We start from the raw sequence: 42946 nt of genomic DNA, 5'->3' as shown, positions 1-42946 counted from the left end.
GGGCCGGGACGACCCGCGGGTGCGCCGGGCCTCGCCGCCGGTGAGGCGGGTGCCCCGGCAGCAGGCTTGGCCGCTGCGGGCGCCGCGTCAGCGGACTTGGCCGCGCCGTCGGCTTCGAGCGCAGCACGAAGCTTGCGCGCGACGGGGGGTTCGATGGTGGACGAGGGGCTCTTGACGTATTCGCCGAGCGCCTTCAACTTCTCGAGCGCGACCTTGCTGTCGACGCCGAGCTCGGAAGCGATCTCGTGCACGCGTGGTTTGGCAGCCACAAATTCTCCTGTCTGGGTCCACCCAGACAGGGCAGACCGTTATTGGCGGACGGGTCTCATTTCGAGCCGTTCACTTTGTTTCCATAGCCGTTCAGCCTTTTCGCTGGATGTGCTCTTCGATGGTCTGCGTGTCAAGCGGGCCTGACACACGCAATGCCCGCACGAAGGCGCGGCGCCGAATGGCGGCATCCACGCACTCCGGCGTCTCGTGCACCCACGCGCCTCTTCCGGGCATCGATGCACGCTCGTCGACGACGAGGCGGGAATCGATGGAGACCACCCTGAGGAGGGCGGTCCGGAGAGCACGCGTGCGGCATCCGACGCACGTTCGTACAGCGTCCATATTACACCGCCCGGCTGTGAGCCAGCGCCGCGGGTCAGCCCTCCTCGAGGATCGAGTCCGGCTGGATGTCGATCTTCGCGCCCGTGAGCTTGGCGGCGAGGCGGGCGTTCTGGCCCTCCTTGCCGATCGCGAGCGACAGCTGGTAGTCGGGCACGAGTGCGCGCACGGCCTTGTTCGAGGCATCCAGGATGAAGCTCGACGTCACCTTCGCGGGCGACAGCGCGTTCGCGACGAACTTCGCGAGTTCGGGGTCGTAGTCGACGATGTCGATCTTCTCGCCGCCGAGCTCTTCGGTGACGGCGCGCACGCGGCGGCCGAGCTCGCCGATGCACGCGCCCTTGGCGTTGATCGACGGGTCGTTCGCCTTCACCGCGATCTTCGTGCGGTGGCCGGCCTCGCGTGCGAGCGAGACGATCTCGACGAGCCCCGCGGGGATCTCGGGGACCTCGAGCGCGAACAGCTTGCGGACGAGCCCCGGGTGCGTGCGCGAGACGGTGATCTGCGGGCCCTTGGTGCCCTTGGCGACCGACGTCACGTAGACGCGCAGACGCGCGCCGTGCGCGTAGTCCTCGCCGGGCACCTGCTCCTCGGGAGGCAGGATCGCCTCGACGGTGCCGAGGTCGACGTGCACCATGCGCGGGTTCGGGCCCTGCTGCACGATGCCGGCGACGATGTCGCCCTCCTTGCCGCGGAACTCGCCCAGCACGGCGTCGTCGGCGATGTCGCGCAGGCGCTGGCTGATGACCTGCTTCGCGGCGAACGCGGCGATGCGGCCGAAGTCCTCGGGGGTCGACTCCTCCTCGCCGACGACCGCGCCCTCCTCGTCGAGCAGCGGGATGAAGACGGCCACGTGACCGGTCTTGCGGTCGAGTTCTGCGCGCGCACCCTCCGGCAGCTCGCCGGTGGGCGAGGTGTGCTTCGCGTACGCGGTCAGGATCGCCTGTTCGATGATGCGCACGAGCTCGTCGAAGGGGATCTCCTTCTCGCGCTCGACAGTCCGCAGCAGTCCGAGATCGATGTCCACAGTGGCCTCCGTATTCAGCTCTCACCAGCACGTCGACGCGTGCCGGAACCCTCCAACATTACCGGATGCCGCGTCCCGCGGTTCTGCGAGTCGGCTCCACGCCCTTCGCAGCGGCCGGCCCCCTCCTCCCCTCACCTGGCGCAGTCGTCGACGTGGGTGTCGGAGTGGCGGAACCGGGCATCCGTCCACTCGATGAGCACGGGCACGAAATGCGATCCGGGAAGCAGCGTGCGCAGATGGTCGTAGCCGCGGTATTCGAGACTGCGCACCTGATTCCCGTCCGCACACAGCCGGTCGACGAACTCGCGCTGGAGGTGGGGAGGGATGACCTCGTCCTGGTCCCCCCACGCGACGAGGACCGGCTGCGTCCACGGCCCCGTCGGCGTGTTGTCCTCGAGGCGACGGCCGAGCGGGCCGGCAGTGAGGTCGCCGACGTAGAGCGGGCGGTCCTCGGAGACACCGAGCGCGGTCGCGACAGACACGATGACGCCGGGCTCGGACGGGCACCGCTGCGTCATCTCGCGGACGATGGCCTCGGAGCCCGGCGCGATGTAGCGGGTGAGGTCGACATCGTCGTAGGTGTCGGCGTAGGGCACGAGCACCCACGAGATGAGGATCGACAGCAGGGCGTTCGCGTCGCCGCTGGTGAGCTCCTCGGCGAGCGCGACCGGCTCTGCGGCCGGTGCGAGCAGGGCCGTGCCCCGCACGTCCAGATCGGGCGCGTAGTCGTCGGCGATCTGCGAGGTCCAGAGGGCGGCGTGTCCGCCCTGGGAGTGCCCCCAGACCGCGGTCCGGCTCGACAGCGTGACGCCGTCGAGCTCGCGCGCGGCGATGACGGCGTCGAGCGACGAGCGCGCCTCGCCGCGGCCGATCAGGTACGGGAACACGCCGGGAGCCCCCTGTCCCGAGTAGTCGGAGGCCACGACGACCCAGCCGTTCGCGACCGCCTGGTCGAGTCCGGGGATCGCCCATTTCGTCGCCGACGCATCCCGCAGGCTCGGCGCGCACCCGCGGGCGACGCCGGTGGTGCCGTGATTCCACACGACGACCGGTCGCGGGCCAGGAGGCGGGTCCTGCGGCACGATGACCAGTGCGCTGGCCACCGCCGGCTGGCCGTTGGCGTCGCGGGTCGTGTAGAGGATGCGGCGGACGTCGGCGCCGGCGGGCTTCTGCCCGGAGAAGTCGTCGCTGCGGATCAGGCGCCCGTGGTCGTACGGCGCGACGGCGGGCGGGTCGTAGAACGCGTCCACCACCTGGGCGCCGTCCTCGAACCACGAGTTCGCCCACCACCCGCCGACCGCGAGCACCACCAGCAGCGCCGAGAGCGCGTAGCGCCCCACGGCCAGCCACGCGGCGCGGGCGCGGCGGCGACGCGTCGTGGATTGCGGAACGGATGCTGCGGGCAGCCCTGTCGCGGGAACAGAACGCCGTCCCTCCACGAAGGCACGCACCGCGCGGAACAGGAGGGTGGCGCCGAACACGATCGTGCGGACACCGAAGATCACCGCCACGAGGAGGACGGTGACGTCGGGCCACGCATACGACAGCACGCCCAACGCGATCTGGGTACCGCCCCAGACACCGGCGAGCACGCGCTGGCTCACGCTGCCGCGCGACACCGCGTCGTAGACGGACGCGAGGCCGCCCAGCACGAGGAGCACCGCGATGATCTCGGGCAGCAGCTCGAGCGTGCGGCCGAGACCGAAGAGCACCGCCAGCCCGAGCGCGATCCACAGGCCGCCGAAGACGAGTCGGGACCAGAGCGGCGTCTCGGGTGCGGCGATGATGCGCGCAAGACCCGAGAAGACGGCACTGAGACCCACGTACACGGTCAGCAGCACGAGGGACGTCAGCGGTCGCGTCACGATGAGCAGCCCGACCAGGAGCGAGAGCGCGCCCACGACGACGAGCACAGCGGGAGGAGCTCCCCGCACGAGGCGAGGCACGACGCTCCAGCCGGTCGCCGGTCGCCGGTGGCCCTCGCGGATCATCCGCCCCATGATAGATCGCCTGCCCGTGATCTCGCGGGGCCGGCGGGCCGCGCCCCTCCGCAGGCTCCCCCGCACCTGAGCTGCGTCAAGCCCCTGCTCGCGGTGTCACCGGCAGTTAGCGTGAGGTGGGTGCGGACCCGGAACGAGGTGAAGACGGGCGCGAAGCAACTCGCCCGCGAGGCGGAGTCGAACTCCGTCTTCGAGGTGCTGGCGCGCGCCGGCTACGTCGCCAACGCGATCATCCACGCGCTGATCGGCGTCATCGTGCTCGTGATCGCCGCGGGCGGCAAAGGTGAGGGCGACCAAGTGGGCGCCCTGAAGGCCGTGGCGGGTGCACCTGCGGGCTTCGTCATGCTCTGGCTCCTCGCGATCGGATTGTGCGCGCTCGGAGGGTGGCACGCCGCGGAGGGGCTTCTGGCGCGAGATCGGTCGGGCGACACGAAGGGCGCCGCGCGGAAGTGGGGGCGCCGGCTCGCCGAATGGGGACAGGCCGTCGTCTTCCTGGCGCTCGGTCTGATCTCGGCGGCGGTGGCGATCGGCGCCCGGCCGAACGCCGACAAGACCGCCGAGGCCGCCAGCCGCGAGCTGCTGCGCAGTCCGGGCGGCTCGATCGTCCTGGCGGTCATCGGGCTCGCGATCGGGATCGCCGGCGTCGTCTTCGTGATCATGGGCGCGAGGCGCAGCTTCCGCACACGCATGCGGATTCCCGACGGCACTCTGGGACGGTGGGTCACCGTGCTCGGAGTCGTGGGATTCGTCGCGAAGGGAGTCGCCCTGACGGCCCTCGGCGTGCTCATCATCGTCGCAGCGTTCATCACCGACGCCGATGCTGCGGGCAGTCTCGACGGGGCCATCGATGCGATTCTGGGGCTGCCGCTGGGTCCCGCGCTCGCCTGGACCATCGGCATCGGCTTCTTCGCCTACGCGGCCTTCACCATCGCCCGCGCCCGCTTCGCGCAGATGTGAGAGCTCGTCACCGCGCCGGCGTCACGCCACCGACCGGCGCGGACACCGGCCCATTCGCCTCCGCTCCGCCATACTGGCCGTGCACGACTCAGGCGGCAGTGGCGATCCACAGGGGGCACGGGCATGACCGACGGCACGACGAACATCGCGATCACCGACGCCCTCCCCGCTCCCCGCGGCAGCGGGCTGCGCGTCGCGGACCCCGGGCTCATCGGCCTGCTGGGCTTCGTGATCGCCACCGTCACGGCGCAGCTCGCGCATCTCGGCATCCAGGACGACGCGCCCGTGTTCTGGGTGGGCGCCGTGTTCGGCGGCGTGGTGCAGGTGACCGCGGGCATGCTGTCGTACTTCGCGGGCGACAACTTCCACTTCATCGTGTACAACGCCTTCGGCTGGTACTGGATCGTGGTCCCGGGGTTCCTGCTCGGTGAGGAGCTCGGCTTCTTCGAGGTCACCGCACAGGCGCGCGGGCTCTTCTCGCTCGTGTTCGCGATCCTGGCGCTGCTCTTCACGCCCGCGGGCGCGGTGCACAACTCCGTGCTGCCCGTCACGCTGCTGAGCGTCTCGCTCGGGCTGGGGCTCCAGTCGGTCGCGGCGTTCACCGCGACGGAGGGTCTCGCGATCACCGGCTCGATCCTGCTGATGGTGGCCTCGGCGCTCGCGGCCTACATGCTCGTCGAGAAGTTCTACTGGCGGACCATGGGGCGCCGCGTCGTGCCGCTGGGCCCGCCCTGGATCCTCGGCGATCCGAACCCCGAGTCCTGACGACGCCACGACGAGGACGCCGCCCCGCCTGACGAAGGCGGGGCGGCGTCTCGATCCGGCGTCTGAGCTCAGGCGCGGTAGACCTGCACCACCGAGGGCCGCGGCGCGGTGGCGACGGCGCCCGCCGCCGTCGAGCCGTAGTCCGGGAAGAGCGACGTCGGCGCGGCGAACGTGCCGCCCTCACCGGGGTGCTGCACGGCGACGAACACGAGGCCGTCCTTGTCGTGGATGACGGGACCGCACGTCTCGGCCTCGCGCGGCACCGACAGGAACTGCTGCACGTGGCCCCGCTCAGCGCCCTCGAGCGGCACGAGGAACAGGCCGTCGTTGTAGCCGATCGTGCTCGGCGCACCGTCTGTCGAGATCCAGAGGTTGCCGGCCGAGTCGAACGCGACGTTGTCGGGGCATGAGATCGGCGACACGAGCTCCTTGGGGAAGCCGGCGAAGTACGAGTTGCCGAAGACGGCGGGGTCGCCGCAGAGGAGCAGGATGCTCCAGCCGAACGTCGTGCCCGCCTGCCCTGCGGTCTCGGTCAGCTCGACGACATGGCCGTAGCGGTTGCCGGTGACGGGGTTCGCCTCGTCGAGGGTCGCCACCGAGCGCGCCGAGTTGTTCGTGAGCGCGAGGTACACCTTGCCCGTCTTGGGGCTGGGCTCGACATCCTCCGGACGGTCCATCTTGGTCGCGCCCACGGCATCCGCCGCCAGACGCGTGTAGACGAGCACCTCCTGCGTCGTGAATCCGGCGACGACACTCTCGCCGTTCTGTGTGAGCGGGATCCAGGTGCCCGAGCCGTCGAACGTGCCGTCGGCCGGCAGTGCGCCGGTTCCGGTGATCTGGTTCGCCGGCGAGTTGCCCGAGAACTTGGCGACGTACAGGTCGCCCTCGCTCAGCAGCTGCAAATTCTTCTTGCGCGAACCCGAGATCTTGTTCTTCGAGACGAACTTGTAGAGGTAGTCGTTGCGCTCGTCGTCGCCCATGTACGCGACCACGCGGCCGTCCTCGGCGACGATGACGTTGGCGCCCTCGTGCTTGAAGCGGCCCATCGCGGTGTGCTTGCGCGGGGTCGAGGTGGGGTCCTGCGGGTCGATCTCCACGATGTAGCCGAAGCGGTTGGGCTCTTTGACGTAGTCGGGGTTGTGCGCGTCGAAACGGGGGTCGTACTTGTCCCAGCCGGTCGAGGTCGAGGTCGACGACGAGGACTGGTAACGCTTCTGCGCGGCGGTGTCGGCGGCCCACGCGAAGTAGCCGTTGAAGTTCTCCTCGCCCGAAAGGATCGTGCCCCACGGCGTTGTCCCGCCGGCGCAGTTGCCGAGCGTGCCGTGCACCCAGCGCCCCTCGGGGTCGGCAGCGGTCTTCACGAGGTCGCTGCCCGCGGCAGGTCCGGTCAGTTCGAACACCGTCTCGACCGTGATGCGACGGTTGCGCTTGCCGTCGACGACGTACGACCACGGCTCGCCCGTGCGCGTGCGGGTGATCTCGACGACCGACATGCCCTGCGCGGCCTTGTAGATGTCGCCTCGACGCTGCAGCTCGGCGGCGTCGGTGGTCGGCGGGAACATGATCTCGGGATTGACGTACTCGTGGTTGTTCACGAGCACACCGGTCTTGCCGCTCGGGTCGGCGACGATGTCGAGATAGTCGCTGTTGTAGCCGAACTGCACGGCCTGCGCGGCGGGCGTCTGCGCGTTGATGTCGAAACCCGGAGCGTTGGAGAAGAGCGGGTCGCCCCACCGGATGATCGGACGCCAGGTGTAACCGGCCGGAACGGTGAACTCGTCCACCAGACGGTTCACCGGCGCGATCGGGTCGAACGGGAGGCTGCCGCCCGCGGGCCGCGCGAACGCGGCGCCCGCTCCCCCGACACCCGACGAGCCCGGGCCGGACAGCGGCGTCTGTCCGCGGAGGCCGCCGACAGCGACGGCGACAGCACCTGCGGCACCGAGGCCGAGGAGCGCGCGACGCGACAGCGCGGCTGCGGCGACCTCCTGGAAGGTCTCGTTGTGCGACGAGTTGCACTCGGGGCCCAGGCACGCGTTGGCGCACTTGTACTGGCAGGTCACGGCGAGGCGCTTGCCTCGTGCGTGGTCTGCCATGGGCAGGGAACGGCGGAATCCTTCGATGATGCTCACGAGCGTCCTCTCGGCATGCATGACAGCGGGCTGGCGTGGGGTGGCGCCAGCCTCGTCGCGTGCGGCGAAGCTCACCGGAACCGGAGGTGAACAGCCGGCGACGAGGACATGAGAACGGCCTCATCGGGACGGATGCCGCATCCCCCGCTGTGCGGAGATCGCGAGCGTCAGCCGGCCGGTGCGGAGTCCAGCGAGTTGATCGCCCGGATGAGGCGGTACAGCTCGCCCACGCGGAACTGGTTCAGCCGCAGGACCAGCCGCGGCCACTGCAGCTCGTCGTCGTCTTCGATCTCGACCGTGAGCGGTCCGCGCCGCTCGATGCCGCCCTCGGTGACGAGGTCGCCGAACGCGGCGTTGAGCGCCTCGACCTCAGCATCCGTCGGCTCCGCCTTCACGCGCAGCACGAGCCGCTTGCCGACCCACCGCAGCGAATCGTAGTTGCGGTAGAACCCGGTGAGCTCGTCGACGGCGGCCGTCACCGAGTCGGTGACGAGGACGCGATCGAAGTCGCCCTTCGAGATCACACCGGACGGAATCAGGTGATCGTCGACGAATCGGCGCAGTCCCGTCCAGAACGTGCCGCCGGGCGCATCGAGCAGGACGATCGGTGTCGGATCGGCCTTGCCGGTCTGCTGCAGCGTCAGCAGCTCGAACATCTCATCCAGCGTGCCGAACCCTCCGGGAACGCAGACGAAGCCGCTCGACTCCTTCACGAGCATGAGCTTGCGCGTGAAGAAATACTTCATCGCCACGTTGCGGGCGTTCGCGCCGACGATCGCGTTCGGCTTCTCCTCGAACGGAAGGCGAATCGACACACCGAGCGAGTTGTGGGGTCCGGCGCCCTCGGCGGCAGCCTGCATGATGCCCGGGCCCGCACCCGTCACCACCATCCATCCGCGTTCGGCGAGCGCAGTGGCCGCCTCGGACGCCTGGCGGTAGAGCGCGTCGTCGGGCAGCGTGCGCGCGGAGCCGAAGATCGTGACCTTGGGGATACCCCGGTACGGCGCGAAGAGGCGGAATGCGGCGCGCATCTCGCTGAGCGCGGCTGACGTGATCTTGAGATCGAGGCGCTCGGTGTCGTCGATCCCCAGCCCTATTCCCGTCGCGAGGATGCGTGCCACCAGGTCGGTGCTCTCGGTGATGCCCGCAGCGGCGATGGTCGCGCGCAGCTCCTCCGTGACGGGATGCGGGATGGTTCCGGTGTCGCTGGGGCCCATGACGCCCAGGGTGCCACGCGGAGCCGCCGTTCGGTGGACGACGCGTGAACGATCTCGTCACGAGGGGGGCGGGACGCGACCCGCCGCCCTTCTTCAGCGAGCGCTGAGGCGGGCGACGGCGTCGGCGACCGAGACGACCTCGCGGTCGCCGGTGCGGCGATCCCAGAGCTCGACCTGGCCGTCGGCGGCGCCGCGGCCCACGATGACGATCTTCGGCACACCGACGAGCTCGGCGTCGCCGAATTTCACGCCGGGCGAGACCTTCGGCCGGTCGTCGTAGAGCACGTCGAGGCCCGCGGTCTCGAGGTCGGCCGACAGCTGTGCGGCCACATCGAACACCACCGGCTCGCGGCCGGCCGCGACGACGTGCACATCGAACGGCGCGACCGAGGCGGGCCAGATGAGGCCCTTGTCGTCGTTGTTCAGCTCGGCGATGATCGCGAGGATGCGGGTCACGCCGATGCCGTACGAGCCCATCGTGACGGTGACGAGCTTGCCGTTCTCGTCGAGGACCTTGAGGCCCAGCGCGTCGGCGTACTTGCGGCCCAGCTGGAAGACGTGCCCGATCTCCATGCCACGGGCGAGCTCGACCGGACCCGAGCCGTCGGGCGCGGGGTCGCCCGCGCGGACACTGGCGACCTCGACGAATCCGTCGCCGGTGAAGTCGCGGCCTGCGACGAGGGTGTGCACGTGCTTCTGGTCGATGTTGGCGCCGGTGACCCACGCGGTGCCGTCGACGACCCGGGGATCGAGGAAGAACCGGATGCCGGTCGCCGACTCCTCGCCGAGCACGGCGCCGGTCTCCGACCAGGGGCCGATGTAGCCCTTGACGAGCAGTGGATTCGCCGCGAAGTCCTGCTCGGTGGCGGGCTCGACCGCGGCCGGGGCGAAGGCCACCTCGACGCGCTTGTCGTCGACGTCGCGGTCGCCGGGCACGCCGACGATCACGAGCTCGCGGGTGCCGTCGAGGTGGGTGAGCGCCAGCACGACGTTCTTGAGCGTGTGCGCGGCCGTCCACTCGGTGACGCCGTCGGTGGCGGGTCCGGCGATCCCCGAAGCGGGTGCGTCGAGGTGCGCGTTCGAGTGGTCGACGAGCGTCTGGATCGTCGGCGTGTTCGGCGAGTCGAAGATCACGGGATCACCGAGGCCGTCGAGCGCGATCGGCTCGGGGGCGACGGTCGTGAACGCCTCGACGTTGGCGGCGTATCCGCCGGCCGAGCGCACGAACGTGTCTTCGCCGACGGCGGTCGGGTGCAGGAACTCTTCGGAGCGCGAGCCGCCCATCGCCCCCGCATCCGCCTGCACGATGACGTATTCGAGACCCAGGCGCTGGAAGATGCGCTCGTACGCGTCGCGCTGCGCCATGTAGCTCGCGTCGAGTCCGGCGTCGGAGGAGTCGAACGAGTACGCGTCCTTCATCGTGAACTCGCGGCCGCGCAGGAGGCCTGCGCGGGGGCGCGCCTCGTCGCGGTACTTGTCCTGGATCTGGTAGATCGTGAGCGGCAGGTCCTTATACGACGAGTACAGGTCCTTCACGAGGAGTGTGAAGGCCTCCTCGTGCGTGGGCGCCAGCAGGTAGTCGGCGTCCTTGCGGTCCTTCAGGCGGAAGATGCCGTCGCCGTACTCCTCCCAGCGGCCCGTGATCTCGTACGGCTCGCGGGGAAGCAGCGCCGGGAAGTGCACCTCGTAGGCGCCCGCGTTCGCCATCTCGTCGCGGATGACCTGCTCGACCTTCGCCTTCACACGCAGACCCAGCGGCAGCCACGCGAAGATGCCTGGCGCCTGGCGTCGGATGTAGCCGGCGCGCACGAGCAGCCTGTGGCTCGTGACCTCCGCGTCGGCGGGGTCTTCACGGAGCGTGCGGAGGAAGAAGTGCGACAGACGGGTGACCACGAGGGTCAAGTTTAGGGCGAACGGATGCCGCGCCCCGGCGCCGATGTCAATCCCGGTCTTCGCACGCACCCCGGTCCCTACACTGATCGGGTGCCCGCACGCCGACCTCGACTCGCTCCCGCACACGCCCACGCCCACGCCCACGACGAGCTCGTCGAGTCGCTCGCGCACCTGCGCAAGGAGCTGGATCTTCCGGCGGAGTTCCCCGCCGAGGTGGAGGCCGAGGCGCAGGGCGCCGCCCGCGCCGTCTCCGTCGACCCGGTCGCTGCGGGGCTCGACGACCTGCGGGACATCGAGTTCCTGACGATCGATCCTGAGGGATCGATGGATCTCGACCAGGCGCTCCACCTCGAGCGCACGCCGACGGGGGCGGTGCTGCACTACGCGATCGCGGACCTGCCCGCATTCGTCGTGCCGGGCGGTGCGGTCGACGCCGAGGCGCGGCTGCGCGGGCAGACGCTGTACGCGGCCGACGGCCGGATCCCGCTGCATCCCGTCGTCATCAGCGAGGATGCCGCGTCGCTGCTGCCCGAGCGCGACCGGCGGGCATTCGTCTGGCGGTTCGTCCTCGATGACGGGGCGCGGCCGGTGGAGACGACGCTGCGGCGCGCGATCATCCGCTCGCGGGCGCGATGGAGCTACGCCGACGCGCAGGCCGCGGTCGACGGCGGCACCGCCGCGCCGAGCCTCGATGCGCTCGCGTGGTTCGGCCCGCTGCGGCTCGAACGCGAGGCCGAGCGCGGCGGAGCGAGCCTGAATGTGCCCGAGACCCGCATCGTCGCCGACGACGGCCGCTACCGGCTCGAACGCGACGCGCCGCTCGCCATCGAGGACTGGAACGCCCAGGTCTCGCTCCTCACCGGCATGGCGGCCGCGGACCTCATGCTGCGCGGCGGCGTCGGCATCCTCCGCACGATGCCGGCCGCCGAGGAGGCCGACGTCGCGGTCTTCCGGGCGCAGACCGGGGCGCTCGGCATCCCCTGGACGAGCGACGTCTCGTACGGCGACTACCTGCGGGGCCTCGGACGCGATTCGCCCGCGGCGCTGGCGATCCTGGATGCCGCCGCGGGCCTGTTCCGCGGCGCCGGATACGTCGCGTTCGACGCAGCGCAGCCGGCTGACCCGCTGCAGGCTGCGATCGCCGCGCCCTACGCCCACGTCACCGCGCCGCTGCGTCGCCTCGTCGACCGCTGGACGCTCGTCGTCTGCGAGGCGCTCGCGAACGGGCGGGAGGTGCCCGCGTGGGCGCGGAAGAGCCTTGCGTCGCTGCCGAAGATCATGGCGCGCAGCGACGGCGTGGCGAACCGCCTGGATGCGGCCGCCCTCGATCGCGTCGAGGCGGCACTCCTGTCGGGGCGCGAGGACCACGTCTTCGAGGCCGTCGTGCTCGGCCTGCGAGCAGACGGCGCGCGCGTGCAGCTGGCCGACGCGCCGGTCTCGGCGAAGGTCGCCGGACTCGACGCGGCCGCGGGCACGACCGTGCGGCTGCGCCTCAGGACAGTCGAAATCGCCTCGGGCACCGTCCTGCTCGAACCGACCGCATAGCGTGGTCGCATGACCACCGTGCTGCTCACCGGGTTCGAGCAGTTCGGCGGCGACGCCGCCAACCCCTCCGCAGCGGCCGTCGAACTCCTGGCCTCGCGCTGGGATGGGCCGGAAGCGCTCGTCACCGCCGTGCTGCCGGTGACGTTCGCGGGCGCAGCGGAGCGGATGCGCGCACTGCTGGCGGAGCACCGGCCAGACATCGTGATCGCCGCCGGGCTCGCGGGCGGTCGCGCAGCGATCGGCGTCGAGCGCGTGGCGGTGAATCTCGTCGATGCTCGCATCCCCGACAACGACGGGGACCAGCCCGTCGACGTGCCCAGTGTTCCCGGTGCCGCGACCGCCCATTTCGCGACGCTCCCCGTGAAGGAGATCGCGCAGCGCGTCGCCGACGCCGGGATCCCCGCCCAGGTGTCGTACTCGGCCGGCACGTTCGTATGCAACCACGTGTTCTTCACGGCGCTCGAGGCCGCGGCATCCGGAACCCGTGCCGGATTCGTGCACGTCCCCTGGTCCACCGAGCACGCGCCGACGACGGATTCCGCCGCCCTGCCCCTCTCAGACATCGCCCGTGCGCTCGAGATCGCGGTGCGGACGAGCCTCGACGTCGCAGAAGACACCGCCGCGTCCGGCGGTGCGCTGCACTGATCGGGCGCGCCATCATCAGAGGAGATCTGCGAGGGAGAGGGCGAATCGCGCCGCAGGCGTCCTCTGCTCGGCAGGTCCCCGCTGGAGTGCAGGCACCTCAGCCTGCGCGTCGTCCGAAGTGCAGCACCTCACGCACGACGAGACCTGCCACCAAGGCCCAGAACGCGGCGCTCACGCCCGCGATCGCGACGCCCGACGCGGCCACGAGGAACGTCACCACGGCCGGCAGCCGTTCCCCCGGATCGTCGATCGCCTGCTGCACCGCCGAGCCGAAGGCGCCGAACAGCGCGATGCCGGCGACCGCTGGGATCACAGCTTCCGGCGCCACCACGACCAGTGCGACGAGCGCCGCCGACAACCCGCCGAGCACGATGCCGCTCGCCCCCGTCGACACGCCCGCCACCCAGCGCCGCTTCGGGTGGGGATCCGCATCGGGCGCCGCGGCGAGCGCCGCGCTGATCGCGGCGAGGTTGATCGCGTGCCCGCCGGCCGTCGCGCCGATCGCGGTGCCGACACCGGTCACGAGCATCGCCGGCCGCCACGGCACCTGGTAGCCGAAGCTGCGCATGATCGCGATGCCCGGTACGTTCTGCGACGCCATCGTCACCAGGAACAGCGGCAGCGCGAGTCCGACGACCGCGCCCCAGGTGAGCGTCGGCGCCGTGAACTCCAGTCGGGGAATGAGCAGCGCCGGATCGATCGTCGCGCCCGGGACCACGGCATCCACCGCCACGACGACGGATGCCGCGACGAACGCGAGCGGCACCGCCCACCGCGGCGCGAGCCGCACGAACACGAGCCACGTGACGAGGACCGGCACGACGCCCCACGGGTTGAGGACCAGCCCGGTGATCGGGGCGAGACACAGCGGGAGCAGCACGCCGGCGAGCATCGCCTGTGCGATCGACGGCGGGATCCGCGCGATGAGCCGGCCGAGCTGCGGCCAGAGCGCCGTCAGCAGGATGAGGCCGGCGGTCACGAGGAACGCGCCGACCGCCGCAGGCCAGCCGCCCTCGACGGCTCCGGTGGCGGCGAGCACCGCGGCGCCGGGCGTCGACCACGCGACGGTGATCGGCATGCGATAGCGCCACGCCAGGAGGATCGCCGACGCCCCCATCGTGAGACACAGCACGAGGAGGCCGCTCGCCGCCTGCGCGCGCGATGCCCCGACGGCGTCGAGGCCGGTCAGCACCACGGCGAACGAGCTCGTGACGCCGACCAGCGCCGTCACGATCCCTGCGACGATGGGCCGCGACAGCGGTGCGGCGTCGGCCGGAGCGGGCGTCGTGGGCTGGGGCATTCTCGGATCATGCCACGGGCGACATGGCCGTCGATAACGCGAGCAGGTCAGCCGTCGAACTGCGCGAGCACGTCCGCGATCATGCGATGCCCCTGCGCCTCGAACTCGGCGTCGCCGACCTGGTGCGCCCAGCAGGCCGTGCCGATGGCCTCTCGCGCTCGCAGCAGGATCCAGTGGGACGGTCCCCACGCCTCTCCACGCATCGCTTCGCGCTGCGCGGAGCCTCGGGCGCGTGGGCCCAGCCGGGGGTCCTGGCCGTAGCCATCGAGGAACGCCGCCTCGCACGCAGGGTTCTCACGCCACTCCTGCGCGGCGAGGCGCACGAAGTCCGTGGCGGCGGGGCGGAACGCGAACCGCCCGAAGTCGATGACACGAACCTCGTCGCCGTCGACCAGCCAGTTGCGCGGCTGCCAGTCTCCGTGGGTCGGAACGAGGTCGTCCTCGATCGGCGGCAGCGTGGCGAGCATGGCTCGCAGCCGGCGCTCGACGTCCGGCGCGATCGCGTGGGACGCGTCCAGCCAGGCGATCGCGCGGCGGGTGGCGGCAGCATCCGTCCCCTCCGGCCGCCGCGCCGCCTGCGCATGGAACTGCCGCAGCAGCACGCCCGCACGACGATGGATCTCGGGGTCGACGCCCGCGGCCGTGCGGTACGCGAGCTCGCCGGGAAGCCATTCGAGCACCAGGACGCGGGCCTCACGATCGGCCCACCGGAGCCTGGCCGCGTGGCCGTGCTCCGCCCACGCGGAGATATACCCGCCCTCGTGCGCGTCGAGTTCGCGGCCGAGGTGGTGATCGGCGTCGCCGCTCGCCTTGACGATGAGCGCGCGATCGCCCTGGCGCACCTGCAGCACGACGGTCTCGACCTGGTTCCAGCTGAGGTCGGCGATGACCTCGGCGCCGGGGAGCCACGCGGCGACGAGGGCACGCTGCCGCGGCGACAGACGGCCGAGGCCGGCGTCGACAGGCGGCGTGGACGGATCGTGCACCCTCGGATCCTGCCATGCGCGCCGTGACCGTGCCCGTAGGGTCGGGGTGTGCGTCGACCGATCCTCCCGCTGGCGGTGGCCGCGACAGCGGCCGGCCTGGGCGTGCTCGCGTGGGCGGAGTACGTGAACTGGCGCGCCTCGCACCGCGCGCTCGGCGTCAGCGCCGGCGAAGACGGCATCGAGGCGGTGGTGGTCCTGGGCTACCGCGATCGAGGGCCGACCGCGAACTTCGTCAACCGGTACCGCGTTCGCGTCGGGCTCCGTTCGCAGAGTCCTCGCGCGCGCGAGAGCGTGCTGGTGCTGTGCGGCGGCAGCGTCGGCGGCGACATCCCTGAAGCCGAGCTGATGGCGCGCTACGCCCGGGAGAGACGCGGTTACGCCGGGCGCATCCTGCTCGACTCGACGAGCACGACCACGCAGGAGAACATCGAGAACGCGATCGCGCTCGTCGAGGACGCGGATGCCATCAAGGTCGCGTCGAACTCGCCCCACGCCGCGGTCGGACGGGAGTACCTCCGCAGCCTGAGGCCCGACCTCGCCGACCGTCTCACGCGTGGCGCGGACTACAGGTTCGGCGAGGCGCCGCTGTTGAAAGTCGCTGCGGCCGTCATCGCGGGCCGGTACCACGCGCGGCGGCGAGCCGAACCGCGATGACCGGCGCCGGCGCTACGACGTGACGACCTGCGCGGTGCCGATCGCCGCGTCGGGGCCCATCTCGTCGGCGATGCGGTTCGCCTCTTCGATGAGGGTCGCGACGATGTCGGCCTCAGGCACCGTCTTGATGACCTGACCCTTCACGAAGATCTGGCCCTTGCCGTTGCCCGAGGCGACACCGAGGTCGGCCTCGCGGGCTTCGCCCGGGCCGTTCACGACGCAGCCCATCACGGCGACGCGGAGCGGCACCGTCATGTCCTTGAGCCCCTCGGTCACGTTGTCGGCGAGCGTGTACACGTCGACCTGGGCGCGGCCGCACGACGGGCACGAGACGATCTCGAGCTTGCGCTCGCGCAGATTGAGCGACTGCAGGATCTGGTGGCCGACCTTGACCTCTTCGGCCGGCGGGGCCGACAGCGAGACGCGGATCGTGTCGCCGATGCCCTCGGCGAGCAGGATGCCGAATGCCGTGGCGCTCTTGATCGTCCCCTGGAACGCCGGGCCCGCCTCGGTGACACCGAGGTGGAGGGGCCAGTCGCCCCGCTCGGAGAGGAGGCGGTACGCCTTCACCATGACGATCGGGTCGTTGTGCTTGACCGAGATCTTGAAGTCGTGGAAGTCATGCTCCTCGAACAGGGATGCCTCCCATACGGCGCTCTCGACGAGCGCTTCCGGCGTGGCCTTGCCGTACTTCTCGAGCAGGCGCTTGTCGAGCGAGCCGGCGTTCACGCCGATCCGGAGCGACACCCCGGCCGCCTTCGCGGCAGCCGCGATCGCGCCGACCTGGTCGTCGAACTTGCGGATGTTGCCGGGATTCACGCGCACCGCGCCGCACCCGGCGTCGATCGCCTGGAAGACGTACTTCGGCTGGAAGTGGATGTCGGCGATCACCGGGATCTGGCTCTTCGCCGCGATGATGTGCAGCACATCGGCGTCGTCCTGCGACGGCACGGCGACGCGCACGATCTCGCAGCCCGAGGCGGTGAGCTCGGCGATCTGCTGGAGGGTGGCGTTGATGTTGGTCGTCGGCGTCGTCGTCATGGACTGGACGCTCACGGGCGCATCGCCACCGACCAGCACCTTGCCCACCTTGATCTGGCGGGTCTTGCGACGGGGGGCGAGCGTTTCGGGGACCTTGGGCATCCCGATGTTGACGGCTGGCACGTCTGACAGCCTACGCGTCGGCGCGGGGCTCGGGCTGGGTGCCGGTCCCTGCCGCCTCCGAGCCCGTGAGGGCGCGCACCAGCGTGCGCGCATCGTACGGCCCCACGTGCCGCACGCCGTTGATGAAGAACGTCGGCACCGACGTGATGTCCATCGCCTCGGCATCCAGCATGTCGTCGCGCACCCGCTCGGTCACCCTCGGCGAGCTGAGGTCCTCCTCGAAGCGCTCGACGTCGAGTCCGAGCTCGCGGGCTCGCCGGATGATGTCGGACGGCAGCTGGTGGTCCTGATCGGCGAACAGGCTGCGGGAGAACTCCGGCAGCCTGCCCTGCAGGTTCGCGGCTTCGGCGGCCTCCGCCGCGGCGAGCGCGTTGGGATGCTGGCGTTCGAGCGGGGCGTGCCGCCAGACGTACCGCAGCCGGTCGCCGAGCTCGCGCCGCACCTCCTCGATCGATCCGGACGCCTTGAGGCAGAAGGGGCACTGGAAGTCGCCGTACTCGACGATCGTGAGCGGCGCGTTCACGTCGCCGTAGATGTGGTCGCGCCGGGGGTCGACCTCACGCACCAGGGTGCGCCCGCCGTCATCGTCGGGCCGTCGCGCGTCCGAGATGCGGAACACGATCGCAGCGAGGATGAACGCCAGGACGGATGCTGCGAGCACGCCGACGCGCGCCTCGTTCTGCACGCCGGGGTCGTCGATCGCGAGATCGATGATGAAGAGCGAGATCGTGAACCCGATGCCGCACAGCATCGCGCCGCCGGCGATGCGGTCGAGGGTGAGTCCGAGTCCGAACTCGCCCAGCTTGAACACCTTCATGATCGCGGCCGCGCCGAAGACGCCGACGAACTTGCCGACCACGAGCCCGACGATGATGGCCCATGTGACCGGCGACTGGACCGCCGCCGCGAGGATCGGGCCGGAGATCTCGACGCCCGCGTTGGCCAGCGCGAACATCGGCAGGATGACGTACGCCACGTACGGGGCGTAGGCCGACTGCAGGCGCTCATTGATCGAGATCGATTCGCGCAGGCTGTTCGCCGCCTGGCGGGCGTACTCGGTGTTCGGCGACTGGCGGAACACCCGGGCGAGCTCCAGCGCCTGCTCCACGTCTCGGCGGTTCGGCCGGTACACCGGGATCAGCAGGGCGATGGCGACACCGGCGAGCGTCGGATGCACGCCGGACGCGAGGAACGCGAGCCACACGATGATCGACAGGGTCGCGTAGATCGGGCCCCGGCCCCGGCGCACGTACCGGGTGAAGTAGATGCCCGCGAGCCCGACCGCCGCGACGACGAGCGGCAGCGGCGTGAAGTTCTCGGTGTAGAAGAGCGCGATGATGCTCAGCGCACCGATGTCGTCCACGACCGCGAGCGCGAGCAGGAACACGCGCAATCGGCCGGAGGCGCGAGGCCCGATGAGGGCGAGCGCGCCGACGAGGAACGCGGTGTCGGTCGAGATCACCACGCCCCACGCGTGCTCGCTGCCCGACCCGGCGGCGATCGCGAGGAAGAGCCCCGCCGGCACGAGCAGCCCCGCGAGGGCGGCTATCACGGGGATCATCGCGCGCGACCAGCTCGTGAGCTCGCCGATGGCGAACTCCCGGCGCACCTCGAGCCCGACCGTGAAGAAGAAGATGGCCATGAGCGCATCATTGACGAGCGCATGCAGCGTGAACTCGAGATGGATGTCGCCGAACCCGATCGTCAGCTCGGTCTCCCAGAAGTCGTGGTAGGACGTCGCGGAGATGTTCGCCCAGACGATCGCGACGAGCGTCGCGAGCACCAGCAGGAGAGCGCCGGTGCGCTGCTCCCCCATGTTGCGGATGCGGTCGGCGATCGACGGACCGCGACGACGGCGCGGCTCCGGCCGATCGGGCTCGGGTGAGCGCTCGGCGATGGTCAGCTGGGTCATGGCGTACCTCCGCGAGGCGGGGATGCGGGGAAACGGGCTGGCCTCAGTATGGTGCGTAACGCGGCGCCGGTGGGCCGATGGCCGGATCGGGCGTGTGGTAGGTTCGGCGCATGTCCGCGCACCTCTCCTGGTGGCTCACCGCATAGGCGGTGGGTTTCGCGCGACCACAGACCGCCCACGGGGCGGTCTTCTTTTTCGTACGGGACTCCGCCCCACGACGAAAGACGATGCACATGTCCGGGCCCGATTCCCCGTCCCTTCCCGACCTCGCTGCGAGCGGTCTCCCGTTCGCGCTCATCGCGCGTGACGACCGCACCGTCGAGGTGCTGACCGGCGACGTTGTCGACGTCGACCTCCTTGCCGACATCCCGCTGACGGGAGCGTCGGGCGCGCCGAACGAGGTGCTCGCCCTGGTCCCGTTCCGTCAGGTGCGCGAGCGCGGGTTCGAGTGCCACGACGACGGTGCGCCGCTGCGGTGCCTCATCGTGCGGAACCGCGCCGCGCTGCGCCGCGACGAGGCCCTCGCACAGCTGCCGACCGCCGCGGTCCCCCTCGAGGACCCCGGTTTCGACATCGCCGACGAGGACTACGCCGAGATCGTGCGGCGCGTGATCGCCGACGAGATCGGTCGCGGCGAGGGCGCCAACTTCGTCATCCGTCGCGACTTCACCGCGGGCGTGTCGACGGATGCCGCCACCGCAGCCCTGACGTGGTTCCGGGCTCTTCTCGAGCACGAGCGGGGTGCGTACTGGACCTTCGCGGTCGTCACCCCCGGCCATGTCGCGGTGGGCGCGAGCCCCGAGGCGCACGTGAGCGCACGTGACGGTGTGGTGACGATGAACCCGATCTCCGGCACGTTCCGCCACCCGGCGGGAGGGGCGACCCCCGAGACGCTCAGCGAGTTCCTCCGCTCGACGAAGGAGACCGAGGAGCTCTTCATGGTCGTCGACGAAGAGCTCAAGATGATGAGCGCCGTCTGCTCGGACGGCGGCCGCATCACGGGGCCGCACCTGAAGGAGATGTCGCGGCTGACGCACACCGAGTACGTGCTGCGGGGCCGCAGCAAACTCGACCCGCGCGACATCCTGCGCGAGACGATGTTCGCGCCGACGGTGACCGGCTCGCCGATGCAGAACGCGTGCACGGTGATCACGCGTCACGAGACGACCCCGCGCGGCTACTACTCGGGCGTCGCGGCGCTCTTCACGCCGCGCGTGCTTCGACAGGCCCAGCAACCGGGAGGGGCGGGCGAGGCGACCCACGACCTCGACGCACCGATCCTCATCCGCACCGCCTACCTGCAGGACGGCCGGCTGCGCGTGCCGGTCGGGGCCACGCTCGTGCGCCACTCCGACCCGTACGGCGAGGTCGGCGAGACCCACGGCAAGGCCGCCGGCGTGCTGGGCGCGATCGGCGCCGTTCCGCGCGACGCCGAGGCCGAGTCCGCGGCCGCGCGCCGCGAGGTCATCGACGAGGACGCCCCGGCAGCGGCTCCCCGACGCCTCGCCGACGACGCCGCGATCGCCGAGCTGCTGGCGTCACGCAACGGCCGCCTCGCCGAGTTCTGGCTCAACCCGCAGGGCTCGGGCGAACCCGGACCCTTCGCGGGGCGCTCGGCGCTCGTCGTCGACGCCGAGGACCGCTTCACCACGATGCTCGCCCACCAGCTGCGCCACCTCGGGCTCGAGGTCGAGATCTCGCCGTGGAGCGAGGTCACCGACGGGCAGATCGGTGCCGCGGAGCTCCTCGTGACCGGCCCGGGGCCGGGTGACCCTCGCGACGCGTCGAGCCCCCGCATCCGTCGCATGCGCGAGATCGTGGCGCGTCGCCGCGCCGCCGGCCGGCCGCTCCTCGCGGTGTGCCTGAGCCACCAGATCCTCGCCGACACGCTCGGCATCGACCTCGCCCCGCTCGACGCGCCGCACCAGGGCCTGCAGAAGTCGGTCGACGTGTTCGGCATGCCGGCATCGATCGGCTTCTACAACACCTTCACCGCACACGTCCCCGCCGGAACGACGCGTGTGGGCGAAGCGGAGGTCGCGGCCGACGCTTCAGGTGACGTGTACGCGCTGCGTGGCCCCGGATTCGCGTCCGTGCAGGGGCACCTCGAGTCGATCCTGTCGCGCGACGGCATGACGACGCTCCAGCGCCTGGTCGAACAGGCTCTCGCGCCCGTCCCCGCCTGACGACTGCCACACATCGGCCCGGCCACCGGGTTTGGGGCGCATTTCCTCCGTTGGGGCGCACATTCCGCGCCCCGACGAACAACGCGCGCCCCAAACTCCGAGCCGAGCGACGGATGCTGCGGCTCAACGACCGCGGGCCGAGCCGGTGCGGGCGGCGAGCAGGCGGCGCTCGGCTTCGTTGGCGGTGAGCTCGAGGGCGCGGAGGTCCGCGGCGAGCGCCTCGTCGTCGTGTCCGAGGTCGCGCAGCAGTGACGCCCGCACGGCGTGCCACAGATGCGATCGTGCGAGCGGCGCTTCGAGCGCGTCGACCTCGGCGAGCGCGACGGCCGCGCCGTCGACCCGTGCGAGCGCGACCGCGCGGTTGAGCCGCGCCACCGGCGACCGGTCGTACGCGAGCAGCATGTCGTAGAGCGTCAGCACCTGGAGCCAGTCGGTGGACGCCGCATCGGCGGCATCCGCGTGACATGCCGCGATCGCCGCGTGCAGCTGCCAGCGTCCGGGCCGCCGCAGGCGTGCCGCCCGCCCGAGAGCGTCGCGCGCGCCGGCGAGCAGCGTCGCATCCCACCGTGTCCGGTCCTGTTCCGCGAGCAGCACGAGCTCGCCGTCGACCGACCGCGCCGATTCGCGGGCCCGGTGGAACCACAGCAGCGACAGCAGTCCCCACGCCTCTGCGGCGCGAGGAAGCGCCTCGGCGACCACCCGTCGCGTCCTTTCGTCAGTGGAACCGTTGCATCCCTACAGCGAACGGACAAGACCGATTTCGACACGACCGACCAGGATTCTTCGCGGCCGGTGCGCGGGGCGTCAGAAGAGCGTGACGGGGTTGAAGAGGTCGGCGAGGATGAGGATGCCGCCCATCACGAGCAGCGCCACGAACACGGCGAAGGTGAGCGGCACGAGCTTGGTCGCGTCCACCGGCTTCGGCGGCGGACGACGGAAGAGCTTCGCCCACACCCGTTTGATGCCCTCCCACAGGGCCACCGCGATGTGGCCGCCGTCCAGCGGCAGCAGCGGGATCAGGTTGAAGACGAACAGGGCGATGTTCAGCGACGCGAGCAGCGACAGGAACCCCGCGACACGGTTGAGCACGGGCGAGTCGGCGGCGGCGACCTCGCCGGAGAGGCGGCTCGCGCCCACGATGCTGAGCGGGCCGTTCGGGTCGCGCTCCTGGCCGGTGACGAGGTCGACCCCGGTCTGCCACACCTTGACGGGCAGCTGCCAGATGATCCCCGCGACCGCGCCGACGTTCTGCACGGCCATCTGCGGCCCGGCCCAGATCGGCTGCTGCACGTACTCGACGGTGGGGCCGATGCCCACGAACCCGACCTCCTGGGTGGTGGTCGTGCCGTCGGCGGCCGTCACCTCGGTCTGGATCGTGGCGGGGGTGATCTGCAGCGCCTGCTCGCTGCCGTCGCGTTCGACGACGAAGGTCAGCTGCTCGCCGGGCGACGACCGGATGATGGCGGATGCCTCGGCGAAGTCCGCGACCGGCTCCCCGTCGATCGACACGATGACGTCGCCGGGCTGGATGCCGGCGGCCTCGGCCGGAGCCGCGGGAGACGCGTCGGTGCACTCGGTCGAGCTCGTCGTGGGGACGCACTCCGACAGGCGCGCGACCTCGGTGGTCGCCGTCTGCACACCGATCCCGGTGAGCAGGATCGAGAACAGCACGATCGCGAAGAAGAAGTTCATCAGCGGACCGCCGAGCATCACGACGATGCGCTTGTGGATCGGGAGGCGATAGAAGACGTGCGTGTCGTCGTCGCCGTGCAGCGTCTCGTCGTTCGCGTCCCGGGCGTCCTGCACCATGGCGGCGAAGAAGCCCCCGGCGGCCCGGCCGTCGCGTCTCGCCGCCTGCGGCGAGGGCGGGTACATTCCGGCCATCGAAATGTAGCCGCCGAGCGGGATCGCCTTGAACCCGTACTCGGTGCCCCGCCACCGCTTCGACCACAGCGTCGGGCCGAACCCGATCATGTACTGCCCGACGCGCACACCGAATTTCTTGGCGGGCCAGAGGTGGCCGAGCTCGTGCAGCGCGATCGACACCGCGAGGCCCACGACCATGAGGGCGACACCGATGACGAACGCGACGATCTCCACACGCTCACGGTACCCGCGCCAGCCTTTGAGTTGGGTGTGACGGCTGCCCGCTGCGGGCGGGCGCAGGGCGCCTCGCTCCTCCCGTAGGCTCGACGCGAGGAGGAGCCGTGACCCCACGCCACGTGCGCGCGCTGCGCGGCACCGCTGCCGCGTGGGTCGCGACCGTCGTCGCCGCCACGGCGCACACCCTCGGCGGAGGCGGTGCACCGTCTGCCGCCTTCGTCGCGGCGGTCGGCATCCTCACCGCTCCCCTCGCGGTCGCCCTCATCGGCCGGCGGCTCGCCGCGTGGCGCGTCGGCGCCACGGTCCTCGCGAGCCAGGGTCTGTTCCACGTCGCGTTCGCCGTGACCGCCGACGCCGATCCCGCCGCGCTTCACGGGCACCACGTGACGCACCTCGGCGGCGACCTCAGCGCCGTCGTCCTCCCCGACGCCCCCATGTTCGCCGCGCACGTGCTCGCGGCGATCGCGACCGTCGCCGCGCTGTACGGCGGGGAACGGATGCTGCGCGCCCTGGGCCGCGGCATCCGTTCGCTCTTCTCGCGCGCCCGCGCGATCGCGCCACGGCCGACGATGCCGCGGTTTGTGCCTGCATCTGCCGGCGCTGCGGCCGTCGCGCCACGGATCGTCCTGTCCGACGTCTCGCGGCGCGGCCCTCCCGCACTCGTCTGAGCGGCGCCGCGCGCCGCATCGTCGCCGGCCCGCGCCCGATGCGCGCGCCGGAACCCTCTCGCGCGTCCGGCTCCCGCCGGTGCGCCCCGATCGGCGATCCCGCCGACGGCTCGGACGAAAGACGACAGCACAGCCATGACCGATTCCATCTCCCGTTCCTCCCGCACCCGCCGCGTCGTGATCGGCGTCACCGCCGGCCTCGCGCTCGCGATCGGCGCGCCGCTCGCCGCATCCGCCCACGTCCACGTCACTCCCGAGACGGCGGCGGCGGGCGGCACCGAGACGCTCACGTTCTCGTTCTCGCACGGCTGCGACGGCTCCCCTACGACGGCCCTCGCGGTCGACATCCCCGCGGGCGTCGGCAACGCGACGCCCGTCGTGCAGGGCGGCTGGACCATCACGCGCGAAGTCGGCGCCGACGGCGTGCCGACCCGCGTCGTGTACACCGCCGACACCCCGGTCGAGGACGGGTTCGCAGCCGCCGTCTCGATGGACGTGCTCTTCACCGAGGGCACGGCCGGCACGACCCTCGCGTTCCCGGTGACGCAGACATGTGCTGAGGGCGAGACCGCCTGGACCCAGATCGCCGAGGACGGCGAGGACCCGCACGACCTCGACGCACCCGCGCCGCTGGTCGCGGTGGGCGCCGCGGCGGACGACGCGGACGCCGGGCACGGTGACGCCGACGGTTCCGGCCACGCGGCGGACGACGTGGCCGCCGCGGATGCCGGGGCCGCAGCATCCGTCCCCTCCGCCGACCCGGTCGCCCGCTGGCTGGCCGCCGGCGGACTCGCCGCCGGGATCGCGGCGCTGGTGGTCGTGCTGGTGCGCGGACGCCGCAGGGCCTGATACGAGGCCCCCGCCGGTCGTCGGGCGAGCGCACCCACGCCGCTCGGCGACCGGCCCCCATGCGAAGATGGATGCGCCATGCCGACCGACGCGCCTTCGAACCTGCCCCCGGTACTGCGCCCCGACGCGCCGCCGACACACTCGCTCGCAGACCTCGCGGCACGCTTCGCGGTCGACGTCCGCGGCGACGTCGCCGACGCCACGCTGACGGGCCTCACCCTCGCGACCGCCGACCTGCGCCCCGGCGACGTGTTCGTCGCTGTGCAGGGCGTCAACCGCCACGGAGCCGAGTTCTCCGCCACGGCCGCCGAGAAGGGCGCCGTCGCGGTGGTGACGGATGCTGCCGGAGCCGACGCCGCGGCCGCGAGCGGGCTGCCCGTGGTGCTGGTCGAGAACCCTCGAGCGGTGCTGGGCGAGCTGTCGGCCTGGGTCTACAGAACGGGCCGCGACGACGACCTTCCCACGCTGTTCGGCACGACCGGCACCAATGGCAAGACGAGCGTCTCGCACCTGCTCGAGGGCATCCTCGGGCAGCTCGGCGTGACGACCGGGCTGTCGTCGACCGCCGAGCGCCACATCGCCGGGCAGGTCATCGTGTCGCGCCTCACGACGCCCGAGGCGTACGAGATGCACGCACTGCTCGCGCTCATGCGCGAGCGCGGCGTGGAAGCGGTCGCCGTCGAGGTGAGCGCGCAGGCCCTCAGCCGCCGCCGTGTCGACGGCATCGTGTTCGACGTCGCCGGCTTCACGAACCTCACGCACGACCACCTCGACGACTACGCCGACATGCGCGAGTACTTCGAGGCGAAGCTGCCGTTGTTCCGTGCCGACCGCGCGCGTCGCGCCGTCGTCTGCGTCGACTCGGAGCCCGGGGCCGAGGTCGTGGCGCGCAGCGAGGTGCCGACGGTCACCGTGGGCACCCCCGCCCTCGCGTCGGACCCGGATGCCGCGGCCGCCGCCGACTGGGTGGTCGAGATCCTCGACGAGCGCCAGGTCGGCACCGAGTTCCGCCTCACCGCCCGCGACGGGCGCACCCTGACCACGCTCGTCCCCGTGATCGGCCGGCACATGGCCGCCAACGCCGGGCTCGCGATCGTGATGATCCACGAGGGCGGCTACACCTGGGAGCGCCTGGTGGAGGCCCTCGACGGCGGCCGGATCGATGCCTACCTCCCCGGCCGCACCGAGCTCGTCTCGGGCGAGACCGGACCCGCGGTGTACGTCGACTTCGGCCACTCCCCCGACGCCTTCGAGAAGACGCTCTCGGCGGTGCGCCGCGTCACGCCGGGCAAGGTCGTCATGCTGTTCGGCGCCGACGGCGACCGCGACGCCACCAAGCGCCACGACATGGGCCGCACGGGCGTCGAGGGCAGCGACATCCTCGTCATCACCGACCACCACCCTCGTCACGAGGACCCGGACTCGATCCGCGCGACCCTGGTCGAGGGAGCGCGTCGCGCGCAGCCGGATGCCGAGATCCACGAGTTCTCGCCACCCGAGCGCGCGATCATCGAGGCCGTCGCGCTCGTCGGCGACGGCGACGCGATCCTGTGGGCCGGCCCCGGTCACCAGGATTACCGTGACATCCGCGGTGTCCGCACGCCCTACTCGGCGCGCGAGCTCGCCCGCCGCGCGCTGCGCGAGGCCGGCTGGCCCGTGCCCGAGCCGCACTGGCCGGTGCCGTACCCGGAGCACGAGACCCCGGCATCCGACCCCCTGCGTCCGGTCTATCCGCAGGGCTGAGCACCTCGCCGGGGCTGCCCCGACGTTCTCGCCGCCCTCCTCAATTGAGGACGTTGCCGCTCCCCTCCTCAACTGAGGACCTTCCTGCTGCCCTCCTCAACCGAGGACGCTCTCGCTGCCCTCCTCAACTGAGGACGGTTGCCGAGATGCGGAGGCATCCTTCGGCCGCGGTCCGCATCTCGGCAATGCTCCTCAAATGAGGTCGGGAGCGGGACCTCGGGTGAGGGAGCGGCCACGGCCGGAGAAGATCGGCGCGACAGGCTGCGCAATCAGGATGCTGCGGCGATGACCTTGTCGGCCTTGCGGCGTGCCCAGTCCTCGGCGTCGGCGAGAGCGTCTCGGGTGAGGGCGTCAGGGGCGTCGTGCTTGTCGACCACGCTCTCGATCACATCGATGATGCCCAGGAAGCTCAGGCGTCCTTCGTGGAACGCGTCGACCGCCTGTTCGTTGGCGGCGTTGAACACGGCAGGGTATGTGCCGCCGGCCCGGCCGACCTGTTTCGCCAGGCGCACGGCGGGGAAGGCGGCGTCGTCGAGCGGCTCGAAGGTCCACGAGGTCGCGGTGGTCCAGTCGAGCGGCCGGCCGACACCGGCGACGCGGTTGGGCCAGTCGAGCCCGAGCGAGATCGGCAGGCGCATGTCGGGCGGCGAGGCCTGCGCGATCGTCGAACCGTCGACGAACTCGACCATCGAGTGCACGATCGATTGCGGATGCACGACGACGTCGATCTCGGAGTAGGGCACGGCGAACAGCAGGTGCGCCTCGATGACCTCGAGGCCCTTGTTGACGAGGGTCGCCGAGTTGGTCGTCACGACGCGGCCCATGTCCCATGTCGGATGCGCAAGGGCCTCGGCCGGGGTCACGTCCTCGAGCGAAGCGCGGCTGCGGCCCCGGAAGGGACCCCCGGATGCCGTCAGCACGAGCCGGCGCACTTCGCTGCGCTCCCCCGACCGCAACGCCTGTGCGATGGCGGAGTGCTCCGAGTCGACCGGGACGATCTGCCCGGGGCGTGCGAGCGCCGTGACGAGGTCGCCGCCCACGATGAGCGATTCCTTGTTCGCGAGGGCGAGCGTGCGCCCGGTCTCGAGTGCGGCGAGGGTCGGACCGAGGCCGACGGAGCCGGTGATGCCGTTGAGCACGACATCCGCGTCGACATCGCGCACGAGCTGCTCGGCCTCGACGGCCCCGAGCGCGGTGCTCTCGACGCCGAACTCGGTCGCCTGCGCCTCGAGCGTCTCGCGGTCGGATCCCGCAGCGAGACCCACCACCTCGAACCGCCGGGGGTTGGCCCGCACGACGTCGAGCGCCTGCGTACCGATGGAACCGGTCGAGCCGAGGATGAGGACGCGCCGCATCCGGCCAGCCTATCGCCGGGCCGGATGCGGTCGCCTCGGGTTACTGCTGGGCGGCGGCGCGCTGCACGCCGAGGATGTCGACGACGAAGATGAGGGGCGAGTTGGCGGGGATCGATCCCTGCGCGGTGTCGCCATACCCCTCGGACGCCGGAATCACCGCGATCACCTGCGAGCCGACGGGCTGCCCCTCGAGCGCCTTCTGGAACCCCTGCACGACGCCGGTGGTCTGGAACTGGGCGGGCGCGCCGCGCTGCCAGCTGGAGTCGAAGACCGTGCCGTCGGGGAGGATTCCGGTGTACTGCACGAAGACGTTGTCGCCCGACTCGACCGTCGCGCCGTCGCCCTTCTTGAGGACCGCGATCTGCGTGGTGTCAGGTGCGGTGAAGTCGTCGGCGACGGTGATCGTGGGCTCGCCGTTCTCGGCGAGCTCGACCTCGGGCATGCCCGCGACAGGGTCCTGGTCCTCACCGGTGGCAGCAGTCGGCAGCTCGTCGACGGACTGCGCGACCACGACGACGTTGGACGCGCCTTCGCCGAGCATCGAGCCCGGGATGGTGAACGCAGTGGAGGAGCCGAGCGGCGTGCACAGCACGGCACTTCCCACGATGCTGCTGGCGTCGACGATCAGCGGGACGAGCCCGCTGTCGTCGGCGGACGTCGTCGCTGAGTCCAGCTGGACCTCCCCGCTGGCGGGATCGATGATCTGGTACTGACCGGAGACGAGTTGCCCGACCGCGAGGTCGTCGCCGTCGCCTGCCGTCACCACGGTGCGCTGAAGGTCGGCGAACTCGAGATCCGTGGGCACGTCGGCTGTGAGCTCGGGAGCCGTGCCCGAAACGGTGACCGCGTCGGAGTCGGCACCCTTCTGGGGGTCGAGACCGCACTCGGACGAAGCGGTCGACGTCGGCGTCGGAGTGGCGTTCGGATCGGCCGACCCGGTGCACCCGGCGAGCAGGAGAGTCGCCGCGGCGACGACGGACAGGGCGGCGAACGGGCGAATGCGCACGGAACAACCTCTAGTCAGGGGAAGGGAAGCCTCCATCCTTCCGCATCTTCCCTCTGTTCGCGCTGGGAAACGGCATGCCGATACTGGAATGCAATCGGGAGTACCCTCTACGGGTGACTTCCGACCTCGTGCCCGGCGCCGAAGACACCGCCGACGAGACGGCGGAAGAACCCGAACCCTCCGCCGCTCCGGCGCGTCGCATGGGCTTCACGTATGCGCTGGGGCGCAGCATCCTGACTCCCCTGGCCCGAGTCGTCTACCGTCCGCGGATCGAGGGCAAGGCCAACGTCCCCAAATCCGGCCCGGTGATCTTCGCGAGCAACCATCTGTCGTTCATCGACTCGATCGCGATCCCGGTGGCGGCACCGCGCCCCGTGCACTTCCTGGCGAAATCGACCTACTTCGACAAGCCGGCGTCGCGGTGGTTCTTCACGTCGATCGGCGCGATCCCGGTGCAGCGCGGCGCCGGGCAGGCCGCGCTCGATGCGCTCGACCAGCAACGCGCCCTGCTCGACGAGGGCAAGGCTGTGGCGCTCTACCCGGAGGGCACCCGCTCGCTCGACGGCCGCCTCTACAAGGGCCGCACCGGCGTCGCGTTCCTCGCGCTGCAGTCAGGCGCCCGCGTGGTGCCGGTGGGACTCATCGGCACCGACAAGGTCATGCCGGTGGGGGCCAAGAAGCCGTCGTTCCAGCACCGCATCACGGTCAAGTTCGGCGAGCCGCTCGACCTCGCTCATCACGGCCCGGCCTCCTCGGGCAAGGCACGCCGTCTCGCGACGGATGAGATCATGGCCGCGATCCACGCCCTGTCGGGCCAGGAGCTCGCGAACGCCTACAACGAGGTCCCCGCGCACAATCCGATCGAACGCATCAAGCAGGTCCTCCCCCACGAGCGCCGCTGAGGGCGTTTCGACTCGCAAGCTCGCTCAACGACCGGGGAATGCAGGCCCGCTCAACGGCCGGCGGGCGCGACCAGGATCGTGGGTTCGTGGCGCACCGGGAAGTTCACGGAGTTCGCGATGAAGCACCACTCGTTCGCCTGCGCATGCGCGGCGGCCGCGGCATCCGTCATCGACGCGTTTGCGACGGTCACCCGTGGGCGCAGCACGACCTCGCGGAACGCGCCGCCGCCGCGGCCGTCCTCGACCATGAGACCGGATGCCTCGTCCTCGTAGCCCACGACCACCACGCCCGCCTGCACGCACGCGTGGAGGTAGGACAGCAGGTGGCACTCGCTGAGCGACGCCAGCAGCAGGTCCTCGGGGTTCCAGCGCGACGGGTCTCCGCGGAAGGGCTTGTCGGAAGAAGCGAGCAGCGCCGGCTTGCCGTCGATCTCGATGGTCGTCGCCCGATCGTAGTCCCGGTAGCCCGACGTGCCGGTGCCGCGGTCACCGGTCCACGTCGTCCGGACGGAGTATCGATGCTCGCCCCACATGAGCACAGTCTGTCATGCGGGCGGACAGCCCCTCCGGCGGTAGGCTGTCGGGGTGCCGCAGACCTTCGCCGCGACCGACGCCGTCGAGCTCGCCGTCGTCGAACGCAGCGGCTTCGTCGAGTCGCGCCACGCCGGCATCGCCATCGTGCTCGCCGCCGACGGCACCATCGCCGAGAAGCTCGGAGATCCTTCGGCGCTGATCCTCCCCCGCTCCAGCCTCAAGCCGCTGCAGGCGCTCGCTTGCCTCTCGACAGGCGTGCCCCTCGAGGGCGAGCGACTGGGGCTCGCGACCGCGAGCCACTCCGGCACCGACCGCCACGTCGCGGTGGTCCGCGACATCCTGTCCCTCGCCGAACTCGGCGAGGACGCACTGGGATGCCCCGCAGCATGGCCCGGAGACACGGCGACGCGCGACGAGCTGGTGCGTGAACTCGGACAGCCGTCGCGCATCCGGATGAACTGCTCCGGCAAGCACGCCGCGATGCTCCTCACCAGCGTCCTGAACGGGTGGGATCCCGAGAGCTACCTCGCGCCGGATCATCCCGTGCAGATCCTCGTCCGCGAGACCGTCGAACGCCTCATCGGCGAGAAGGTCGCCGCGACTGCCATCGACGGCTGCGGCGCTCCCGTCTACGCGATGACCCTGTTCGGTCTCGCGCGCGCGATCCATCGGATCGGCAACTCGTCGAAGACGTCCCCCTTCGCTCTGCACCGCAGCGCGGGCGCGCTCGTCGAAGCAGTTCGCGCCGACCCGTGGACGATCGACGGTCCTGGCCGCGCCGACACGGTCGCCATCGAGCGGCTGGGCGTGTTCGCCAAGGGCGGCGCCGAGGGCGTCATGGTGATGGTCGCCCCGAACGGCACGACGGTCGCTCTCAAGATGCTCGACGGCAGCGGCCGCGCCGCGACCGCCGTCGCGATGCGCCTGCTCGAGCGGCACGGCGCGCTGGCGTCGGCGGATGTCGCCGACACGATGTCGAGGCTTCCGCTGGCCGTCACCGGCGGCGGACAGGATGTCGGGGCCATCCGCCCCGCCTTCTAGAGGCGCTCCCACGAGGAGCCCGAGCGCTCCAACGGCGGAGCGGAAAGGATCACACGATGCGGATCAGCGTCCCCACCGAGGTGAAGAACAACGAGTATCGGGTCGCCCTCACACCTGCGGGCGTGCACGACCTGGTCGCCGCCGGCCATGAGGTCTTCGTGCAGCGCGGCGCGGGCGCGGGCTCGTCGATGCCGGATGCCGAGTACGAGGACGCAGGGGCGGTGCTCCTCGACGATGCCGCCGAGGTGTGGGCGCGCGCCGAGCTGCTCCTCAAGGTCAAGGAGCCGATCGCGAGCGAGTACGGCTACTTCCGCGACGACCTGGTGCTGTTCACCTACCTGCACCTCGCGGCCGACCGTCCGCTCACCGATCGCCTCGTCGCCGACGGCGTGACCGCGATCGCCTATGAGACCGTCCAGCTGGCCGGTGGCGGGCTCCCGCTGCTCGCGCCCATGAGCGAGGTCGCCGGGCGTCTCGCCCCGACGGTCGGCGCCGCGACCCTGATGCGCTCCGCCGGAGGCCTCGGCCTGCTCATGTCGGGGGTGCCGGGCACGCGGCCGGCCACGGTCACCGTCATCGGCGGCGGCGTCGCCGGCGCCAATGCCGCGGTGATCGCGGTGGGGATGGGCGCCGACGTCACCGTGTTCGACACCAACGTGCAGCGTCTTCGCTACCTCGACGACCACTTCCAGGGGCGGGTCAAGACCGCCGCGTCGAACCCGCTCGACCTCGATCGGGCGGTCACCGCGTCGGATCTCGTCATCGGCTCGGTGCTCATCCCTGGCGCGAAGGCGCCGAAGCTCGTGACCAACGACATGGTCTCGCGCATGCGGCCGGGCTCCGTGCTCGTCGACATCGCCGTCGACCAGGGCGGCTGCTTCGAGGACACGCACCCCACCACGCACGCGGACCCGACCTTCCCGGTGCACGGCAGCATCTTCTACTGCGTGGCGAACATGCCGGGCGCGGTGCCCAACACGTCGACCTCGGCGCTCACCAACGCCACCCTCCCCTACATCCGCCAGATCGCGCGTCGCGGGTGGAAAGAAGCCCTCCGAGCGGATGCCGCGCTCGCGGCCGGTCTCAACACCGTCGGCGGCCGCGTGGTCAACGCGGGCGTGGCGACGGCGCACGGCATCGAACTCGCGCCGCTGGACGCCGCCCTGGTCTGACGGGGGTCCCGGCTTCAGAAGCCCCGGATCCTTCGGGATCCGGGGCTCTCAGCATCCCTGCGCGTCAGCGTGCGGGAGGCGCCCCGCCACGCGCGACGACCGGGTCAGACGCTCAGACGAGCCCGCCGTCGATCGACCGGGCGAAGTCCGCCGGGTCCTCGGGAACGAGCACGGGGGTGTCGCGGTTGAGGCTCTCGCCCCGGAAGAACGCCTTCGCGCGGGGGAAGAGGGACCACAGGACCATGAGCAGCACGCCGAACACGAGCGAGCCGATGCCCAGGACGAACGTGCCGCCGATGCCCAGCAGGACGGTGTACCCGTAATCCACGTCGTACATGTCGATGGCCGACTGCACGAACGCGTACGTCAGCATGAGGGACCCCAGCAGCGGGAAGAGGAACCGGTAGAAGAAGTTCCTCGCGCTGTCGAACAGCTCCCGCCGGAAGTACCACACGCAGGCGTAGCCGGTGATCGCGTAGTAGAAGGCGATCGCGAGCCCGAGGGACAGGATGGAGTCCTGCAGGATGTTGTCGCTGATCAAGGTCATGCCGACGTAGTAGACGATCGCGACGACACCCATCACGAGCGTCGAGAACGACGGCGTCTTGTATCGCGGGTGCACCGTCGCGAACCGTCGGGGCAGCGCCTTGTAGGCGGCCATCGACAGCGTGCCGCGAGCCGTGGGCAGGATCGTGGTCTGCGTCGACGAGATCGCCGAGATCATCACCGCGACCACCAGCACCCAGCCCAGCGGTCCGAGCAGGCCGTCCTTGATCGCGAGGAAGAAGTCATCCGCGTTCGCCTCGTTGCCGAGGCCCGTCCCCGTCTCCCCGAGACCGGCGTACATCATCGCTGCCACTGTCACGCCGACGTAGGTGAAGAGCAGGATGACCGTCGTCAGCAGAGCCGCACGGCCCGGGATGCGCTTGGGGTCCTTGGTCTCCTCGTTGAGGGCGAGGCACGTGTCCCAGCCCCAGTAGATGAAGAGCGCGAGCAGCACGGCCTCGACGAACCCGCTCCACTCGGTGAACGCGAACGGGTTGAACCACGACCAGTCGAACGGCGTCGGGTCCGGCGCGGTGCCGGCGAAGAACTGCCAGAGCGCGGCCACCACGAAGATCGCGAGGGCGAGGTACTGGATCGCCAGCAGCACGTTCTGGATGCGCTCGCCGATCTCGACGCCTCGCCAGCTCACCCAGGTCATCGCCGCGATGAACACCACACCCGTCGCCGTGACGAGCGGGACGTTGTCGGCGAAGAGTGCATCCTCGGGATTTCCCACGATGCCGTCCACAAGCGCCCAGAAGTAGATGCCGGCGATCTGCGCGAGGTTCGCCAGCACGACCATGCCGGCGACGGCGACGCCCCACCCTCCCATCCAGCCGACCCAGGGTCCGAAGGCTTTGGTGCCCCACGTGAAGGTGGTGCCGCAGTCGGGGACGTCGTTGTTGAGCTCGCGATAGGCGAAGGCGATGAAGAGCATCGGGATGAACGCGATGACGAACGCGATGGGCGCCTGCGCCCCGACCGCCAGCACGACGAACCCGAGGGTCGCCACCAGGGAGTAGACGGGCGCGGTCGACGCGAGGCCGATAACGGTGGAACCCCACAGTCCCAGCGTGCCCGCGGCGAGTCCCTTGCCTTCGGGGCGGTGCAGATCGATCGGGGATGTAACCACAGGCCGACGCTATGGCGTGCGAGAAGCACCGGTCAAGGCATCTGCCTGACGGTCAGGCCGGACATGTCACGAAGGGAGGACAATGCGGACGGGATCCGCTCCGGCCGAGATGAGCCACGCCCGCCCGGCACCGGGCTCGCAGTACGGCGGTGCACCGCGGAAGCCCGTGAGGACGCGAAGTTCTGATGCGCACGACGCGTCGATCACGAGGTCGTGGTCGCCGCGCACATCTGCGAGGAGGCGCCACTGCCGCTGCCAATCGTCGGGCTCCCCCACGACGACCACGCGCCCCGTGGCCACGGCAGCCGGCTCCGCCACGTAGGCCTCGACGCCCAGCACGCGCACCCCGTGCTCCTCCCAGGCGGCGAGTGCGCGTCGACCGGCCGGCGAGCGCCGAGCCACGACTCCGGTGAGCGCGGCGGCGGGGATCCAGGGAGTCTCGGGCTCGAACGCCTCTCGAGACGCGGAGGGCGCCATTGGGAGCTGGAGCGTCCGTCCGTCGAGTCGCCCTCGCCCGGAGGGCGCGGCAGGGTCGAACGTCGAGGGATCGCCCCCGGCAGAGGCGTGATCGACGCGCGTGGCGTACGGCAGCATGAGCCGACGCGGGAAGAGTTCGGCGATGCGCGACACGGGACCGGTGAGCCGGTGCGCTCCCACCACCATGAGCACGCCGGCATCAGCGGCCCGGCGCACGAGGGCTTCGATCCGCTCCACGACGGTCTGCGCGTACTCGGGCGGCAGCCGCGGCGCGATCCCGTCGAGATCATCGACGAGCACTGCCGAGCCGCGGCGCGGCAGCTCCTCGTGCAGTGCGGCGACGGCATCCCAGAGCCGCTCGGGATGGGCCGGCAGGCGCACCGCGGCCCCGCGCAACTGGGCTTCGACGAGGTCGAGCGCATTCGACACCCCGGACGCCGGCCCTCCGAGCACCAGCAGCCCACGGTCGGACGCACCCAGGAACGCGACCGGCTGCCGCTGGTGCTCGGGCTCGTCGGCCAGCCCGAGAAGCACGGCGCCCGCGGGAGGTGCGTCCCGCTCCGCTGCCGAGCGACCCACGAGATCGTCGAGGGTCAGCAGCCTCGGCAGCTCCGGCAGCCAGGGCCGACGGGGCGCTCGGTGCCCGACGTTGCCCGCGGCCGCCGCGACGTCGGCGGGGCCGGACAGCGCGATCCGCAGCTGCTCCGGACTTCCATCGCCGGCGCGACGGACGAACGCCGCCCCGCGGCCCGAGAGCCCGCCGGGCAGACGCGCGGCATCCTCCGTGCCCAGCAGCGCGCGACTGTCGGCCGCGTCGGTCACGCGCAGGCTGATCCGCAGCGGGCAGTTCGCCAGCAGGTTGTCGCGGATCACCCCCGCCGCTCGCTGGGTGCCGAGGATGAGGTGGATCCCGAGGGCCCTGCCGCGGGCCGCGAGATCCGCGAACAGGCCGTGCAGCTCGGGATGATCGCCCAGGAGGGCCGCGAACTCGTCGACCACCACGACGAGCCGCGGCAGCCGTACCCGCGGGTCGCCGATGTCACGGGCGCCGGCCGCGGCGATCGCCGCCTCTCGCCGGCGGAGCTCGGCCCGCAGGCTCTCGATGGCGCGGCGGGCGCCCGAACCGTCGAGGTCGGTGATGACCCCGGTGACATGGGGAACCCCGGCGAGGCCGTCGAACGCCGTGCCGCCCTTGAAGTCCGCCAGCAGGAAGGTCACCTCATCTGAGGAGCGGGTGGCGCAGAGCGCGAGGATCCACGTGATCAGCAGTTCGCTCTTGCCGGCCCCGGTGACTCCCGCGACCACCGCGTGAGGTCCGTCGGCGACGAGGTCGACCAGCACCGGCTCGCCGCGGCTCGCCCCGATGACCGCAGGGAGCCCGCCAGCCGCGGTGGCCGGCACGGCGGCCAGCAGCGGCGACAGGGCGATCGGCTCCGGCGCCCCGCGCCGCAGTCCCAGGCTGTGGTCGGCGCGAGTGGAGAGATCGGCGGCGATCTCCTCCGCCTGCCCCCGGGCCACCGCCTCGACGCGCACCGGGATGACCTCGCCGGCGTGCTCGAGACGCGCGACGCCGGGCGAGGAGATCGTGAGCACCGCCTGGCACCTCGGTGGCAGTGGTTCGCCTGGTCGTCCGCGCGCGATGACGAGGTCGGCGTCCGCGGGGACCACTTCACCGGGACCGACGACGGCCAGCTGTGATGCGCCCCGGCCGTCGCGGTGCGGCAGCGCCTCCATCCAGTCGAGACCGCGCCCGAGCGGCGGCAGGACATGCAGCTCGTCCGGCGCGAAGGCGAGGCACGCCTGCAGAACCAGCGCGCGCTGGACGGCGGCGGCCAGTGTCTCACCGCCCACGACCACCACGCCGGCGGCGAGGGGAAGCGTCACCGGCGCCCCCACGACGCGGGCCGCGCGGCGACGCAGCTGCGCAGCATCCGGATCTCCGTCTCCTCCTGTCACGCGGACGACGCTCGCGCGCTCGCCCTCGCCGACCACGAGGCACGCATCGCGGCCGCCGCGCCAGATCTCGCCTTCACGGGTGACGAGGCGCGCGACATCGGGATGCCGTGCCCACAGCTGCGCCCGCTCGCTCTCGTGACGCGCCGTCACGGCCGCGGCGACCGCGTCGCGGGCGCGCATCGCGTCGGCTGCGGCGCGCCGCCCCTCGCGGCGGGCGGCGCGGCGTGCGTCGAGCATGGTCGCCGCCGCGATCAGCGGGCCGAGGAGCGCGAACCAGAGGGAGAAGAGGGAGCCGGTGACGAGCCAGAGCGCGACGGCACCGACCACGGGAACGATCGCGGCCACGAGCGGCAGCGGGGGGCGCGGCGGAGGACTCCACGCCGCAGGCAGGGTGAGCGGCTCATCGTCAAGGACGCCACCGGTCGCGAAAGTAGAAGGAACGCTCGAGCGCATGCGCCCAGTCCAGCGTGAGCAGGATCGACCCGGATCCCGGCCAGCCGGATCTGTGGATCGCGGCGGTCAGTCCTCGTCTGTGGAGGAGTCGTCGTCGGCCGGGCGCCCCACATCGAGCACGATGACGGTGATGTTGTCACGGCCGCCGTTCTCGAGCGCCGCCTCGAGCATGGCGGATGCCGCGTCGCCCGCGTCGGCGTTCTCCTCGAGGAAGTGGCGGATGCCGTAGTCGGTGAGCTCCTTCGTCAGCCCGTCGGAGCAGATGACGAAGCGGTCGCCGTCGAGAGCGTCCAGCCGCACGTAGTCGGGCGTGACACCTTCGCTCGGCCCCACAGCGCGGGTGATGACGTTGCCGTAGGGGTGGTTCTCGGCCTCTTCGGGGCTCAGTCGTCCTGCGGCGACGAGTTCCTGCACGACCGAGTGATCGGTGGTGATCTGCACGATCGCGCCATCGCGCACGAGGTATACCCGCGAGTCGCCGATGTTCAGCGTGACCCAGTGGGCGGCGTCCCCCGATGTGTCGAGGAACACGCCGGTCACCGTGGTGCCCGTGCCGTCGTCCGTGGCCTCGGGGTGCGACGCGATGTCCTTGACGGCGCGCGCGAGCGCCTTCTCGATGGTCTTGGGCGTCACCGTGCCGCTGTCGGCGACGGCGCGGAGTCGCTCGATCGCGCTCGCGCTGGCGATCTCACCGCCGACATGCCCACCCATGCCGTCGGCGACGACGAACAGCGGATACGCCGCGAACATCGCATCCTGGTTCACCTCGCGACGGCGTCCGGTGTCGGTCACGGCCGCCCAGGAGAGCTCGAGCACGCCACCGGGAACCGGGACGGCGAGAGACTGGGTGGAAACTTCGGGCACGCCCTGTCCTCCCCGTCGGAATACGCCGGAACCCTTCGCCCTGCGTCCTCACATACTAGTGGGTTACTCGACGGCGTCTTCGGACTCGGCGAGCGCTTCGACCACGATCCGGGCAGTCGTAGGCGGCGCCGACAGCGGCACGGTCGGCACCTCGAGCGCCTCTTCCTCCTCGGCCGCGCCCTCGAACTGCGCGTTGTAGAGGCGCCAGTACGCGCCCTTCTGCGCGAGCAGCGCGTTATGCGACCCCTGCTCGACGATCGCGCCGTTCTCCATCACGAGGATGAGATCGGCGTCCCGGATCGTCGACAGCCGGTGGGCGATCACGAACGCCGTCCGGTCCTCGCGCAGCCGCGACATCGCCCGCTGGATGAGCAGCTCGGTGCGGGTGTCCACCGACGACGTCGCCTCGTCCAGGATGAGGATGCGCGGATCGGCGAGGAACGCCCGGGCGATCGTCACGAGCTGACGCTCGCCCACGCTCAGGTTGGTGGCCTCGTCGTCGAGCATCGTGTCGTAGCCGTCGGGCAGCGCGTGCACGAAGCGGTCGACGTAGGCCGCCGTCGCCGCGGCGACGATCTCCTCCTCGGCCGCCTCCGGTCGCCCGTACGCGATGTTCTCGCGGATGGTGCCCGCGAACAGCCAGGTGTCCTGCAGCACCATCCCGGTGCGCGCGCGGAGGTCGTCGCGCGTCATGCGCCGGGTGTCGACGCCGTCCAGCACGATGCGGCCCGAGTCGACGTCGTAGAACCGCATGATGAGGTTCACAAGGGTCGTCTTGCCGGCGCCGGTGGGCCCGACGATCGCGACCGTGCTGCCGGGCCGCGCTGCCAGCGTCAGCGAGTCGATCAGCGGCTTGTCCGGCGTGTACCGGAATGAGACGTGCTCGAACTCCAGCCTGCTCGCCGATTCCGGCGCGGTCTCGGCCGGGTCGTCGTCGGGCGTCTGCTCCTCCTCGTCGAGCAGTTCGAACACCCGCTCGGCGCTGGCGACGCCGGACTGTAGCAGGTTCGCCATCGACCCGAGCTGACTGAGCGGCTGGGTGAACTGGCGGGAGTACTGGATGAACGCCTGCACGTCGCCGATGGACATGAGCCCGGCCGCCACCTGGAGTCCGCCGACGACGGCGATCGCCACGTACACGAGGTTGCCGATGAACATCATCGAGGGCATGATCACGCCCGACAGGAACTGCGCCCCGAAGCTCGACCGGTACAGCTCCTCGTTCTCGGCGCGGAAGTCCGCCTCGACCTCCTTCTGGTGGCCGAACACCTTCACGACCGAGTGGCCGGAGAACGTCTCCTCCACCCGGGCGTTGAGCACGCCGGTCGTCTTCCACTGCTGCACGAAGAGTTTCTGCGAGCGCTTGGCCACGAGCACGGTGATGAGGATCGTCAGCGGGATGGTGACGAGGGCGATGACCGCCAGCAGCGGCGAGATGATGAACATCATCGTGAGCACGCCGATCACGGTCAGCAGGGAGATGACGACCTGCGACAGGGTCTGCTGCATGGTCTGCCCGATGTTGTCGACGTCGTTCGTGACGCGGCTGAGCAGCTCGCCGCGCTGCACGCGGTCGAAGTACGACAACGGCAGGCGGTGCACCTTGTCTTCGACCTGCAGACGCAGCCGGTGCATCGCGCGCTGCACCACCCCATTCAGGATGCGCGCCTGCAGCCAGCCGAAGAGGCTCGAGAACACGTAGACGAGCAGCACCAGCGTCAGGATCCGCGAGAGCTGATCGAAGTCGATGCCCGCTCCCGGCACGAACTCCATCGCGGCGACCATGTTCGCCTGGTCCTGATTGCCCGACGCCACGAGCTGGTCGACGACCTGCTGCTTCGTCGCGCCCGCCGGGACCTGCAGCGAGATGAAGCCCGCGAACACCACGTTCGTGCCCTCGCCGAGCAGCTTCGGGCCGATCACCGAGAGCGTGACCGACAGGATGCTGAACACGAGCACCACGCCGAGCCGCGGCATGTCCGAGCGCAGGGTCGCGAGCAGGCGCTTCGCGCTCGGACCGAAGTTCTGCGCCTTCTCGCCGCCCGTCGCCTGGCCCATGGGGCCGCGGCCGATCGGCATGCGCTGCGGCGCCCGCCCCGGCCCGCTCATGCCGCCGCCTCCGCCGCGAGCTGCGATTCCACGATCTCGCGGTACGTCTCGTTGGCTTCGACGAGCTCGTCGTGTGTGCCGATCCCGACGATGCGCCCGTGATCGAGCACGAGGATCTGGTCGGCATGCTGGATCGTCGAGACGCGCTGGGCGACGACGAGCCGGGTCGCGTCGGGCAGGTGGGTATCGAGCGCGCGGCGCAGCGCCGCATCCGTCCTCAGATCCAGTGCCGAGAACGAGTCGTCGAAGATGTACGACTCGGGGCGTTTCACGAGCGCCCGCGCGATCGCGAGGCGCTGGCGCTGCCCGCCCGACACGTTCGTGCCGCCCTGGGCGATCGGCGCCTCGAGCCCCTCGGGCATCGCACGGACGAAGTCGGACGCCTGCGCGAGCTCGAGCGCAGTCCACAGCTGCTCGTCGGTCGCATCGTGGTCGCCGTAGCGCAGGTTCGACGCGATCGTGCCCGAGAACAGGAAGGCGCGCTGCGGGACGAGCCCGACGCGCGTCCAGAGCTCGTCAGGGTCATAGTCGCGCACGTCGATGCCGTCGACGCGGACGCTGCCCCCGGTCACGTCGAACAGGCGCGGCACGAGGCTGACGAGCGTCGTCTTGCCCGAGCCGGTCGAGCCGATCACCGCCGTCGTCGTGCCGGGCTCGACCGTGAAGGTCAGGTCGTGCAGCACGGCCTCCTCGGCGCCGGGGTACGCGAAGTCGACGTGGTCGAACTCGATGCGGCCGGTCGGGGCGGGAGCCGACGCCGCGGTCTCGGGCGCCGACACCGACGGATCGGTCTCGAGCACCTCGCCGATGCGGTTCGCGCAGACCGCGGCGCGGGGGATCATCACGAACATGAAGGTCGCCATCATGACGCCCATGAGGATCTGCATCAGGTAGGTGAGAAACGCGAACAGCGTGCCGATCTGGACGCCGTTGTTCTGCACCTGGAACGCGCCGAACCAGATGACTGCGACGCTCGAGACGTTCATGACCAGCATGACCGCCGGGAACATGAGGGCCATCAGGTTGCCGGCACGCAGACCCGTCGCCTTCACATCGTCGCTGGCGGCCGCGAAGCGGGCGCGCTCCTCACGCTCGCGCACGAACGCCCGCACGACCCGGATGCCGCTCAGCTGCTCGCGCATGATCTGGTTCACGCGGTCGATGCGCTTCTGCATCTGCGTGAACGCCGGCACCATGCGCCACACGATGAGCCCGACGATGATGAGCAGCACCGGGATCGCCACCGCCATCAGCCACGACAGGCCGACGTCCTGGCTGACGGCCATGATCACGCCGCCGATCGCGAGCATCGGCGCCGAGATCATGAGCGTCGCCGACACCTGCACCAGCATCTGCACCTGCTGCACGTCGTTGGTGTTGCGGGTGATGAGCGACGGGGCGCCGAACTGACCGACCTCCCGCTGCGAGAACGCGACCACGCGATGGAACAGGTCGCCGCGCAGGTCGCGGCCCATGCCCATCGCCAGGCGCGATCCGAAGTACACCGCGACGATCGCGCACACCACCTGCACGAGACTCACGATCAGCATCACGCCGCCGGTCGACCAGATGTACGGGATGTCGCCGGTGACGACGCCGTTGTCGATGATGTCGGCGTTCAGCGTCGGCAGCCACAGCGACGCGATCGACTGCGCCAGCTGGAAGACGACCACCGCGACGATGAGCGGCCACGCGGGACTCAGATACCGCACCAGGAGCTTGCCGAGCACGACGATCCTTTCCGGCGCGCGGAGTCACCCGCTCACGCGGACCGCGCACGGATAGCGACGCTACGCCTGCGCGCGTTTCGCCGACAGCCCGGCGCCTACGCCGTCGGCGAACTCGTCCGACGCGGTGCGCCGAGTCGTCAGGCGGCCGCCTCAGGCGGCGCGAACAGCGCGTCGATCGCCGCGAGGTCCGCGGCCGTCGGCGTCCACGCCGAAGCCGCCGCGGCGTTGGCGCGGACCTGCTCGGGAGTGGTCGCACCCGCGATGACGCTCGACAGCGCCGGACGCGACAGCAGCCACCCGAAGGTCGCCTCGAGCATCGTGATGCCCCGCTCGTCGCAGAACGCCTGATACCCCTCGAGCGCCTCCCAGGGCGCGTCGTCGTAGATGTGGCGACGCTGGCGGATGATCCGCGTGTCGGCCGGCGCGGCATCCCGCGTGAACTTCCCGGTCAGCAGCCCGTTGTGGAGCGGGAAGTACGGGAAGAAGCCGAGACCGTAGCGCTCGACTGCCGGCAGCACGTCCCTCTCGGCTCCGCGCGCCAGCAGGCTGTACTCGTTCTGCGCCGAGACGAAGGGCACGCCCTGGCGCATGAGCGCGGTGAAATGGCCCTCCGCGACCTGCCAGCCCGAGAAGTTCGTGTGCCCGATGTAGCGCACCTTGCCCTCGCGGACGAGGTCGCCGAGCGCATCGAGCGTCTCCTCCATCGGCGTGTCGTCGTCGGGGACGTGCAGCTGGTACAGGTCGATCCACTCGGTCTTCAGGCGGGTGAGGGATGCCTCGACCGCGCGCCGGATGTACGACCGCGAGCCCTTCGCACCCGACGGCGGGTAGCCCATGTCGCGGCCGGGATGCCCGAACTTGGTCGCCAGGACGACCTGGTCGCGCCGGCCCTCGAGCGCCTCCCCCATCAACGTCTCGGACTGCCCTGGATCGCCGCCGTACATGTCGGCGGTGTCGAGGAACGTCACGCCGGCGTCGATCGCAGCGTCGAGCACCTCCCGCGTGCCGTCGAGCGTCTCGGTGCGGGTGCCGGGGCGACCGAAGTTGTTGCAGCCGAGGCCGACGGCGGAGACGAGCAGGCCGGACGCGCCGACCCGGCGCAGGGGAACAGTCGAGGTCATGCGTCCACGTTATCCCCGGATGCCGATGCCTCCGCCCGGGGTGAGACGACAGCCCCTCGCCATCGGGCGAGGGGCTGTCGATGCGGTTACGGCTTGGGCGCGTCGGGCGCCGGCGGCTCGGTCGTGGGCGGCTCGGCCGGGGGCGGCGGCGTCACCGGCGGCTGCCCGGCCGGAGGCTCGGTCGTCGGCGGCG

General features: G+C 71.1%; 34 protein-coding genes. 12 read left to right on the top strand and 22 right to left on the bottom strand.

From position 1 onward, the window contains the following. The 4 genes from AC3A46_RS15775 to AC3A46_RS15760 form a co-directional block, all read right to left on the bottom strand. A partial coding sequence (locus AC3A46_RS15775; RefSeq protein WP_487666050.1) for a translation initiation factor IF-2 N-terminal domain-containing protein occupies positions 1 to 269 on the bottom strand: 269 nt, incomplete at its 3' end. Positions 270 to 360: 91 nt separating this feature from the next. Next, complete coding sequence (locus AC3A46_RS15770) at positions 361 to 612, bottom strand: YlxR family protein (protein ID WP_487666049.1); 252 nt, start codon at positions 610 to 612, stop codon at positions 361 to 363. A gap of 34 nt (positions 613 to 646) precedes the next feature. Further along, on the bottom strand, positions 647 to 1636 hold the full coding sequence (nusA, locus tag AC3A46_RS15765) for a transcription termination factor NusA (RefSeq protein ID WP_116193892.1): 990 nt from the start codon (positions 1634 to 1636) through the stop codon (positions 647 to 649). Between the two features lie 131 nt (positions 1637 to 1767). Further along, positions 1768 to 3627: a lipase family protein gene (locus AC3A46_RS15760; RefSeq protein WP_487666048.1), complete on the bottom strand. Its 1860-nt coding sequence runs from the start codon at positions 3625 to 3627 to the stop codon at positions 1768 to 1770. 129 nt (positions 3628 to 3756) lie between these two features. Here AC3A46_RS15760 and AC3A46_RS15755 point away from each other — a divergent pair, with 129 nt between their 5' ends. Together AC3A46_RS15755 and AC3A46_RS15750 are read left to right on the top strand one after the other, a co-directional pair. Further along, positions 3757 to 4593, top strand: coding sequence for a DUF1206 domain-containing protein (locus tag AC3A46_RS15755; RefSeq protein WP_487666047.1), 837 nt, complete (start codon positions 3757 to 3759; stop codon positions 4591 to 4593). Positions 4594 to 4716: 123 nt separating this feature from the next. After that, entirely contained in the window at positions 4717 to 5358 is a 642-nt protein-coding gene (locus AC3A46_RS15750; protein ID WP_487666046.1) for an acetate uptake transporter family protein, read from the top strand. A 68-nt stretch (positions 5359 to 5426) separates the two neighbouring features. Here AC3A46_RS15750 and AC3A46_RS15745 read toward each other — a convergent pair whose 3' ends face one another. From AC3A46_RS15745 to AC3A46_RS15735, 3 genes are all read right to left on the bottom strand, one after another. Beyond that, a complete protein-coding gene (locus AC3A46_RS15745; RefSeq protein WP_487666052.1) occupies positions 5427 to 7454 on the bottom strand; it encodes a PhoX family protein in 2028 nt (675 codons plus the stop codon). 203 nt (positions 7455 to 7657) lie between these two features. Beyond that, the gene (locus AC3A46_RS15740) at positions 7658 to 8707 is read right to left on the bottom strand and encodes an LOG family protein (protein WP_487666045.1); all 1050 of its coding nucleotides are present in this window, start codon (positions 8705 to 8707) and stop codon (positions 7658 to 7660) included. A gap of 93 nt (positions 8708 to 8800) precedes the next feature. After that, entirely contained in the window at positions 8801 to 10600 is a 1800-nt protein-coding gene (locus tag AC3A46_RS15735; RefSeq protein WP_487666044.1) for a proline--tRNA ligase, read from the bottom strand. A 90-nt stretch (positions 10601 to 10690) separates the two neighbouring features. Here AC3A46_RS15735 and AC3A46_RS15730 point away from each other — a divergent pair, with 90 nt between their 5' ends. Both AC3A46_RS15730 and pcp read left to right on the top strand, forming a co-directional pair. Then, positions 10691 to 12145 carry an RNB domain-containing ribonuclease gene (locus AC3A46_RS15730; RefSeq protein ID WP_487666043.1) on the top strand — a complete coding sequence of 485 codons (1455 nt, stop codon included), beginning with the start codon at positions 10691 to 10693 and terminating at the stop codon, positions 12143 to 12145. Between the two features lie 9 nt (positions 12146 to 12154). Next, positions 12155 to 12790, top strand: a complete 636-nt coding sequence (gene pcp, locus AC3A46_RS15725; protein ID WP_487666042.1) for a pyroglutamyl-peptidase I — start codon at positions 12155 to 12157, stop codon at positions 12788 to 12790. Between the two features lie 97 nt (positions 12791 to 12887). Here pcp and AC3A46_RS15720 read toward each other — a convergent pair whose 3' ends face one another. Further along, a complete protein-coding gene (locus AC3A46_RS15720) occupies positions 12888 to 14090 on the bottom strand; it encodes a benzoate/H(+) symporter BenE family transporter (RefSeq protein WP_487666041.1) in 1203 nt (400 codons plus the stop codon). Positions 14091 to 14137: 47 nt separating this feature from the next. Further along, positions 14138 to 15076, bottom strand: a complete 939-nt coding sequence (locus tag AC3A46_RS15715) for a phosphotransferase (RefSeq protein ID WP_487666040.1) — start codon at positions 15074 to 15076, stop codon at positions 14138 to 14140. 48 nt (positions 15077 to 15124) lie between these two features. Between AC3A46_RS15715 and AC3A46_RS15710 the strand changes: the two genes are divergently transcribed. Continuing rightward, positions 15125 to 15730 (top strand): YdcF family protein, encoded by a 606-nt coding sequence (locus AC3A46_RS15710; RefSeq protein WP_487666039.1) that lies wholly within the window; start codon positions 15125 to 15127, stop codon positions 15728 to 15730. Between the two features lie 12 nt (positions 15731 to 15742). Here AC3A46_RS15710 and ispG read toward each other — a convergent pair whose 3' ends face one another. Both ispG and nhaA read right to left on the bottom strand, forming a co-directional pair. After that, positions 15743 to 16894, bottom strand: a complete 1152-nt coding sequence (ispG, locus tag AC3A46_RS15705; RefSeq protein ID WP_487666038.1) for a flavodoxin-dependent (E)-4-hydroxy-3-methylbut-2-enyl-diphosphate synthase — start codon at positions 16892 to 16894, stop codon at positions 15743 to 15745. A gap of 10 nt (positions 16895 to 16904) precedes the next feature. Beyond that, positions 16905 to 18806: a Na+/H+ antiporter NhaA gene (nhaA, locus tag AC3A46_RS15700; RefSeq protein WP_487666037.1), complete on the bottom strand. Its 1902-nt coding sequence runs from the start codon at positions 18804 to 18806 to the stop codon at positions 16905 to 16907. Between the two features lie 233 nt (positions 18807 to 19039). On the opposite strand from nhaA, the gene AC3A46_RS15695 reads away from it, so the two are divergent. After that, positions 19040 to 20992 (top strand): anthranilate synthase family protein, encoded by a 1953-nt coding sequence (locus tag AC3A46_RS15695; protein WP_487666036.1) that lies wholly within the window; start codon positions 19040 to 19042, stop codon positions 20990 to 20992. A 123-nt stretch (positions 20993 to 21115) separates the two neighbouring features. Here AC3A46_RS15695 and AC3A46_RS15690 read toward each other — a convergent pair whose 3' ends face one another. Next, positions 21116 to 21691: a DUF6596 domain-containing protein gene (locus AC3A46_RS15690; protein WP_487666035.1), complete on the bottom strand. Its 576-nt coding sequence runs from the start codon at positions 21689 to 21691 to the stop codon at positions 21116 to 21118. A 105-nt stretch (positions 21692 to 21796) separates the two neighbouring features. Beyond that, positions 21797 to 23092, bottom strand: coding sequence for a M50 family metallopeptidase (locus AC3A46_RS15685; protein ID WP_487666034.1), 1296 nt, complete (start codon positions 23090 to 23092; stop codon positions 21797 to 21799). A 107-nt stretch (positions 23093 to 23199) separates the two neighbouring features. On the opposite strand from AC3A46_RS15685, the gene AC3A46_RS15680 reads away from it, so the two are divergent. From AC3A46_RS15680 to AC3A46_RS15670, 3 genes are all read left to right on the top strand, one after another. Further along, positions 23200 to 23763 carry a hypothetical protein gene (locus AC3A46_RS15680; RefSeq protein WP_487666033.1) on the top strand — a complete coding sequence of 188 codons (564 nt, stop codon included), beginning with the start codon at positions 23200 to 23202 and terminating at the stop codon, positions 23761 to 23763. 135 nt (positions 23764 to 23898) lie between these two features. Beyond that, positions 23899 to 24612, top strand: coding sequence for a YcnI family copper-binding membrane protein (locus tag AC3A46_RS15675; protein WP_487666032.1), 714 nt, complete (start codon positions 23899 to 23901; stop codon positions 24610 to 24612). 78 nt (positions 24613 to 24690) lie between these two features. Next, positions 24691 to 26355: a Mur ligase family protein gene (locus AC3A46_RS15670; RefSeq protein ID WP_487666031.1), complete on the top strand. Its 1665-nt coding sequence runs from the start codon at positions 24691 to 24693 to the stop codon at positions 26353 to 26355. 269 nt (positions 26356 to 26624) lie between these two features. On the opposite strand, the gene dxr is transcribed toward AC3A46_RS15670, so the two are convergent. Both dxr and AC3A46_RS15660 read right to left on the bottom strand, forming a co-directional pair. Further along, a complete protein-coding gene (gene dxr, locus AC3A46_RS15665) occupies positions 26625 to 27710 on the bottom strand; it encodes a 1-deoxy-D-xylulose-5-phosphate reductoisomerase (protein WP_487666030.1) in 1086 nt (361 codons plus the stop codon). Between the two features lie 40 nt (positions 27711 to 27750). Beyond that, positions 27751 to 28716: an FKBP-type peptidyl-prolyl cis-trans isomerase gene (locus AC3A46_RS15660; RefSeq protein WP_487666029.1), complete on the bottom strand. Its 966-nt coding sequence runs from the start codon at positions 28714 to 28716 to the stop codon at positions 27751 to 27753. A 200-nt stretch (positions 28717 to 28916) separates the two neighbouring features. Here AC3A46_RS15660 and AC3A46_RS15655 point away from each other — a divergent pair, with 200 nt between their 5' ends. Beyond that, positions 28917 to 29618 (top strand): lysophospholipid acyltransferase family protein, encoded by a 702-nt coding sequence (locus tag AC3A46_RS15655; protein WP_487666051.1) that lies wholly within the window; start codon positions 28917 to 28919, stop codon positions 29616 to 29618. A 50-nt stretch (positions 29619 to 29668) separates the two neighbouring features. On the opposite strand, the gene AC3A46_RS15650 is transcribed toward AC3A46_RS15655, so the two are convergent. Continuing rightward, positions 29669 to 30151: an OsmC family protein gene (locus AC3A46_RS15650; RefSeq protein WP_487666028.1), complete on the bottom strand. Its 483-nt coding sequence runs from the start codon at positions 30149 to 30151 to the stop codon at positions 29669 to 29671. A gap of 52 nt (positions 30152 to 30203) precedes the next feature. Here AC3A46_RS15650 and AC3A46_RS15645 point away from each other — a divergent pair, with 52 nt between their 5' ends. Both AC3A46_RS15645 and ald read left to right on the top strand, forming a co-directional pair. Continuing rightward, entirely contained in the window at positions 30204 to 31193 is a 990-nt protein-coding gene (locus tag AC3A46_RS15645) for an asparaginase (RefSeq protein WP_487666027.1), read from the top strand. 56 nt (positions 31194 to 31249) lie between these two features. Then, positions 31250 to 32365 (top strand): alanine dehydrogenase, encoded by a 1116-nt coding sequence (gene ald, locus AC3A46_RS15640; RefSeq protein WP_487666026.1) that lies wholly within the window; start codon positions 31250 to 31252, stop codon positions 32363 to 32365. 112 nt (positions 32366 to 32477) lie between these two features. Here ald and AC3A46_RS15635 read toward each other — a convergent pair whose 3' ends face one another. From AC3A46_RS15635 to AC3A46_RS15610, 6 genes are all read right to left on the bottom strand, one after another. After that, complete coding sequence (locus AC3A46_RS15635) at positions 32478 to 34043, bottom strand: APC family permease (protein ID WP_487666025.1); 1566 nt, start codon at positions 34041 to 34043, stop codon at positions 32478 to 32480. A gap of 66 nt (positions 34044 to 34109) precedes the next feature. Next, the gene (locus tag AC3A46_RS15630) at positions 34110 to 36821 is read right to left on the bottom strand and encodes an FtsK/SpoIIIE domain-containing protein (RefSeq protein ID WP_487666024.1); all 2712 of its coding nucleotides are present in this window, start codon (positions 36819 to 36821) and stop codon (positions 34110 to 34112) included. Positions 36822 to 36995: 174 nt separating this feature from the next. Then, on the bottom strand, positions 36996 to 37793 hold the full coding sequence (locus AC3A46_RS15625; RefSeq protein ID WP_487666023.1) for a PP2C family protein-serine/threonine phosphatase: 798 nt from the start codon (positions 37791 to 37793) through the stop codon (positions 36996 to 36998). 63 nt (positions 37794 to 37856) lie between these two features. Further along, positions 37857 to 39902: an ABC transporter ATP-binding protein gene (locus tag AC3A46_RS15620; protein ID WP_487666022.1), complete on the bottom strand. Its 2046-nt coding sequence runs from the start codon at positions 39900 to 39902 to the stop codon at positions 37857 to 37859. Continuing rightward, positions 39899 to 41632 carry an ABC transporter ATP-binding protein gene (locus AC3A46_RS15615; protein ID WP_487666021.1) on the bottom strand — a complete coding sequence of 578 codons (1734 nt, stop codon included), beginning with the start codon at positions 41630 to 41632 and terminating at the stop codon, positions 39899 to 39901. Before AC3A46_RS15615 ends, AC3A46_RS15620 begins: the two co-directional genes overlap by 4 nt. Before the next feature lie 137 nt (positions 41633 to 41769). Further along, on the bottom strand, positions 41770 to 42753 hold the full coding sequence (locus tag AC3A46_RS15610) for an aldo/keto reductase (RefSeq protein ID WP_487666020.1): 984 nt from the start codon (positions 42751 to 42753) through the stop codon (positions 41770 to 41772). Between the last annotated feature and the right edge of the window lie 193 nt (positions 42754 to 42946).

It is taken from the genome of Microbacterium sp. Soil_C_42, assembly GCF_057656735.1.
This window is presented reverse-complemented; position numbering and strand designations above follow the sequence as displayed.

Excerpts from the sequence above, each read along its gene's own strand:
- AC3A46_RS15620 (WP_487666022.1), bottom strand. The coding sequence starts at position 39,902 with ATGAGCGGGCCGGGGCGGGCGCCGCAGCGCATGCCGATCGGCCGCGGC.
- nhaA (WP_487666037.1), bottom strand. The coding sequence starts at position 18,806 with ATGACCCAGCTGACCATCGCCGAGCGCTCACCCGAGCCCGATCGGCCG.
- AC3A46_RS15720 (WP_487666041.1), bottom strand. The coding sequence starts at position 14,090 with ATGCCCCAGCCCACGACGCCCGCTCCGGCCGACGCCGCACCGCTGTCG.
- AC3A46_RS15760 (WP_487666048.1), bottom strand. The coding sequence starts at position 3,627 with ATGATCCGCGAGGGCCACCGGCGACCGGCGACCGGCTGGAGCGTCGTG.
- pcp (WP_487666042.1), top strand. The coding sequence starts at position 12,155 with ATGACCACCGTGCTGCTCACCGGGTTCGAGCAGTTCGGCGGCGACGCC.
- AC3A46_RS15770 (WP_487666049.1), bottom strand. The coding sequence starts at position 612 with ATGGACGCTGTACGAACGTGCGTCGGATGCCGCACGCGTGCTCTCCGG.
- ald (WP_487666026.1), top strand. The coding sequence starts at position 31,250 with ATGCGGATCAGCGTCCCCACCGAGGTGAAGAACAACGAGTATCGGGTC.
- dxr (WP_487666030.1), bottom strand. The coding sequence starts at position 27,710 with ATGCGGCGCGTCCTCATCCTCGGCTCGACCGGTTCCATCGGTACGCAG.
- AC3A46_RS15655 (WP_487666051.1), top strand. The coding sequence starts at position 28,917 with ATGGGCTTCACGTATGCGCTGGGGCGCAGCATCCTGACTCCCCTGGCC.
- AC3A46_RS15740 (WP_487666045.1), bottom strand. The coding sequence starts at position 8,707 with ATGGGCCCCAGCGACACCGGAACCATCCCGCATCCCGTCACGGAGGAG.
- AC3A46_RS15670 (WP_487666031.1), top strand. The coding sequence starts at position 24,691 with ATGCCGACCGACGCGCCTTCGAACCTGCCCCCGGTACTGCGCCCCGAC.
- AC3A46_RS15695 (WP_487666036.1), top strand. The coding sequence starts at position 19,040 with ATGTCCGGGCCCGATTCCCCGTCCCTTCCCGACCTCGCTGCGAGCGGT.
- AC3A46_RS15745 (WP_487666052.1), bottom strand. The coding sequence starts at position 7,454 with ATGGCAGACCACGCACGAGGCAAGCGCCTCGCCGTGACCTGCCAGTAC.
- AC3A46_RS15675 (WP_487666032.1), top strand. The coding sequence starts at position 23,899 with ATGACCGATTCCATCTCCCGTTCCTCCCGCACCCGCCGCGTCGTGATC.
- AC3A46_RS15610 (WP_487666020.1), bottom strand. The coding sequence starts at position 42,753 with ATGACCTCGACTGTTCCCCTGCGCCGGGTCGGCGCGTCCGGCCTGCTC.
- AC3A46_RS15750 (WP_487666046.1), top strand. The coding sequence starts at position 4,717 with ATGACCGACGGCACGACGAACATCGCGATCACCGACGCCCTCCCCGCT.
- AC3A46_RS15650 (WP_487666028.1), bottom strand. The coding sequence starts at position 30,151 with ATGTGGGGCGAGCATCGATACTCCGTCCGGACGACGTGGACCGGTGAC.